Genomic DNA, 57,671 nt, shown 5'->3' on the forward strand with positions numbered 1-57,671 from the left:
CTCGGCATTGGCGTCGGCAATTATGCCCTGATCAAGCTGCTGCGCATTCCGCCTATCATCGCTACCCTGTCGATGAGTTTCATCATCCAATCGGCCGCCATCTGGAGCAATCGCGGGCTGCGCATCAAGCCGCCGGAGCAACTGGCTGATTTCACCACCTCCGGCGTGCTCGGCATTCCGAACATCGCCCTTGTCGCCTTGCTGTTATCGGCGCTTGCCTGGCTGCTGCTCGAAAAGACGATCTACGGCCGCTGGATCTCGGCAATCGGGCAGAGCATGTTTGCCGCGCGCATGGCCGGCATCCCCGTCGACGGAACGCGGCTGGCAACCTATGTGCTCTGCGCCGTCCTTGCCTCGATCTGCGGCTATCTTCTCGCCAGCTTTTCCGGTGGTGCGGCCCTCAATATGGGTGCGGAATACCTGCTCATGTCGATCGCTGTTGTCATCATCGGCGGCACGGCGGTCGCCGGCGGAGATTCAAACGTGCCCGGCATATGGGGCGCTTCCCTCTTTATGTTCCTCGTCGTCTCGATGCTGAACACATACGGTTTCGGCGCCGGCCCGAGGCTCATTCTCACCGGCTTCATCATCATAGCCGTCATTCTCGTCGCTGGCGGCCGTCCCGTCGGCGGGCGCTGACACTGATCCCCAGCAGTTTTTACAGGACAATAGCAATGCCAAACGACGCCCCGTCCGTTTTCGAAATCTACGATATGCGTTTCCGCAACCTTGTGGTTCCGAGCGCCGGCCTGGAAGAACTCTATTCCGATTGCCGTTGGGCCGAAGGACCGGTCTGGTTCGCAGACACCGGATGCCTGATCTGGAGCGATATCCCGAACGAACGCATGTTGCGCTGGGTACCTGGCGGCAATGTGTCGGTCTTTCGCGCGCCCTCGAATTTCGCCAATGGCAATACGCGTGACCGCCAGGGGCGATTGGTTTCGTGTGAACACGGCGCCCGCCGGGTGACGCGCACCGAAATTGACGGCTCAATCACTGTTCTTGCGGACAGCTACCAGGGCAGGCGGCTGAACTCCCCCAACGATGTTGTGGTCCGTTCAGACGGATCAGTCTGGTTCACCGATCCGACCTACGGCATCATGTCGGATTACGAAGGCTACAGGGCCGAGCCGGAACAGGCGACGCGCAACGTCTACAGGCTCGATCCCACGACTGGAGACCTGCAGATTGTCATCGACGATTTCCGCCAGCCGAACGGCTTGGCCTTCTCACCCGATGAGACGAAGCTCTACGTCGCCGACTCCGCCGCGAGCCATGATGCCAGCCTTCCGCGGCATATCCGCGTGTTCGACGTCGTCGACGGGCGAAAGCTCGCCAATGGCCGGGTCTTCTGCAACATCGACGCCGGTATTCCGGATGGCTTCCGTGCCGATATGGACGGCAACATCTGGACGAGCGCCGGTGACGGGGTGCACTGCTTTGCCCCCGATGGCGCCTTGATCGGCAAGATCAAGATCCCGCAGACGGTCGCCAATCTCACCTTCGGCGGTCCCCGCCGCAATCAGTTGTTCATCACCGCCACGAAGTCGCTTTATCGCGTCTATACCGCGGCAACGGGTGTGCAGGTGCCGTGAGGGTTTCGTCTGGTGCTTTCTGCCGGGACGCCCACGGGTTTAGAGCACTTCCAGGAAAAGTGCGTAGCGGTTTTCCGCCCGGAATGCCTCAAGAAACAAAAAGATAGAGCGTTTTCGCGATTCGGAGAAAAGCGGAAATGCTCTAGCCGGCGCCAGGTTCCGGATGGGTAGCGAGTCTGAGATCCCTCAAGCCACGGCTGCCGTCGCGGTTGCCGGTCGCGGCGACCGCGGTGAAGATGCGCTGGGCGTCGTCATACATTTTCAGATTGAGATAGCAGTAACCGCGCAGCACCATCAGGTCGACACGCTCCTGCTGGAGCTGCGATCGTTGGTCGAGATAGAGAAGCGCCTCGTGATAGCGCTTGCCCGTGAAAGCGGAGAGGGCGCGATCCGACAGGATAGCTACTTGTAATTCGGCGGCGCGTTGATGGTTCATCGGCGCCTTTGTGGCGGCGACAGCGGCATTGTTGGCAAGGCCGGCTCGGAGATAGGCAAGGCTCTGTCCGTAGGCCGCCTCTTCGCGAGATTTCGCATCGCTGTTGTCGAGCGCGACGCCAAAGGCTTCGACGGCTTCCATCGGGCGGTTGAGGTTCATGAGGCACCAGCCGCGAGACAAGGCGCTGGCGGGTGTCAATAGCTCAGCATTTGTCGTGGTGGTGCAGCCTCCCTGGCGACGAACTGTACGCGCGGCGGTTCTGACGCGTGTTTCCGGTTCGACATAGTCGACGGGCGGCGCACGACGGACTGGCGTCACTGGCTGAATATTTGCCTGTGCGTTTCCATAGGGCTGGGCGAGGGGAGCCTGCGGCAGCGCTTGAGGAGCTGTCAGTGGCGCGCTTGGCAGTATGCCCTGCTGGGTGACTTGAGGCACGGTCTGTGGTGCGATTTGAGGAGCTGCCTGCGAAACCTGGTTCGGAGACGGCAATGGCGTGTAGACGGGTGTCTGCGGTGCGGGTTCGCCGAGAACGGCGATGCGCTGCGAGCGGCCGGCCCAGAGCCGCTGGACTTCGGCGACGCCTTGCCGGTCGTTCAGCTGATCGCGGGTGATCGCGAGACCATAGGCCGAGGGCTCGTCATCGGGCTTCCAGCGCAGCGCTGTTTCGAACCAGCGTGCGGCGGCCTGGGGCTGGTTCAGCGTGCGGGCGTACCAACCGAACTGCTGCGCAGTCGGAACATATTTCTGCTTCACCGTCTCGGCTGCAACGCGACCAAGGACCTCTTCGGTCAGGTTGGCGGGCGGCTGGAGGGCCATCAGGTTTGCAGTCGCCGCGAGATAGGTCGCCATCGCATCCTTGGATTCGTTGCGCCACTTGTACATGGCGTCTTCGGCTTCCTGCGGCTTGTGATCGGCGATCAGAACCAAGGCCAGGCCTTGAGAGATGGTCGCGGAATCTTCCTTTTCATGGGCCGCCTTGAACCATTGTTCGGCGTCTGTGTAGTTGCTGCGGCGCAGATAGTACCAGCCGAGGAGGGCGTCGTCGGATGCCAGGCCCTGGCTGCGCGCGATGCGTTCGACCTGCGAGAGATAGTCCGGCGATACCGTCAGTTTCGGATCGTCATTGCCCTGGGCGACGAAGCGGCGGGCCAGATCGGTTCTTATGCTGTCGAATTCCCGTCCGCCATTGCCGTCCGGCTTCTCAAGCGCAAGCAAGTCCTGCATCGGCTGATAGGGCAGCAGCGCGGACGCCTTCTGGATAGTCGCAAGCCGCTCCTGCGGATTGGTGCAGGTCTTCAAAATGTAGCTATAGGCATCCTGGCCACGCTTTGCCCGGTCCGTGCTGATGAAAGCCTCGGCGACGCGCCAGAGGACATCGATGTCGCTGCATGTCAGCAGGCTCGGGTTCTTGGAGCCGATATCGATGACCGTAGCATATTGCTTGAGATCGGAGGCATTGACGAGCCGCGTGCGCGCTTCAGCGACCTCAAGGCGATCGAGCAAGTCTGCAGGCGGCTGCCATGTCGTTTCTGCTGCCTGGCGGTCGGCGATTGCTTTGCGCACCTCCGCATAGCGGCCTTCCGAATAGAGTTGCCACATGGCTTCCAGCTGCTTGTCGCTGTTCTGTGGAATGGCCAATGGGTCGGCGGGCGGCGTCCAATTCGGATAAAGCGTCTGAAGTCGCGAAATTTCGGCCTGAAGTCGCGCCTTGTCGCCGCGGCTGGCAAAGTAACGCAAAGCGCTCTCATCGACCTTGGGCGCGGTGTCGGGCTTTGCCTGGGTCGGCGCGGGTTGTGGCTGTGACGGCTGCTGCTGAGCAGGCTGCGGTGCCGCCTGTGCTACGGCGTCAGGTTTTGCTGTCTCGATCTGCGGCGCACTTGATGGCTCGGAGATAACCGAGGATGGCGCGGTCGCCTGTATGTGATCGGCGATCGCCTGCAGATCGACAGGCTGCTCCGGCGCGCCGAGAGATTTCGCATCTGCGACGAGTGTCACGGAAGGATCGATACGATGCGACTTTGCCAGCTTGATCTTGTCTTCCGGCGAATCGTGATCCTTTGTCGCGAGCGTAAATCCCGCCACGGCGACGGCCATAAAAGCCATGATCAGGGTGGATTTTATAAACACTCTGGGTGTTTCTCCGAGACGAAAGCCAGACTTAGCAGTTGCAAGGTAGACGGATAATAGAGCGACGGAGCGAATTGGCGAACCGAAGCGGGTAGTTTTGTTCCGCTCACCACACACGCCACAACATCGTTAACAATCCTATAACCGGGGTCGCCGAGTAGCTCTTTCGGCTTGCCCGTCGTCAGGTCGATCGTGCCCGGCTCGTCGCCTTCGACAGTCATGCCTTGCTGCAGTCGTGTCAGCAGGTTTTTGTCGTCTATGCCGGCGCGAGCCAGGTAAAGCGGGATTCTGATGGCATTGTAGCCGAACTCTGCCTCGAAGCCCTCGGCAGGCACAGGCTTCGCCCGCAGGCTGACCCAATCGGCAGGCAGCTTACGTGGGCCAAACTGCATCGAGCGCAACAGGGCAAGGCCGTCATCTGTCAGCTTCTGCCATCGATCTGATGGCGCAAGTAGCGCCATGACGGGGATTGCCTCGTAAACCCAGTAGGATGGATTGATGATCGGCCCGTCTTTCCGTCCCGGAGCTCGATAACCGTCGACGCCGGGAATGAGCAACGTTCGGCCACCGGTGCTGATCACCACATGGGAGAGAAGCGCCTTTGCCATGGTCGCTGCGGACTGCAAATAGTCCTTCTTGTTCCAGGCGGAGCCCGCAAGCGCCAGTGCATAGGCGATCAGCAAATCGCCATCCGAGGCATTGTTGGTATCCGTCACGTGCGGCGTAACGGACGGGTCCCATTTCCAGGCGGCCAGACCGTCATCGCGCAACAGAAGCTCGGTGCGCGTGAAGTACCAGATCTGCTCGAAATCCGCCGGGCTGTTGGCAAGATAGGCGAGCAACAGCCCGTAGCCCTGCCCCTCGCTATGGCTGACGCCGCCATTGCCGTCGTCGATGATACGGCCATTCGGGTCGAGAAACTTTGCCTTATAGGCAGTCCATGCTTGCCCATCGATGGCGGCGCGCTGAGCCGCGACCGGTTGGGCGACCGCCAGGATGGCGACGCCGCAGATTGCAAGGATGGAGCGCCAGCGTTTCATTCGTGCCTGCCGATCCTTGAGAGGATGCTTGCTGTGGCGATGCCAAGCAGCAGCGAACCGATGACCAGCAGGAATGCATAGGAAAGAATGTTGCTGGAAAGCCAATTGGCGGCGATCAGGCGATAATTGGTCAGCGACCAGGGTTGCGTCATCACGAAGTCGAAGCGGCTAACCGGCGCGGTGTCGATCTTGCCCGTCTTGCCCGAATAGGCGGTGATACGACCGTCGATCTGCGACCAGTTGAACTGGGCGGTCATCGCTTCCGCGCCTGCCCGCAGATCACCGGCGCTGGGCGCCGTAATCATGGTCCAGGTGGCATCGTTGGTCGGATTTGCCTCCTGCGCGATCAGAAACGTGTTTGCATTCGACGGCGTGAACACCTGCTCGGAACCCGGAATGAAACGTAGCGAACTCAGCGATATATCGAAATTGCGATGCATCCATTGCTGGAAACGATCGAACTGCCCCTGCAACACGCCACCGCTGATGCGCGATCGCCAATCGGCAATCGTGACGGAGGAATCCTGGGCGGCCCCTTGTCCGGGAGCGGCCGGGCGCCAGGCCACCTGGCTGGTTGCGGCAATGTTCAGCTGCGAAAGCACTGTTGATGGCAATTGCGAGATGGAGCCTATGAAGATCGCGTTGCGGCTACCGACCGCGCCCGGGGATGCCGTCGGCTCCACCGCAATGGGATGACCGGCAACGAGCGCCATCTGACCGAGGATGGTCGCTGTTGTCGAGAGCATTTCAGCGTCGACCCGGTCGAGGAATAGGGCGGTGGATTCGCCGTCGCGGTTATAGGGATAGCCAGTGCCGGCCAGGGCAGCGAGGTTCGGACGTTGTTCGACCCTTGCGAAATCCGGCATGCGGAACTGACTGGTGTCGAACAGCGCAAAGCGTGGCGTCGTGCTGGATGTGGCTGCGGGCGCACAGGTCGAATCCTCGTCCGCCATCACCAGGGTTTCGAGCGTCACCGTATTCAGGCCCGGCTTGAAATGACGCATCGTAATGCGGATGGGCAATTGCCGGAAAATGCCGCCGCCGGTCGCCGTGATCGGTTTCGTCGTGGCGATGCTGCCATTGACATAGATGTCGATATGGCTGCCCGGCCGGACATCCTTCGCATAGGCGGCGTCGAGCAGAATAGTCGCTTCGCCATAGGCATTCGCATAGAAATCGGATGGGATTGCCACGTTGAAGCTCGTATGGAAGCGCCGCCCGGAGAATTCCGTCGTTCTGACGCCCAATTGTTCGAAGGAGAGGCTGGTCCCCGAATAGATGATGGGCGCGTCCGGTGCAGTCCATCGCTGGGTTACCAGCAGGTCGCGACGGGTGCTCGGGTCGCGGTCTGTCGGCGCAACCACCATGTCGATGGCGGAGGAGATTGCCTGCCAGGATGGACCGCTGATGAGCAGAAGCTGCTGTCCGCTGCGCGGATCGGTCGCAAATGTTGCCAGCGCTCCGTTCTGGGCCGCGGCGGGCACTGCAAACAGCGGCTGCAATTCAGCGGGCGTGCCGACGATAACGGTCATCTTGCCCGGACCCGATGGCGGCAATGCATCCGTGCCGAACGAGAAGATTTCGTTTGGCATTCCTGCCAGCAGCGACAGGCCCTGTGCGAGCCGCAATATGGGTTTGGTGGTATTGGGTTGCGCCAGCGCCGGCACCACCACATTGAACTGGGTCTTGCCCACTTCGTCGACGCCGATAGCGCGTATCGCGTCTGTGGTCGAAAGTTTTTCGGCTTCGCGTCCGGCGAAGGTCAGATAGGTCTTTGCCGGGTCGATATCGGACCAGAGTTCATAGGTCGAGGGGATGGTGCAATCGGTGCGATGTCGCTGCGTCGCTTCGAAGGTCAGCAGATTTGCGCCGGGCTGCAACAGGCCGCGTGGTATGTCGAAATTGACGTCGGATGGATTGTCCGAGGAGCCGATCTGCTGCTGGTGCACCACACGGTCGTTGAGAAGAACGGTCAGTTGGGAGGCTTCAGGGGCGACTACGACTGCGTTCTGATAGGAAAAGTTGAGCTTCGCAGGGGCTGCCGCCTGTTCGGGAGTAAGATAGATCGACCAGGATTTGCGATCATTTTCGCCCTCGAGACGCAGTTTCGCGTAGGGAACGACATAGCGGCGGAAGGCCGGCGTCGGCGAGACTGCCTGCTGCACCTTCGGTACCGTCTGTGATGGCACCTGGGCCGCAGCGCCGGGCGCTACAGCCTGCGGAGCGGCAGTCTGCGGCGTTGTAGCGGGCGGCGTCAACACCAGGGGTGGGCTCACCTGCGGAGTGGCGACCTGAGGTACTGTTGTCGGAGCAATAATTGTCTTGGGCGGTTCTGCCTGTGGTGTTGCCGCCTGCGGAGCGACGATCCGCGGCGTGACGGCTGGTTCGCCCTTTGGACGTTCGCCAGTCATGTCAAAGGGTGTCGATTGCGCCTGGGCGGCCGTAGCACCGACGAGAAAGATGAGAATGGGAAGGATGCGGTTCATCAGCTTTTCGCCTTCGCGTCCTGCCGTTGCGTCGTGCGCTCGGCTCCAACACCCTTGAACAGATAAAGCAGGCCGCGGCTGGTCTGATAGAGCGAAAGGCCAAGGAACCAGATCGTTCCACGGATGATGCCGGGGTTGCGCCGTCGCGCCTGCTGGAACTTCGTCCATTGATCCGAATTGGCAAAGACCAGGTCGGCGATCAGGCGATGGTCGGCGGCACCCCTCGGCACATATTGGCATCCGATAGCAGTAATGTCTCCCATCTGCTCGATATTGCGGATGATGACCGACAGCGTCACCATCTCGGCACCATTATACGGCTGAAAGCGTATTGTGCCTTCGGAGCCGACCTTTACCGGGCCGAGATCCTTGTTGAAGACGTTCAGTCTGGCACCATGAACGGAGACATCCTCGATCGAGGCGGAGTTCCATCTGTCGCCGGCACCGAACTCGCTGCGGCGATCGACGCGAACGCGCCGGGATGAGGCACGCTCACCGCGCTCGGAGACGACACCCAGCGCGCAGCCGGAGAGAATGAGGTTGAGAATATTCCAGCCGCCGACGACAAGTGTGACGTCTGCCTTATAAGGCTCCGCATAAATGCGGTATATTGTTACCGCCAGCGCGATAATCTGCACGGCAAAAATGACGAAGAACGGGCGACTGATTTCGGAAAGACGGCTGACGGATATCGACTCGTCCTTTGCCGTGACCTTGAAAGTCGGCTTGCGCGGATTGAGCATGACCGAGATGACGGCGGGCAGCAGATGCACCGTCTGGACATATTCGTAGAGTTCGGAAATCCATGGCCAGCGGAACGAGCCATAGAGATAGTTCTGCATCATCAGGTTCACGAGCATATAGGCAAGCGTATAGGCAAGGAATTCGCTACCGGATGCAGTGAAGATCTCGAGATCGAAGAAGAGATAGAAAAGCGGCGCGAACAGGAAGATGACGCGCGGGAAGGGGAAAAGCCAGAAGAGTGTCGAGGACATGTAGCAGAGGCGCTGCGGCAAAGTCAGGCCGCGCTTCAATAGCGGGAAGCGGAAACGCAGGATCTGCATCATGCCCTGCGCCCAGCGGCTGCGCTGGCCGATAAAGCTGGCGAAAGTCGCCGGCTGCAGGCCGGCAATCAACGGCTTGTCGACATAGATGCTGTTCCAGCCTGCGCCGTGAAGCGCAAGGGCCGTTTCGCAGTCCTCGGTGATGCTGATGCCACTGAAGCCGCTTTGCGATTCCAGCGCCTTGCGGCTGAGGACCGCGGCAGAGCCGCAGAAGAAGGCCGCATTCCATTTGTCGAGACCGCGCTGAATGATGCCGTAGAACATTTCGTTCTCGCTCGGCATGGTGTCGAAGGTGCGCAGGTTGCGTTCGAGCGGATCCGGATTGATGAAGAAATGCGGCGTCTGCACCAGAAACAGCTTCGGATCGTCTTCGAAATAGCCGACCGTCTCGCGCAGGAAATCGCGTGCCGGCGCGTGGTCGGCGTCGAAGACGGCGATCAGTTCGCCGTCGGAATGTTCAAGCCCGTTATTGAGGTTGCCGGCCTTGGCGTGTTCGTTGCGTGCGCGGGTCAGATATTCGACATCGAGATCCGCACAGAGCTGTTTCAGCTCATCATGGCGGGCGATTGCCACCTGAGCTTCCAGAACCTTGGTGGAGTTTCGCTTCTGCTCCGTACCGCCATCGTCGAGCAGCCAGACCCTGAGCTTGTCGGCCGGATAATCCATCGCCTTGGCGGAGGCGAGCGTATTGGCCAGAAGATTGGTGTCTTCATTGTAAGACGGCACGAAAACGTCCACTGAGGGCAGGTTCTGCGTCTTGGATGGGCGTGCCGTGCGTGGAGGCAGGGGCGTAGCGACGATGAACAGGCTGAGCATCAGCATCGCGACGTTGTACATTTCGGCGAGATAGAGCAGCAGGCCCGGGATGAAGTTTTCGAGCTGGTTGACTGGCGGCAGCGTGCTGGTGGTGCGCCAGTACACATAGCGCAGCACGATGGCTGTGCCGAAGGCAAGAGCGACAAGCCGCCAGGTGCCCTGGCGCTTGAGGATCTTGATGATCGCCATCATGGTGACGACGACGGTACTGGCGATCAACTGGGTTTGAAGGTTGACGGGCAGCGTGATCAGCACGACCCCGCAGAGCGCTATCACGGCCCATATCAAGATGCTGCGTGCTGTCTGCATCGGTGTTCCTTCAAAGGCATTGCCAAGCGCCATCCTGGCGCCCCGAGATTACTCCGCCTAGCGGCGGCATGTCTCAGATATGCCAGCTTGTCCGTTACAGTCCGGTAAAGGCACGAGAATATTACGTCCCGCGATTGCAGGTAATTGCTGTCCGGTCAGGGAAGATGAGCCATTGGAGGGAGCTGTTTGTGTTGGGTCGCCTTGCCCATCGGGAAGCGGCACGCGGGGCCCGATCATCGGCGGCAGAGCCGGCGCGGGTTGCGGCTGCACGACGTGAGGCCGCCGCGTCACGACGGGGCGGGCTATGACTGTTGGCGCCGGCCGGGGCTGATAGCCGATGGTGATCGGCGCCGTGCGGTATGGTGCTGCGTCCGGATAGACCATTTCGCCGGGCTTGCCAAGGACGGCATCGGCTCCGCGGGGCGCGCCGAAGGGGTTCAATGCAGCGCCATCGAAACGGCCGGCGATCGTATAGCCGTAGACGGTGCTCAAAAGCTGGCGTTCCGTCGCATGCGCATCGCAGAGCCGGACCCTTACCTGAACCGTGCCGAAATTACGCTGCTCCTGCGGCGGCGCGAAGCCGGCTTGAACCTGCTGCCAGGCGTATAGGCACGTATCGCCGGCCCGACTTTGACCGGATGCGTAGCCAAAGGGGCCGTAGCTGTTCTGAACGAAGATCGCCGAGCGGGCGAGGCGCACGCCCGGAACCGCCGCGGCCATTTCGCGGGCGATCGTACGATCGTTAATGGTGTTGAACGGCCTGCTGCCGAGCGCCGGATTTGATCCCGTTATCCCGAGAAACTGCACCTTGAGGAAGTTCTGGCCGGGAACCGAAGAAGATGTCGCGAGCGAAATCGTCTGATCCACGTCCTTGCCATGCCTGTTCTCGACGACATTGACGATCGCCGGACCACCGGGTGGCGGAAAAGCCAGGGCCTTGTCGCTCGTAACCGTCTCCACCCCGATGGATTGCCGAACATGCCCCGTCGTCGAGCAGCCGGCAGTCAAGCCGGCCAACGTCATCAGGGTTATCGTCTTCAAAAGGTGCATGTTTCTGGATCGCGACAAAGTTGTTCTGCGTTATATCATCCGCTGAATTACGCGGCAGGGTTGGGAATCAAACCCTTGTATTTGATAAGACGAATAAGCAGGATTATGGTTAACCGAGTGTTAACGCTGGGGTCGTTGTCCCATGCAGGAGTATTGGACAGTGCGGGTTTCGATTGTCATGAGCAATCACTTGAACCGCAATGCGGAGGGGCGGTTATAGCCGCCGCCCCACAATTTCTTTGGCAGCCAGATGCTATTTCGCTCTGCGGAATGCGACCTGCACCGCTCTGTTAAGGGCAACTGGCAGGAGCGACATGTGGTTCTCGCCGGCATATTCTTCGAATGTGACGGTTCCCGTGAACAAGGCTAACGCTGACCATCGCTGAGCCATCTCTCGTGCCAGTTCGATGGTGCGCGTTTCCTTGGCGCCCTGCTGCCTTTTATGCTCATCGGCCGCGCCCTTGTGGAATGGCGCAAGCTTCTCTCCTTCATATTCCCCGGCGGAAAGATGAAGCTCTATGTCGAGAGGGGCGTCGAGGCTGGCTAGAAATTCCTCTTCCCGTACGAGAATGTTGCCGTCTTCCCAATAGATCGACGGGCTTGCAGAGATCCAGCGGTCGAAGGCGGTTGGTTTCGTAAACAGCGCAAAGAGCGTGAAAAGACCGCCGAACGAGTGACCGAAAAGCGTCTGGCGCGATCGGTCGATGGGCACTTGTTGTTCTATCCAGGGCTTGAGCTCGTCTTCGATCATTTTCAGAAAACGAGCGGCGCCACCAGTGCGGACGTCAGGTGTATCGGGATAGAATGGCGGATAAACCCGCCCGGGCGGCGGGCTCAGGTCCCACGAGCGCCGGAGCGGATCGTAGGGTCCATCCGTGGGATAACCGATGGCGACGATGACGCCTTCCTGAACATTGGTTCCATTCGGATAGGAGCTTTGGACCTTGAGGGCGTCGACTGCCGTGGCGAAACAGGCATTCCCATCGGTCAGATAAAGGATAGGCCAACCCTCCGGCGGCGCCGGTTTGTCGGGACGGTAGATAAGTATCCTGTGCGGCTGATCGGCGTTGTCGAATTTCAGATCGACATAGGTCGCACCGGCAAGAGTAACCGGCAGCGGCGGCGTTGCCGTGCTGTTTGGTGGCAATTGGGACATGGTTTCCCCGAGTGATCGAAACGCGGTTGATCGGCAGATCTGCGACCGCTTCTTAAAAGATGACAGGATTCGTCATATTATGTGATTCAGGATCTGGCAAGCTATTCAAATGCAGCTCGGATGTAATCTTTGGTTGTATTATTCTGACTGCACACGCCGTTTCCGCCCACGAAAATATCATGATCGCCTCGAATCTCAAAAAAAGATGACTATTATAATCATGTATTCTTGACGGCAGCCGCAACTGCAAACTAGTTTGCGCCATCTTTTTCAGAAACGGGTGGGCACAAGAGACCATGACGCAGGGATCACTTAATTATATCAATTATTTGACGGACACTAAAATCGGTCTTTCGCGTAGTGCCACGGCCCTCGTCACCCTGTTTGCATTAAGCGGAAATGCCTTTGCGCAGGATTCCGCTACCAACGCGAACAGCGGCAATGCGACCCAGCTCGCGCCGATCATTGTCAGCGGTCAATCGAGCGATGCCAGCGACAATACAACGGTAGCGGCAAAGAAGAGCCGCGGCGCCACCAAGATCAATACGCCTCTGGTCGAGACGCCGCGATCCGTTTCGGTGATCACCAGGAAGGAGCTGGAAGAGCGCGGTGCACAGGATGTCATCGAGGCGGTGCGTTACTCCGCCGGCGTCCAGACCGGCTCCTACGGCTTTGATCCACGCTTTGATCAGGTCATCGTCCGCGGCAATGACATTACCACCGATGGCGATTATCGCGACGGGCTGCGGCAGCCCTATATGAATTATGGGATGTTCCGCACCGATCCCTATTCGCTGGACCGGGTAGAGGTGATCAAGGGTCCTGTATCCGTTCTTTATGGCGCAGGTTCGCCGGGCGGCATCGTCAACAAGATCTCGAAACTGCCGACGGACGAGACCATCCGGGAGGTTGGGGTCCTCTACGGAACATCCGACCGCGCTCAGACGATGTTCGACTTCGGCGGCCGGGTCAATCAAGACGATGACAGCATGCTGTACCGGATCGTCGGTCTGGCGCGAAAGGGCGATACTAATTTCGATATCGCCGACGATCGCTATTTCATACAGCCATCCTTCACCTGGAAGCCCGATGACGCGACGAAATTTACCGTTTACGGCTCGGCCCAGTCCACGGAAACCGATGCCAATGTCGGCGCACTGACCGGGCCTGATGGAAACGTACTTAATTTGCGCGAGAGCGACCCCGACTACGACTATCAGAAGACCCGGCAGCAGCAGGTCGGCTACCAGTTCGAGCACGAGTTCGACGGCGGCTTCACCTTCCGTCAGAACCTGCGCTACTCTCATCTGGATCTGAAAGCGCGCTATCTCAGCGTCTATAGCTGGACGGGCAATGTCGCCCATCGTGGTGCGAGTGCAATCAGCGATGCCATGAACGTCTTTCAGGTCGATAACCAGCTCGAGTCCAAGTTCGATACCGGCCCGGCCGCCCATACTGTGCTGTTCGGCCTAGACTACACCCATATGACCGATTCCTTTGCATATGGGATGGATGCAACGAGCAATCCTGCCTACGACTTCGATATTGATAACCCGACCTATGGGGTTTCCGGCCCGACGCCTGACTATAATATCAGCCGGGTCAAGGGCAGCCTGCAGCAGTTCGGCGCCTATGCCCTCGATCAGATCGAGCTCGACAAATGGCGCTTCACACTCGGCGGACGCCAGACCTGGGTCAAGCAGTCGACCGATACCAATTTCGTTTCTTCAGGAACAACCACCGACGACAGCCTCAACAAGAATGCATTTTCCTACCAGGCCGGGGCGCTCTATCTCTTTGACAATGGCATAGCGCCTTTCACCAGCTATTCGACCTCCTTCAATCCGGTCACGCAACGCTCCGCCTCCGGCAGCATTCTTGATCCGACGAAGGGCGAACAATACGAACTGGGCGTGAAATATCAGCCGCCAGGCACTGACATTTTGTTGTCGGCCGTTGCCTATCACCTCGTCGAAAAGAACAAGCCTGTCCTGGTTGATCCTGTAACACTCGTCTATGCCTCGCTCGGCGAGGTTACTAACAAGGGGATCGAACTGGAAGCCAAGGCGAACGTAACCGACGCTTGGGATGTGATCGCATCCTATTCCTACAATCATTCGGAAATCACGCGTGGTGATGACTCGGGCAATGCGCCCGCCGTGACGCCGAAGAATATCGCCAGCCTGTGGTCGAACTACAGCTTCCAGGAAGACACGGTGGCCAATGGTCTCAAGGTCGGTGCCGGCATTCGCTACACGGGTGAGAACTACACAAGCACGGCCAACACCGCCAAGAACGATGCCAGCATATATCTTGATGCGGCGCTCTCCTACGATTTTGGCGCGATCGACCAGAAATACAAAGGTCTGACGGCCTCCTTCGACATCCGCAACATCGCCAATCGCCGCCTGACGGTGTGCAACAGCGGCTATTGCTACCTCGGACAGGGCCGTAACATCACGGCGTCGTTGAAGTATCGCTGGTAAACTTCTTGCGGGCGCCGATTTTTCCCGGCGCCCGCTTTCAACCCGATGGCCGCCTTTCGTTGGCTGAACCCAGTCTTCCCATCAGGAAGGCTATTTTGCAGCCTAAGCCTGTTTCATAAGGTGTCCTCATCCTTGCTGCTTCGGCGATGAGGCTGTAGCTTGGCTGAAAGTATGCCCGATCATCCCATCCGGAGGCTTCGTGTGGCCGAGGTCTTGTTGTTCCACCATGCACAGGGATTGACCCCGGGTGTGTGCGGCTTTGCTGACGGGTTGCGGGCTGCCGGTCACATTGTGCATACGCCGGATCTATTCGACGGGCGCACGTTCCAGAGCATCGAGGAGGGGCTCGCCTATATCGGCGAGATCGGATTCGACGACATGCGGGAGCGCGGAGCTCGCGTCGCCGATGAACTGCCTTCCGCGCTCGTCTATGCCGGGTTCTCGTTCGGTGTATTGCCGGCGCAAAAGCTCGCGCAGACACGGCCCGGAGCCCGAGGCGCTCTCTTCTTCCATTCCTGCTTGCCGATCACTGGCGAATGGGCCTTCGGCCCTTGGTCGGACAGCGTCCCGGTCCAGATTCATGGGATGGAAAACGACCCGATCTTCGCCGGCGAGGGTGATATCGATGCCGCCCGCGAGATCGTGACCAAGGTCGAGGATGCAGAGCTTTTCCTTTATCCCGGCGATCAGCACTACTTCGCCGACAACTCGCTCCCATCATATGATGCTGGTGCAACCGCGCTGCTGACGAGCCGAGTGCTTGAGTTCCTGGATCGCGTCTGATCCACGCCGGCGTCTTGACTCAATTTCAGCTGCGGACGTGGTTCCGCAACAACGCTTTATTCTTAAGATTATGCCGTCCTGCGCCGCTTCATCAGCAGGATCAGCAGCAGTGGGGCGCCGACGAGGGCGGAAACCAGTCCTGCGGGGATCTGGTAGGGGAAGGCGATCATTCTGCCAAACCAGTCCGCAAGCACCATCAGACCACCACCGGCAAGGGCCGCGCCGGCCAGCTGAGGCGTTGCTCGCCGCAATCCCAGCTCTCGCGCCAGATGCGGACCCATGAGGCCGATGAAGCTCAAGGGGCCGACGACAAGAGTGGCGGCTGCGGTCATGGCGGCAGCCAGAGCAAACAGGCAGCCGCGGGCGAGATTGACACGGATGCCGATCGCTTGCGCCGCCTGCGGGCCGAGTGGCAGGAGATCGAGCCAGCGATGCGCGAGGAAGGCTAGCACCAGGCCCGCGAAAGCAGCGGCGGTCGCCGCTGCCGCTTTCGGTATATCAACGAGATAGGTAGACCCGCTCATCCACTGCATGACGATCATGGCACGTGGATCGCCGCTGGCGGCGAGCACGCTGATGAAGGCATCGAGCATGGCGCCAAGGGCGATGCCTGTCAGCAGGACACGTTCCGGCGCAAAACCGGAACGGATGCCGAAAATGAAAATGGTCAGCAGAACGGCGAACGCGCCGAGGCCACCGAAGCCGAGCTGGGCCGCCATGCCGGGAGCGGGCAGGATAAAGAGGGCGGCAGTAACACCGATCGTTGCGCCGGCGGAGATCCCCAGCACTTCCGGGCTCGCCATTTCATTGCCGCTGAGCCGCTGCAGGATCGCACCGACAACGCCAAGCATCGTGCCGGCAGCAAAGGCGGCGACAACGCGCGGCAACCGATAGGGCAGCACATCGGGCCATTGCAGATAGGCGAGAATTGTCCAGGCTCCATCTGGAGCGCGTCCGAAGAAGATTGCGCCTAGAAGAAGGACAACAAGCCCAGCGACCGTCACGAGCAGAAGCGTTCGCGAGGCATGTGCCGCCTGCTTGGAGCCATGCGATGGCGCCGGCACGCTGCGTTGCATTGCCTTGAAGCGCGGCAACATCAAGAGCAGGAGCGGCGCCCCGAGCAAAGCGGTGATGGCGCCTGTGGGCAGGAATGTCGATGACGCGCCGGAAAGGAGCATCAGCGCTTGATCGGTCAAAAGCAGCAAGCCGGCGCCGATGAGCGGTGACCAGATGAGTTGGCTCTTCATGTGTCGCGCACCGGCGAGATGGGCGACACGCGGAGCGATCAGGCCAATGAAGCCGATGACGCCGACGGCGCTGGTGACGATCGCGGCGAGTACAATTGCAAGGCAAACAGCGGCAATGCGTGTCCGCTTGACCGAGAGGCCGAGGCCGCTGGCGCCACCGTCGCCGAGTTCCATCAGCGACAGCGGCCGGGCCATCAGGAAGGCGGCAGCCGTAAGGACGGCGATTTTCGGTAGAAGAGAAAGCGGAATGGTCCAGCTCTGCTGTGCCAGGGATCCCGCCCCCCAGATGAAGAGACCGGAGAGATAGCGGTCGTTCATCAGCACGAGAATGGCGGCAAGCGCGCCGCTCCAGACACTGACGATCAAGCCGGATAGTACCAGGGCAAACGGAGAGAAACCCCGTCTCGCGCCGATCAGAAAAACGACTCCAGCGGCGGCAGCACTTCCAAACAGCGCAACGACATCGCGGCCAAGGCCCTGTAGCGCCGGAAAGGCGAGCATGACGGCGACGAGCGCAAGGTTCGCTCCGGCGGAAATGCCGAGGGTCTCGGGCGAGGCCAGCGGATTGCGTAGCACCTGCTGCAAAAGGCTTCCCGAAAGGGCAAGGGCAGCGCCGGCAAGAAGCGCGGTGACGATGCGTGGCAGCGTCGAATACAGCAGGAGAAGACGCTGAGGATCGTAAGCGGTATCCTGCACCAGCAGCCTCGAAAAGTCAGGAGCCACCTGATGCCAGGCGAGCAGCCCAGCCAGCACCAACAGCGTCAACGCCACGGCGGGTGCGCCGAGAATAGTGTTTACCTCGGTGCGGCTCATGCGATTTTTTCCAGATGATCGAGCAGGATGCGCGCGAAGCGCTCCGCTTCCTTTACCATGCCGAACATCAGCGTCCCCGGAAGCACCGAGACGCGTCCGGCCTGTACGAAGGGCAGGCTGGTCCACAAGGGGCTATCCTGCAGTTTGTCGAGTATGTTGGGCGGGAGAAGGGGTTCGAAGGCGATCAGGCGCAGGCTTGGATCGAGCGTCGCCAATTGCTCCAGCCCGATCGTTTCGAAGCCCCAATAATCACCCGAACCTGTCCAGGCATTCTTGAGACCGATCCTGCTCATGACATTCTGATAGAGGCCGGCGCCGCAATAGATACGGGCGTGACGGTCGTCGACAAAATTGATCAGTGCCAGCGGCGGCGGCTGAAGCTTGCTCACGCGGCGGGCACAATCGTCGAAAAAATGCTCGGATCGAGCCAGGAAGTCGTCCGCCTGCCGTTGCCGGCCGATGGCCGCGCCGAGGAGCCGCGTGGCTTCGATGGAGCGCTGCAGAGCTTCGCCGCCTTCGGCATAGATCGTCAGCTCGAGCACCGGCGAGATTGCTTCCAGTCGAGGTTTCAGCGGAGCCAGATAGGGCGTAGTCAGGATCAATGCGGGCTTCAGGCTTGCGAGAACCTCGAGATTGATCTCGCTGGTGGTGCCGAGATCGACAACGCCGGCCGGCATTTTCGGCTCGACGACCCATATGTCCCAATCGGCGAGCGAAGCGATGGCTGCAGGGGTGACACCCAGCGCCAGCAGGGTCGATGCCAGGCCATAATCGAGCGAAACGATTGGGCCGGACATGGTTTCACTCGCTTGTCCGATCCCGGGAACGGCAAAAAGCGCCGCGGCAAGAAGTATCTGGCGGCGTGAAAGCTTCAGGCTTTCAAAGCGTGGTTCAGATGACATAGGCAAGGGGCGTTCCATGCACCGGGTGGGCCGTCACACCCATATTCGTGCCGTAGATCGTATGCAGCGTTTCCGCCGTCATCAGGCTGGACGAGGGGCCGGCGGCGATGAGATGGCCGTGCTTCAACGCATGCAGATGATCGCAGAAATGCGCGGCGACATTGATGTCATGCAGCACGAGGATGACGCTCAAACCCTTGGTCTGGCAAAGCTCGCGCACAAGGCCGAGAATTTCCATCTGGTGAGCGATGTCGAGCGCCGAGGTCGGCTCGTCCAGAAGCAGGCAGCGGCTGTCCTGTGCGACCAGCATGGCTATCCACACTCGCTGGCGCTCGCCGCCCGAAAGCGTGTCCACCATCCGGCCTTTCAGCGTATCCACATGAGTGAGCCGCATCGCCGTCTCGACCTTCTCGCGATCGGCATCGGTAAAGCGGCCGAGAGCTCCATGCCAGGGGTAGCGCCCGCAGGCGACAAGTTCCTCGACGGTCATTCCGGCCGCGGATGTTGTATCTTGCGGTAGATAGGCGACGGCGCGGGCAAAGGCACGCATGTCATAGGAATTCACCGAGACGCCATCAAAGACGATCCGTCCGCCCGTCGGCTGGATCTGTCGCGCGAGCAATTTGATCAGGGTGGACTTGCCGGAGCCGTTGTGCCCGATCAGGCCGGAGATCTCGCCGGCATTGAAGGTCAGATCGAGCGGATGAAGAATGGTCTTGCCATCGACATCGAAGCGCAGGCTCTCCGTCGTGAAGACAGGGTGCGGCTCAGGGTCGACCTGGGCAATGGGTTGGGCTTTCATGGTTGTCTCTCGGGAAGCATATGGTTTGGTCATATATCGCGTATCTGCAAACGGGCGGTATTAGTGCATTGCCATCAATGGCTTGACGAAGAACAGGCACGGATTGTCTTCCTGCCAGAGGGTGGGGAAGATTTCCGCGCGGATGAAACCGTTTCTGTCGTAGAAGGTGCGCGTCGCATCATATTGCGGCTCGTTCCTGCCTCGGGGAGCCAACGTCTTCACCGTCAGGAGCTTGCAGTCGGCGGAGCGGGCAAATCGTTCGGCAGCGGTCAGCAAACGCTTGCCGATGCCGCCGCCATGATATCGCCGCCGCGTGGCGATCACCAGGATTTCCATGGCAGATGGGGGATGCGGTCTCACTGCAACGAAGCCGGCGACATTATCCTTCTCGATGCAACCGAACATCGGGAGGGTTTCCACCGCATGAGCGCAGGCGTCGATGACAGCCGGCTCCGTAAACCAATCCGTCAATTCCGACATGATGTCACGACAGATTTCGCCCTTGCATTCGGTTATCTCAACTGCTTCCTGCATCTATTCTTTCTCTTGCTGGCAACGGTTTGCCGAAGATGGAGCCGCATCGCTATCAAGCACGCAACTCCCCGGCGCGCAAAGACCGATCGCGCTTGTGACCGCGACCCGAAGCCATGGCCTGATCGGCCTCTAGCGCAATTGCTGCCAGGCAGCGCGAGTGCGCTTCTCGCAGAAGGCCGCAAACAAGGGCACAGGATACGCCCGCCTCCTTGGCGATGATATTTTGGGGAACATCATCGAAATAATGCTCCTCATAAAACTTGCGGGTCCTGGCCGGCATCGCCTCGACCGTGCAACGGAAAGCCTTATAGGCTTCAGCCTCGTGCAGGTGTTCCTCGGGACTTCCATAGGCGGAGGTGTTGTCGCCAACTTCCTCTTCGACGAAGAGGCCCCTCTCATATCGCAGGCGTCGCATATGGTCGGTCGCCAGATTGCGTACCATGCGCATCAGATAGGGCGTGGGCGCCGCTATATCCTGCCTGAGCGGCTTTGAGACCAGTTGCAGAAGGACTTCCTGCACGACATCTTCGGCCAAGCTCATGCAACCCGTGATCCTGCGCGCGACGGAGAGGAGCTTCGGGTAGGCGTGAAGTGCGGCTTGGAGTTGCTCATTGGAAGTCGACTGCGAATGGTTGGCAATCATGTCGGGCTCTCGCTGAAATCCAAAGTTGCATTTCGATGTGCCCCTCTTTTTCGGGGACCCTATAAAACATGATAATGATAGTCAAGATAGAATCGAAAGAAAGCGGCTCTTCTCCGATTCAGCCATTTATCTCCATGATTTTATTTTAATTTTAAAGAAACTTCATGAAGGAATTTAGGTCTGCATGGTGTTGCCAAATGGGTTCCGTAGTGGTTTGCGAAACGGCTGTAGCCCATTGAAAACGGATGGTTTCTTCATCGCGAAATTGGCCGGACCAGATGGAAGTTGGCTTTGCTGATGATTGGCTCTTGATATCTATGATTGTATCGTCGGCGCCGAGTATCACGTGCTGCGGGTCAGTGAGGAAACCATCACCAAGGCACTTGAGAGCCGCTTCCTTGCGAACCCAATAGGACAGAAATGTCATGTGGCGCTGCTCGAAGGCCAGTTGGTGAATATCGTCAAGCTCGCGCCCGGAAAGAATCAGCGGCATGATCTCGCGGGCTTCAGCTTCGGAAAATGCATCGAGCCGTTCGATATCTATGCCGACATGGCCGCCGCGACAGATCGCGAGCGCCACGGTGTTTCTCGTATGGGAGAGGTTGAAGTCGATCTCGGGATGGTCGGGAAGATAGGGCCGACCGGCCGGCGTAATCGCAATGGAGAGTGCCTGCGGCGCACAGCCAGCAAGGGTACCGACAATGCCGCGGCAAAGAACTCGGCCGCCGACGAACAGGCGTCGCGCCTCCATCGAGCGAAACGCAGCAGCGCGCCGCTTTTCGTCTTCGCTCAACGAATGTTCGGGGATATTAAGACCGTCGCGCAGATGCAGGCTGTGAAGCTCGATCTGCGCGATCTCGTCGCCCGTCTCAAGGGCACTCAACTTATTCAGCAGCCTGCCCCAGATGTGAAGAAAGCGCCGGTGAGTGTTCCTGGGTTTCCCATTGAACGATGGGATCGAGCTGACCGAGTTTGAAATGTTCGCGGCCGAGCAGGGAGTTGGCGATCACGGCGCTGCGCCATGCGGCGAGGCTGAGTTGCGGTTCCGCAATCCCGTGGCTGTGCCGCCCGGCATTGAGCACGAAGATGCGATTCTCGCGCGGGCCATCCCAGGCAAGCGAGAAATCACTTTCGAGAACTGGCTCGCCGATGGAGTTCAGCTCGATCCGATTTTCCAGGGAATGCAGGAATTCAGGAAGGACGAAGCGATAGCCTGTGGCAAGCACGACCATGTCGACGGCCAGCGTCTCGATGCTGTTGTCGAAACCGTTGCGCATTGTCAGCGCGATTTCCGGACCGTCCTGTTCGGCTGAGATGACATCGCGGAAGGGGCGCAGCGATATTCCGTGATCGGTGCTGCCGCCGGCCTCCAGCTTTCTTTCATAGAGACGGCGGTAGAGTTTCTTCAAGGTCGAGGCGGAAACGCCATCGCTTGCCAATACCTGCCGGCGCGTATGGATGAGGCGCAGTTCCTCGGGAAGTCCATGGAAGCGCTCCATGTAGCTTGGCGTGAACAACTCGTTGGTGAAGGGCGTCGCGTCCAGCGGCTCGAAATTCGGCCGGCGGCTGATCCAATGGACAGAAGAGACGGCATTCAGATCAAGCAGAGCGTCGACGATCTCCGCCCCGCTCTGTCCGCCACCGATGACGGCGATGCGGGGTGCCTTGACATCACCGATACGATGGGCCGCCTCGCTGCTATGAAAGGTCATTGATTTCGGCAGTTGCTCGGCCCAGGCCGGGCGAGCCGGCAGCTTGCCGACGCCGACGGAAAGATTGCGGGCACTGGTCGGGCCATCATCCGTGGCAATGGAGAAAAGACCATCATTCGCATGGACTTCGCGCATGCTCGTGCCGAAGCGAAGCGATGTCAGGCCGCGTGCGACCCATCCGAGGTAATCGGCGAACTCCTTGCGGGGAACCGCTTCATATTCTGCGTTAAGGAACTGATAGAAGCGTTTATGTTCAACCAGATAGGAGAGAAAGCTCCAGGGGCTGGTCGGGTTGGTCGCGGTCACGAGGTCCTTGAGGATGGAGGTCTGCATCTCCGCGCCCGGCAGCATCATTCCGGGATGCCACGCGAAGGCAGACCGCCGTTCGAAGAAGCGGACCGACAGTTGCGGTACGGAATCGAGCTGGGCGGCAAGGCTGAGGTTGAACGGACCAATTCCGGCCCCGGCGAGGTCGAGCACGTGCGATGTCATGATGCAGCTCCAGGATGATGCAGGTTAGTTGTTCTCGCCCGTGGGCAGGATGGTCGTCGGCGCGAAGGCATGGTCCAGCCGTCGGGCGAAACGCTGATGGAACGGCGTTTTGCCGATGATCGTCAGATGGTTGGTGCCCGTGACGATCTCCGAGGCCGTGGCATTCGACGAGTAGCGGCGCCAATCGATGACATTAAGCGCACGCGTAAGGGAATCTTCGGCCGCAAAGGCGTGGATGCGGAAATCCGAAGGCTCGAGGCGGTAGTTTCGGAAGATCATTCCGTTGTCGATCAGGATCCAGAATGTATGCTCTTCCGAGCCGATATCCGGACCGTCCGTCGGCAGCTTGACATTATGCTTGACGATATGGTGGAGGAACTGTTCGTAGACCTCCGCGTTCATCGCCGCAAACAGCCTCTCCCAATCCTCACGCATCGGCGTCGTCACAAGCCAGTTTTGTACGGCTGCGTGGGTGCGGTCCCGGACGCCATCTTCGAAGCGCGGCATGATGCCGACAGTGAATTCCTCGTCCATATCGCAGACGTCGACCATGCCGATCATGCGCAGGTCGATGTCGTTGCCCAGCTGTCTGGCTGCTTCGTAGGCAAGAAGTCCGCCCCATGACCAGCCAAGGAAGGCGCAGGGACGGCCCTTGGCTTGTCTGCGCACGGCCTCCGCATAGCGCGCGGTGATATCTTCGACACGGGTGCTGAGCGTCTTAGTCTCGGTCAGCGAATAGCAGATGAAGCCGGTCGCCGGCTGGTCCGGGCCGAGGTAGTCGACCAGGCGCATATACTCGCGCGTGCTGACGAGGAGGCCGGGGAAGCAATAGAGAACCGGCCGGTCGCCGTTGCGGCGGAGATAGACGACATCGACACCGGCTTCGTCGCGGCTACCCTCGATGGCGAGCGCCAGATCGCGGACGGTCGGGTGATTGAACATGTCGGCAATCGATAGCGGCCATTCGGGATGGCGCATCTTCAGACGCGAGACGATGCGCACCGCTGCCAGCGATTGTCCGCCGATATCGAAGAAATTCTCGGTAACGCCGATATCGCCTATGTCGAGAATGTCCTTCCAGGCTTCGAGGATCGCCTTTTCCTTGTCATTGGCCGGCGCGACCATCTCGCGCTCGATGCGAGGTGCCGGCAAGGCGGCGCGGTCGAGCTTGCTGTTCGGCCCCATCGGCAGCCTGTCGATAATCATGATCGTCTGCGGGACCATATAATCGGGAAGGGCGGTCATGGCCGCGCGGCGCAGCTCGGTAACGCTTAAGGCTTCTCCTTCACGCGGAACCACATAGGCGACGAGTGAGCTGCGCCCGCCGTCATTGTGCAGCAGCACGACCGCCTCGGCGACGCGCTGGTCCGACCGCAGCACGGCTTCGATCTCGCCGGGCTCGATGCGGAAACCGCGTAGCTTGATCTGATGATCGACGCGGCCGGCGAATTCGACGATGCCATCTTCCCGCCAGCGGCCGAGATCGCCCGATTTATAGAGCCGTCCGCCCTGCGAGAACGGGTCGAGGATGAAGCGGTCTGCCGTCAGTTCCGGCTGGCCAAGATAGCCACGCGCCAGGCCGCTGCCGCCGATATAGATTTCGCCGATCACGCCGACCGGAACCGGTGCAAGGTCGGCATCGAGCACATAGATGCGTCGATCGCCCACACCGCGGCCGATCGGTGCAACCGTCCCCTCGAAGCGGGTTCCCGCCGGAATCTTCCAGATCATCGGTGTCATGATCGTTTCGGTCGGCCCGTAGCCGTTGATCAGCAGCTGCGCCTTGAGGTTTTCGGTGATCATGTCGAACACCGCCTGCGACAGCGCTTCGCCGCCGAAGGAGTAGAGCCGCAGGCGCGGTACCGCGCTGTTCTCGCCGGCATATTCGGCAAGTCCGCGCACATAGCTTGTCGGCAGGCTGGCATTGTTGACGCCATGCCGCTTCATCTGGGCGAAGGCGTCTTCGGGGGTCGCGAGCTTGTCTTGCGTCAGCACCACGCCGCCGCCCGCCATCAGCGGTACCATCCAACGCTCATGCCCGCCATCGGAGGTGAAGGGCAGGACCGGGTATTCGCAGGAGTCTTCACTCATCTCGTAGATGCGCAGGGTCGCCTTGCAATGATGCGCCAATGGACCGTGCTCGACGGCGACGCCCTTGGGCACGCCGGTCGAGCCGGAAGTGTAGATCACATAGGCGAGCTGCCGTGGAGCGATCGCCGTGGCTGGCGCTTCGCTGCTCTCGGAAGAAATGTCCGTCGCGTCGAGATTGAGGAAGGGCGTCGCAATATCGCTCGGCAGGTTTGCGATATGCTTCGCGCGTGAGATGACGAGCGAGAGGCCGGGTGCCGTCAGGATATGACGATTGCGGGCTTCGGGATGATCCGGCTCGACCGGTGTAAACGCGCCGCCCGATTTCAGTACGGCGAGAATGGCAACGATGGCGTCGATCGATTTTTCGAGCGCGATGGCGACGCGCTTTTCCGGCCCGACACCCATGGCAATCAGTCGATGCGCCAGCCGATTGGCCGCTGCCTCCAGTTCGCCATGCGTCACAGATTTTTCGCCCTGCGCCACGGCGAACGCGTCCGGGCGCCGTCTGGCCTGCGCAGCGATAACCTCATGGATCGGCGTGCCATCGTCCGGTTCGGGCGCGTCTGGATAGGGCGCGGACAGCCTGTCCAGTTCTGCCGGCGATACGAAGGGAATATGCTTGATTTGTTCGCCGGGATGGCCGGCCAGGCGGGCAAGTGCGACGGCAAGGTCGTCGGCGAAGCGGGCGATCTGATTTCTGTCGTGCTTTTGAGGATCAAAGCCTAAGCCGATATGAAACTTGCCCTCGGATGTTTGGGAAACGGTGATAACGAGCTCTGCGTCGCGGCGTGACGGGGGTTGGGAGAGGCTGCTTATGTGTTCGGCCGCGTCCTTGAACCGCTGAATTGGCCTCACATCGAGAAGCGTCTTCACCAGCCCGGTCGTGTCGAAGAGTTCGTCCCGCCGCAGCAAGGCATCTGTGAGAGCTTCAAACGGCCAGGATCGACGCGAAGCGGCTTCGATGTCCTCAATGAAGGTATTGCGGACATCCTCAAGCGTCATGGCGCCGTTCAATTCCGATGTCAGGATCAGCACATCTTCGCTACGAGCAGCTATTAGTTGCGTCTCAGGTCGGGTGACAAGGCCGATCCTCTGGGTGCCATGGCCGGAGTGGCGGCGCAAAGTCACGCCCAGTGCGGCGAGAATATCCCTGGACGCGTCGGCGGTGGGCTGTGCTTGGCCCTGAGGCATCGATACCTCAAGCGCATGCTCGAACCACGCTTCATCGACGAGCTCTTTTCCGGTCGAAATCCGTGGGATGAGCGAAGCGATGTTTTCCTGTGCCGTCAGCCGCTGGAACCAGAAGTCGACCAGTTCCGGTGCCGGATTGCGCGACGCACCATTGCTGGCCATCCAGGCGAGAGCATCAGGCAGCGCTGTTTCGGCAATTTCGAGCGTGGCCTCGGCCTCGTTGTGGAGGCCGCGAAGGAAATGCGTGCCGAGAAGATCGAGTGTCGCCGCGTCCGCCAGGATGGCGTGGAGGGACAGCAGGATGCCGATCGCTTGTCCGTTTCTCGACAGGAGAATGAATCGGGCCGGATTGCCTCCACCAAGATCCATCGGGCGTTGTCGTTCCGCAGAAGCGGCTGCTGCCAGCGCTTCGTCGAGATCTTCCCCGGTCGGCAAATCTGCCTCTATAACTTCGACTTGGCGGCCATGTCTCAGGATCTGCTGCACGGCTCCGCCGGCTCGTGCCTCAAATTCCGACGTGACGAGCGGATGTAGTTGCGAAAGCGATGACAGGCTCTGGCGCGCTGTGGCGAGCGAGACCGAAGGGAAGGCGAAGCCAAGGATTTGGCGCCCATAGACGACCTCATTGCCCGTCTCCGACAGAAGCCAGATTCGCGATTGCGCAGGTGATAGCGAGCATTTCGCGACAAGATCGGAGTCGTTTGCTGCTGTAGCATTCCGGTCGTGAATTGTCATTTCCTCGCAAATCTCCTCGAAGATATAGCAGTATTATTCCGGAGTGTCGAAATGGAATAGAATATTAAAACCAATATCCATAATAGATATTGGCTTAATCATCCCAATAATTCTGCATTTCTAGCGTCGTATAATTCAGGTCATCCTGTAATTACGTCGAAGCATTTGCATGACGAACGGGGGTGATGGAAATTCAGAAGAATCTCAAAAATTATTTTTGAAAATTATTTTGAATTTGAGTGGGCGCCATTCGTCACTGCGGAACTAGCGGTGCGCATGATCTAACGATCCCGATGGCGCCCAGTTTCAAAAATGGAGAAGAATCATGGATGCCTCCGTAGCGATCAGGAGTGAAAAGGCGGCGGTGCAGCCATTGGATCTGCGCCTGCCATCGGCAGGGTTTGTCAGCCACGCGCTTGCTTGCGGTCAGCCGCTCGTCGTGTGCTCGGGGCGAGAACCGGGCAGCTTTCGTGTCGCGTATCACGGAGTGGAAGTTGGCTCCGGTTATCTGTCGGGTCCGGCCGCCAATCTGTTGGTCTTCGATACCCTATCAGCAGCCATCTCCGCTGCTGCCGCTGAAGATATCGTCAATGCTGTGTCTGAGGCCGTTCTGGCGTGCAATCCGGCACTGAATTGCTTCGAAATCGAACTCGCCGATGAAGCCCTTGCAAGGCGTTTGCTAAGCGCCGGCGCAATCGAGCAGCGTGGAGATCGCCTCATCGTTCGCCCAGAATCCTTGTTTCAGCAAGCAAAGCTCTGGCTCGGCGGCATTCCGAGCAACTATCCGGAAGTGCCCGTCATGACCAACGGCGCGCTTCACCCGCAGCGACCGCCGAAGCCGACGGGTCGCGTCTATAATCGCTTCATTCCCTGGCTGAACACGCAGCTTGGATTCCACGTCGCCGATATCGAAGCCGATCTCCCGCATTTCCATCGCTGGATGAACGATCCACGGGTGTCGGCCATATGGGAAGACAGCGGCGATCTCTCCTATCACCGCGATTTTATTGCCGGTCGTCTTGCAGATCCTCGGACTCTGCCGCTGATCGGAACCTTCGGCGGCGTTCCCTTCGGCTATTTCGAACTCTATTGGGCCAAGGAAGATCGGATCGGGCCGCATTACGACGCCGATGGCTTCGATCGCGGCTGGCATGTTGCGATCGGCGAGGATGATTTCCGCGGCAAGGCCTTTGTCAGTGCGTGGCTGCCGTCGCTGATGCACTACATGTTCCTGGCAGATCCGCGCACCCGGCGTATCGTCGGCGAACCGATCCATCACCACGCCCAGCAGATCCGCAACCTCGATCGCTCCGGCTTCGCCAAGGTCAAGCATATTCAGTTCCCGCACAAAAAGGCGCTCCTGGTCATGCTGCTGCGTGAACGCTTCTTCATGGATCGGCTGCTGTCGCCCGACCTTTCCGGTCTGATGGATGAGGATGGTCTGCCCGCGCTCGGTTCGCTCCCGCGAGGCGCCGCATGATGAAAACAGCCGTCGACATGAACGACCCGCGCATCATGCGGCTCGTTCTGACGGTCGCACTCCCGGCGGTGGCCGGCTTGGCCGCGAGCGCCGGGCACCATGCGATCAACGCGATCTTTCTCGGTGCTCTCGGCCCCGATATATTGGCCGGCATAAGCCTCGTCATGCCACTGTTCCTGCTGGTTGCGGCAGCCGGGCAGGGGCTTGGCATCGGGCTTGCCACGCTTTTGGCGCGCCATCTCGGCGAGGGTAACCCTACGGCCGCCTCATTCGTTGCCACCACGGCGCTCGTGGCCACGGTTCCGCTCGGTATCGGTCTGTCGGTGTTGATCTATCTCGGGCTGCCCGACTTCGTCGGTGCGCTTGGAGCGAGCGACAGCCTGTTAGTGCCCGGCCTCGATTATGGACGGTTGCTTGCCTTCGGTGTGACGCTTGGTCTGCTGCAGGCGGTTTGCGATTTCATTGCGATTGCCGAGGGCAATTCGCGCTTTTCGATGATCGTACTGATCGCAAGCTTTGCGCTGAACGCCGTACTTGATCCCATCTTCATCTTTTTCTTCAAGCTCGGCGCATCCGGTGCGGCAGCGGCCACCATTCTTTCCTCGGTGGCGGCGCTTGGCTGCTATGTCGTCTATTTTGCTCGCAGATGGGGGACGGTCAGCGTGACAGGCGGGTTGGTGCGATGGCACCTGCTGCGCCCGATGGCGAGGATCGGCGTTCCTGCTGCAGCCGCGAGTATCATGACCGGTTTTGGCCTTCTAATTTTGATGCGCGAAGCCGCTGTCCATGGTGGCGACACCGGGGTAGCAGCCACTGCCATTGCGGTTCGGCTCATGACTTTGGGTCAACTTCCCATTTTCGGCTTCTGCCTTGGCGCGCAGAGCGTCGTGAGCCACGCCTTCGGTGCCGGCGATTCGCAACGGTTGAAGGCCGTGATCCGCTTCATGCTGGCGATAACCATACCCGTTGCGTCGGTCTACTCCATGCTGCTGCTTGTTGCAGCCGAACCGATAGTACGCCTGTTCACCGACAGCCCGCAGGTCGTTGATGAGGCAGTGGTGTGGCTGCGCGCGCTGTTTCCGGTCTTTCCGTTGGCGGCCTTCCAGTCCGTGCTGCTCGTGACGCTGCAGTCTCGGGGCAGGGCAGGCATGTCTGCTCTCGTGGGGCTCGCCCCACAAGGCTATCTGCTGATCCCGCTTCTCCTCCTGCTGCCGCTATGGACGGGCTTTGCGGGTCTCTCCGCCGCACCAGCCGCTGCGGCAATTCTTGCCGCCGTGCTCGGCCTTTTCGTCGCGCGACGCGAGTGGCTCACGATTCTGCCTACGCAACAGCCGGCCCAATTGGCCGGCCAATCGACACTTCACACCTGACCAGAGGAACGTCATGAACGAGACACCGAGATTCGATGCCTATCGGCACGCCATTCCCGACCCGCTGCTGCCCCAACGCAACGACCCGTTCGATGCGGCCGTACCGCCGATCTATCAGACTTCGCTGTTTTTGTTCGATAGCTACAAGGAGCTGGAAGATGTCTTCGCCGGCCGCTCGAAGAAGCCGATCTATTCGCGTGGCGACAACCCGACGGTGCAGCTGCTGGAGAGCAGGATCGCCGAGATGGAAGGAGCCGAGGCGGCGCGCGCCTTTGCAAGCGGCATGGGCGCCATTGCCGCCGCAGTCCTTGCCTTCGTCGGCCCAGGAGATCGCATCGTTACCGTGCGGCACGTCTATAGCGATGCCTTCCGTTTCTTCGAAAAAGTCCTGAAGCGTTTCGGCGTCATTGTCGACTATATCGACGGCACCGATACCGAGGCCATGATTGCGGCCCTTCCCGGCGCCAAGCTCGCCTATCTCGAAAACCCCACCTCCATGGTGTTCGAGTTGCAGGATCTGCCTGCCATTGCCGAAGCCGCGCGTCGCCATGGCGTCGTGACAATCGTCGACAACTCCTGGGCAACGCCGCTCTATCAGAGCCCGCTCGCCCTCGGTATCGATATCGTCATCCATGCCGCCTCGAAATATCTTGGCGGTCAGAGCGATACGGTGGCGGGCCTTGTCGCCGGCTCCAAGGCGCATATCGATCGGATCAACTGCGAAATCTATCCCTACACGGGTGCGAAGCTGGCGCCGTTCGAGGCGTGGCTGGTGCTTCGCAACCTGGAGACCCTGCCGTTCAGGCTGCGTCATCACCACGAAGCCGGCCTGGAGGTCGCATCGTGGCTGAAGGCACATGAGGAGGTGACCAACGTCATGCATCCGGTCTTCTGCGAACATCCGGGCAAGCGGACCTTCAGTGGTTTCGGCGGGCTTTTCTCCTTCGAGGTTTCCGATCGCATCGACGTCGCAGACTTCGTCGATGCGCTGGGTCTCATCCGCATCGGCGTCAGCTGGGGCGGCCCGGAGAGCCTGGTTGTTCCGGCAAAGGCGGCGCTCAGCATCTCACCCGAAACCAATGTCTTCGCACGATTTGGCGTCAGTGACCGCACCATTCGCCTGAATGTCGGGCTGCACACGGCAGCTGCCATCATTGCGGATCTGGAACAGGCACTGCTGGCGTCAAAACGGTAGGTCGCGTCAACGTTTCATATTGCCATATGGGCGGAGTGGCACTACCACCCCGCCCATACTATTATCCATTGTTGATTTCATTCCCGCCCCGTGCTGACCGAGAAAAAATGACCATTCCTTCCAACGAAATGCTGAGCTCGCTTGCAAGCGAATATGGGACGCCGCTCTGGATCTACGACGTTGCCGCGATGCGCCGTCGCATCGAGCAATTGTCCACCTTCGACGTCGTGCGCTTCGCACAGAAAGCTTGTTCAAACATCCACATCCTACGGGAAATGCGCAAGGCCGGTGTCCAGATCGACGCCGTTTCGCTTGGCGAGATCGAACGGGCGATGCGGGCGGGCTTTGCTGCGGGCAGCACATCAGAGCTTGCAGAAATCGTCTTTACCGCCGATGTCTTCGACCGGCAGACGCTGGAGCGGGTCATTGCCGACAGGATCGAAGTCAATATCGGTTCGATCGACATGCTGCACCAGCTCGGCGAGCGTTCGCCGGGCCACAGGGTATGGTTGCGGATCAATCCGGGTTTCGGTCACGGCCACAGCAACAAGACCAATACCGGCGGCGAGAACAGCAAGCATGGCATCTGGTTCGAGCAGTTGCAGGAAGCCGTGGCGCTGACGCAAAAATATTCGCTGACGCTGGTCGGCCTGCACATGCATATCGGCTCGGGCGTCGACTACAGCCACCTGCAGCGTGTCTGCGGCGCAATGGTTGGCTTCTGCCGCGAGCTTTCCGTCGATATCGAGGCGATTTCAGCCGGCGGTGGCCTTTCCATCCCCTACAGAGAAGGCGAGGAAGAGATTGACCCCTCGCATTATTTTTCGCTCTGGGACGCGGCGCGGCGTGAGGTTGAGGCGCATTTTGGTCATCCGATCCGGCTGGAGATAGAACCTGGGCGCTTTCTGACCGCGGATTCCGGCGTCCTGCTCGCAGAGGTAAGGGCCGTCAAGACCATGGGCCGGAACCGCTTTGTACTCGTGGATGCCGGCTTCAGCGATCTTGCCCGGCCGGCTATGTATGGCAGCTATCACCACATTTCGGTCATTCCGGGAAAGACGCCTCGGAGCGCAGGAGCAGCTATCTTCCCGACGGTGGTCGCGGGCCCTCTTTGCGAATCGGGCGATGTCTTCACCCAGACGGAATCAAGCATAGTCCAGCAACGCGATCTTCCTGAGGCCCATGTCGGCGATTATCTCGTTTTCCACGGTGCTGGCGCCTATGGCGCGACGATGTCGTCGAACTACAACAGCCGGCTCTATGCCCCGGAGGTGCTCATCGATGGCGCAACGCATCGATTGATCCGCCGGCGCCAGACTTTTGACGAGCTGTTGGCCCTGGAAGATCTCTAAACAGGTGCTTCGGCTTTCGGGCACGGCGCATCGAATGGTGCTGGCAAGATCCGGCAACCATTCCGTGGTTGGCGCGGGGGCTTTTCCGCGGTTGCGAAATGAATATAGTGGGCACCACCGGGCGTCGTGAGGCCCGGTTCTTGTTCCTTTGTCACCAGCCGCAAGGCGCGAAAGTTCTGCACCGATATGCTGGCCTGGCTTGATCAGAGAACCGAAATCGTCGAACACGCGGATCAGGCGGCGCAATTTTTCGAGCCTGCGCATTCCGCTTATTACAGCGGCAAGCCTGGTCAGCCGCTGAAACTGCTGCTGCAGGCGCGCAGTGACTTTCTATCCATCTGGCGGCAAGCGGATTATCGGGAACATGTCGCCGAATTCAAGCTATTCGGACGCCAACTCGTCATCGTCAATTCGCCGGAAGCGATCCGTTACGTGGTCGCCAAGCGCCACGAGAATTTCGAGCGCAAGACGCCGCAGATGCGCCGCGCGCTGGAACATCTGCTGGGTGACGGCCTGTTCATTTCGGACAAGGAGACGTGGAAGCAGCGGCGGCCGCTGGTTGCCGATATCGTGCACAAGAACCGCGTCCCAGCCTTCGGGGCGATCATGCAGACCACGGCAAGCGAACTTGCCGATCGTTGGCAGAGCCTTGGCGAGGGGGCGGAGGTCAACGCGCTGTTCGAGATGGCTGGGCTGACGGCGGAGATCATCTCGCGCAGCGTCTTCGGCAATGATCTCGGCGAGGAAAGCGCCAATGCCGTGACCGAGGGATTTGCCAGTTACCAGGCCTTGGTGGACTCCATCAATCTCGGTTATTTCCTCGGCTTCGACGAGGGGCTGCCGATCGTCAAGACACCGAGCCTGCGCCGCTCGGTCAAGCGCATCCATCGGATCATCGATCAGGTGATCGAAGATCATCTGGCCGGCAAGGGCGATAACAGCTCGATGGTCGAGCTGCTGATCCGGCGCCAGAAGCGAAATCCCGAGCTGAAGCTCGATGTCGTGGCGCTCAGGAACGAAGCCGCGACGATTTTCATGGCCGGACATGAGACGACGGCCGCGACTTTGACCTGGGCATGGTATCTGCTTGCCGGGGCGTCTTGGGTGGAAGAGGCTATTCACACGGAAATCGATGCTGTCTGCGGCGATCGCGTGCCGTCGATCGACGACGTTGCCAAGCTCGACTGGTGTCGAGCCGTGATCGAGGAAACGCTGAGGCTTTACCCACCCGTGCCGATTTTGGCACGACAGGCAGCCGAAGCGGATCAGATCGGCGATGTAAAAGTGCGCAAGGCTGCGCTCGTCCTGATCGTCCCATGGATTTTGCACCGCACGGACTCGCTTTTCCCCGAGCCGCATCGCTTTCATCCGGAGCGCTTCTTGGGTGAGACACGCCCGACCCCCTATAGCTACATCCCCTTTGCCGCTGGCCCCCGCGTATGCCCCGGCCTGCAGTTTGGCCTCACCGAGGCAATCCTTTGTCTGGCAATCCTCGCTCAACGCTTTAGGGTGCGCGTCAAGGAAGGCCATAGCGTCCAGCCACAATGCCGCCTGACCCTGCGCCCTCGCGGCGGCATGCCGGTCACCCTGCATAGGCGCTGATCCGATGTCCGCTGACAATGAAGAGGGCAAACAACCCGCCAGCGGGAAACGCAAGGCGTGGACCTATGAGCCGCCAAAAGCCCCGCCTATCGCTGATTTCGTGGCTGGTGGCGAACGGCGCCAGGCTTTCCTGCGGTATTGGCTCTACGAGAATATCGGCAACGCCATAGATCTCGTTTTCTACTTCGTCTTCATGCTTTTACCGGCGCGGGCATGTTCAGCGATTGGCGGTTGGCTCGGACGGTTTCTCGCGCCGCGTTTCCACAAAGGCGCCTATGCCCGCGCCGCTGTAAACCTGAAGGCGATAAGACCGGATCTCAGCGATGCCGAGCTTGAGATACGTTTGGAGCGCTACGCCGATTCACAGGGCCGTCAGATGGCCGAATATTCCGTGGTGCCGCGGCTTGCGCGACATCATGTCCGGATGATTGGCACCGCAAGCGTGGTCGAGCGTTGCGCTGAAGGGCCCGTGATTTTCATCGCGCCGCATGTGAGCAACTGGGAGGTGCTTTGGCACTGTCTGCTCGACATGGGGCTGGCCGTGACCATGAACTACGATCCTCCGAAGCGCCGATCCCGCCACTACATCGTCAATCGCCTGCGCAAGGGCGCCGGCCTCGGCATCCTCAAGCCGGGCCGTAGCTTCGTACGCCCGGCTCTCCGCATTCTGGAAAACGGCGGCAATCTGCTGATGTTCTGCGATGAGGGCTTCAATGGCCGCATTCGAGCACCATTTTTCGGCCGACCGGCTCATCTGGAGGGGAATTACGCGGTTGTCGCGCGTATGGCGCGCAAGACGGATGCGCTGATCTATCCACTGTTTATAACCCGCGATAACGGAGCGAACTTCACCCTACAGGCGGTGGAGCCTTTCAGGCTGGCCGCCCCGGCGGGATCAGAAGATCCGCTTGCAGAAGATGTTCGCACCTTGAATGCAGTGATCGAACCCATTGTTCGCGAACGCCCTGAGCAATGGTATTTTGTGGACAATCGATTGCTGTGATGAATGTGCTGATAGAATTTTCCACCGTGGCAAGTGAATTTGGGGTTGCAACGGATTGAAGGGCCTTAACGTTTAGGTTAACACTTCGCCAACTAAAAATGCCTTCTGCTGTCGGACTTTGTTGCATCTTTGTGAACGAGAAAGTTTCTCCACGATCGTGCTTTTTTGAGATATAGCTCCTGCGGCTTCTGCTTGGTTGTACGACGTAGGGCGTGAATGGATTTTCGATGACGATATTGGTTTCGGGTGGAGCAGGGTTTATCGGCGGGAATTTCGTTCTTGATTGGCTTGAGCGATGCGATGAAACGGTTATCAATCTCGACAAGCTGACCTATGCCGGCAATCTGGATACGCTGCGAGGATTGAAGGGAAACAATCGTCATGTGTTCGTGCATGGCGATATCGGTGATCGTGGCTTGGTTGCGGATCTGCTGTCCTTGCATCGGCCACGGGCTATCCTCAATTTTGCAGCCGAAAGCCACGTCGACCGGTCGATCCATGGACCTGGTGATTTTATCCAGACGAACATCGTCGGTACCTTCAATCTGCTGGAGGCGGTTCGCGACTATTGGGACGGCTTGCCTGATGGAGAAAGACAGGCCTTCCGGTTCCTGCATGTCTCGACTGACGAAGTCTACGGCACGCTTTCGGCCGATGACGCGCCATTTAATGAGCTCAATCGCTATGAGCCGAACAGCCCCTATTCGGCCAGCAAGGCGGCGTCCGATCATCTGGTTCGCGCCTGGCATCATACCTATGGCCTGCCGGTGCTGACGACGAATTGCAGCAACAATTACGGCCCTTATCACTTTCCGGAAAAGCTGATCCCGCTGGTGATCCTGAATGCGCTGTCGGGCAAAAGCCTGCCGATCTATGGCGATGGCCAGCAGATCCGCGATTGGCTCTATGTCCGGGATCACTGCGGGGCCATTCGCCGCGTGCTGGAGGCGGGCAAGGTCGGCGAGACCTATAATGTCGGCGGTTGGAACGAGAAGCCCAATCTGGAGGTCGTGCAGACGATCTGCTCGATCCTCGATGAGTTGAAGCCGAAGGCTGATGGCGGCCATTACAGCGACCAGATCGCCTTCGTAAAGGACCGCCCCGGCCACGATCGTCGCTATGCCATCGATGCACGCAAGCTCGAACGCGAACTGGGCTGGAAGCCTGAGGAGACTTTCGAGACGGGCATCCGCAAGACGATCGCATGGTATCTGGCCAATCAGGACTGGGTGCAAAACGTCACCAGCGGCGCCTATCGCGAGTGGCTCGGCAAGCAATATGAGGGGCAGTCTTGAGTAGCATCCTAATTACCGGCGCTAACGGGCAGGTCGGTTTCGAATTGCAGCGCTCGCTTGGCTCGCTGGGAAGCGTAGCGGCCGTGACCCGCGCAGAGATGGATCTGGCGCGCGAGGCAAGCATCCTGACCGCTCTCAACGAGCACAAGCCCAAGATCATCGTCAATCCGGCAGCCTATACCGCGGTTGATCGTGCAGAGGGCGACGTGGAGCAGGCAATGGCGGTCAATACCGCCGCACCCGGTATCATCGCGCGCTGGGCAGCCGACAACGGCGCTCTGCTGGTGCATTATTCCACCGATTATGTCTTCGACGGCACGAAGACGGAACCTTATATCGAGACTGATGCGGTCAACCCTCAGTCCGTCTACGGCGAAAGCAAGTGGCTGGGCGAGGAAGCGATCCGCGCATCCGGTTCTCACCATGTCATCCTGCGGACGAGCTGGGTCTACGGCCATCACGGCAGCAATTTCCTGAAGACCATTCTTCGGCTGGCACAGGAACGCGAGACCCTGAATATCGTCGCCGACCAGGTGGGGGCGCCGACATCGGCTGCCTTGATTGCCGATGTCACCCGCACCATCGTCGAGCATGTCGCCGGTTCGCAATCATCCGGCACCGTGTCGGGGACGTATCACCTTGCGGCACAGGGCAGCACCTCATGGCACGGCTATGCGACGCATATCGTTCGCAGGGCGTCGGAGGGAAACTTCAAGCTTGCGCTTGCAGCTAATGCGCTGAAGCCGATTTCGACAGCAGAATATCCGACGCCAGCGAAGCGCCCGGCCAATTCAAGGCTGGACTGCACAAAGCTTATGGAACGTTTCGATATCGCTCTTCCCGCCTGGCAGGCGGGCGTGGATGATGTCGTGGCGAGGCTAGAACCTGCAACGAATTGAAGCGGCAAGATCCTGTGATGGCTCGCATTGCCAGTCACTGGCGGCAGGCTGACTGCCATAGCCGAAATGAAAAACGAGACGGTGGACCATGACGAAAGCACGCAAAGGCATCATACTTGCTGGCGGATCGGGAACGCGCCTTTATCCGGTGACGCTTGCCGTCAGCAAGCAACTTTTGCCGATCTACGACAAACCGATGATCTACTACCCCCTGACGACACTGATGCTCGCTGGCATCCGCGAGATATTGGTCATCTCGACACCACAGGACACGCCGCGCTTCGAGCAATTGCTCGGTGATGGCAGCCAGTGGGGGATCAAGCTCGACTATGCGGTCCAGCCGAAGCCGGACGGACTCGCACAGGCTTTTCTGATCGGCGAGGAATTCCTGGATGGCGCCCCGTCCGCACTCGTGCTGGGAGACAATGTCTTTTACGGACATGACTTTACCCGACTGCTCCACGAGGCGAGCGGCAAGGCGAGCGGCGCCACCATCTTTGCCTATCACGTGCAGGATCCGCATCGCTATGGCGTCGTCGAATTCGATAGTGCGGGCCGGGCAATCAGCCTGGAGGAAAAGCCGAAACAGCCGAAGAGCAATTATGCCGTCACCGGGCTCTACTTCTACGATGAGAGCGTCGTCGATGTGGCAAAATCCATCCAGCCGTCGCCGCGCGGCGAGCTGGAGATAACCGACGTCAACGTGCATTACCTCAATGCCGGGCGGCTTGACGTGCAGACCATGGGCCGCGGCTATGCATGGCTTGATACCGGTACGCATGAATCGATGCTGGAAGCGAGCCACTACATCGCTACCATTGAGAATCGACAGGGACTAAAGGTTGCTTGCCCCGAGGAAGTGGCCTACCGCAGCGGCTGGATCAATGCATCCGATGTCGAGGCGCTGGCGCGTCCACTTAGGAAGAACGGCTATGGGCAATATCTCCTACGGATGCTAAGCGAACAGATATTCTAAGCCGACCGACGCATCCGCGGTCCCCAAGAACAGCTTAACGGGAAGACGAATGAAAGCCATCGATACGGCCATCGCGGACGTCAAGATCATCGAGCCGACGGTGTTTGCCGACGACCGCGGCTTCTTCTTCGAAAGCTTCAGTAAGGTGAAGTTCGAGGCGGCCATCGGGCGAAGCGCCGATTTCGTGCAGGACAATCACAGCCGGTCGGGCAAGGGAGTTCTGCGCGGCCTGCACTATCAATTGCCGCCGCATGCCCAGGCCAAGCTAGTGCGCGTCGTGGTTGGCGAAGTCTATGACGTCGCCGTCGATATCAGGAAGTCGTCGCCGACATTCGGACAATGGGTCGGTGTACTCCTGTCGGCAGACAACAAGCGACAGCTCTGGATTCCGGAAGGGTTTGCCCACGGCTTCCTGACGCTGAGCGACCATGTCGAGTTTCTATACAAGACGACCGAATATTATGCACCGCAAAGCGATCGCGGCATTCGCTGGGACGACCCGCAAATTGCCATCGACTGGAGCGTCGGCGATGTCCTGACGCTCTCCCAGAAGGACCAGCTGCAGCCATTGTTGGCACAGGCTGACATGTTCGAATGAGATATTCTGCTGCGAGCTTTTGATACGAGCAAGCTCGCCTTCAATAAGCTGTTCAAGGATTGAAGGCGGCCCTTATGACGGGCCGACCTCCAGAATAGCCTTGATAACCCCTGCCTCGGGCCTCAACCACTTTCCGAACAGCGCGGGGGCGTCGTCCAATGAACCCCGATGCGTATTCAATGCGGCGGTTGGAACCCGGCCGCTCTCCATCTGCGTCACGACCTCGGCAAAATCATCCGGCTGTGCGTTGCGGCTGGCGAAGAGGGTGGTTTCGCGTTTGTGAAACTCCGGGTCTGAAAAGGTAATGTCGTCGCGCACGACGCTGACGAGGACGTAGCGGCCGCCATGGGCGACGAAGCCGAAGCCGCGTTGCATGGCCTTGGCATTGCCCGTCGCATCGATGACGACATCGAAAAAATCGCCATCGGTAAGCCGTTTGGCATTGGCTTCTGCCTCAGCGTTGGCAAGCAGGGTTCGGTTGGCACTGAGGGAGGTTACCGTGAAATCGAGACGGTCCTCTCGCATGTCCATGACGGTAACGTCGGCGCCGCGCGCCTTGGCGAAGATGATGGCTGACATGCCGATCGGGCCGGCGCCAACGACAAGGACGCGGTCGGTGGCGGTAATGCCACCGCGCTTGACGCCATGGGCGCCGATGGCCAGAAACTCGATCATGGCAGCTTCGTCAAGCGAGGCCTTGCCGGCCGAGATGACATTCCGCTCGGGTACGCAGAGGAATTCGGTCATGCCGCCGTCGCGGTGCACGCCGAGGACGGCAATGTTCTGGCAGGCATTGGTTACGCCGCGGCGACAGGCAATGCATTTGCCGCAGGAGAGGTAGGGGACGATATAAACATTCTCCCCGTTTTTCAGGCGGCTCGAACCATTGGCATCCTCGACCGTGCCGGAGAGCTCATGGCCCATGACACGCGGATATTCGAGAAAGGGGTGCTTGCCCTGATAGATGTGAAAATCCGTGCCGCAAATGCCGACGCGCTTGATGCGCACAAGCACTTCGTCTTCGGCAGGGTTGGGCACGTCGCGCTCGATCAGCGAGAGCTTGCCGGGTTCGTTGCAGATCAATGTTTTCATCATGGTGGCTTTCGAAGCGCCTAATGAGGCTGAGGTAACTGTTGGAAATCGGCAGCGCAGGGTGCGGCGGTCTGACGGCATCCGCATTTGCTGATCAGGCGTCCCGCCGAAGCATGTCTGGATCTTGGTATCCGAGGCTCCGGCAGCTTCACGGCCCTACCTCGCTCAGAGTATATCGCTCTACGATTTGCCTTAGGATAGGCGCTTTCGAGACGCTGCCCTCCTGTTCGGCCCAATGCAGGAATGCGCCAATGCGCCGCCCAACCTTTTCGCGATGATGCTGGGCGATGTCGGCAAGGCGATGGTCGAGAAACGGATTGAGGAAGCGGTCGAGTGTTGTCGTAACATAGGTTGCCGCCTCACTGCCCATGCCGTTGGCGGCAAAGCCGGGCAAGACCTCACTTCGATAGAGTTCATCCAGTCTTGCGCGAATATCGGCGTCGGCAAGGATGGCGCGAACGGTTTCGTCGGACGGTCGACTTTCTTGCTGCCAGATCTCGGCAAGGAAGGTATGGCCGAGATTGAGAATGTGCAGCTTGAGGCGCTCGTAGGGTTCGAGGTCGTCGGTGAGTACGATGCTCTCATGCGTGCATGGAGGCCGGACGCCCGGTGCGCGCTTGATTGCCCAGAGCGCATAGGGCTCAGCGACGGCGCCGATGGGCTCGATGGGTTCCGAGACGATCCGGTCGACCAGCGTTTCGGCGAAGGCGACATGCTTGTCCAGCCACGCAAGGAAATCGGGCGCCACGCCGTTTTGCCTGATGCAGTCGACAACGACCTGCTTCAGGAGCCGCCCGTTGCCGGTTATCAGCTCGCAGGGAAGGATCACCAATGGCCGGCCGGTTGCTTGCCAGCGCTTGACGAGAAGGGCTGCCAGTTTGGCCGGAAACGAACGCGGAATTTCGCCGTCTGAGCCAAACCGATCCTCTTCCGGCCATGTCTTATAGCCGGTATCGCCGGTATTGGAGATGACGAATTCGGCCTCTTGCGCGAAAAGCTGCGAAAGCTCCTCCCAATGGGCGACGGCGGAAAGGCCGCGATCGACGCTGGTGACTTGTACATTGCGATCGACTGGTTGTCCGCCCGATATGCCGCGGATGATGACTGGATAGCCATGCTGACTGCTGAAGGCGCTGACGCGTCCGCTTCTGCTGCTCTCTCCGGAAATCTGCACGACTGTGATCGGACCGGCATTCTGACCGGACTGCCTGGCCTCATGAACAAATAGGGCTGCGTGCGCCTGCAAGAACCTGCTCGTGCCGAACTGGATGATGCGGGAGGTCACGCCAAGCTCCTTGTGCATACAAGGTATAGGGTGGAGCTTCGGCCACTAGCCTGAGACGCCGACATCGATCGTTCCTCCCGATGAATGTTTTTTATCTATAGAAAACATTTCATGCTTTGACGTCAAGCATTTTCAGCCGGACCCAACAAGAGCTTCGTGGATTGCCGTGCCATATGCCGCCAATGACGACGGCAAAAAGTTTCATGGAAATCACAAGAAAATGTCACAAAAAATGTGATTTTGTTGCTATTATTTGTTATAAATGCCGACGATGATGTGTCGCCCTAGGGGAAACTTCGCCTATGAAACGGACGGCGTCCGACATTCTCCGAATATCACCGAATTTTCCATGCCGAGGCACCGCGCTCCGATGGCCTTGCGCCACATATCGCTTCGGGCATCATCCGAACAATCCTAGCCACCCATCACCACCCAGGGAGAATTGAATGGCACGTATCACCTTGAGGCAGTTGCTCGATCATGCCGCTGAAAACGGCTACGGCGTTCCGGCTTTCAACATCAACAATATGGAGCAGGCGCTCGCCATCATGGAGGCGGCAGATGCGGTTGCGGCACCGGTGATCATGCAGGCATCGAGGGGCGCCAGAGCCTATGCCAACGACATCATGCTGAAGCACATGATGGATGCCGTCGTCGAGATCTATCCGCATATTCCAGTCTGCGTGCACCTTGACCATGGCAATGATCCCTCGAGCTGTATGACGGCCATTCAGGCCGGCTTTACCTCCGTAATGATGGATGGTTCGCTGAAGGCAGACGCGAAGACGCCAGCCGACTGGGATTACAACGTCGGCGTGACCAGGACGGTCACCGACATGGCGCATCTTGGCGGCATTTCCGTCGAGGGAGAGCTCGGCGTGCTAGGTTCGCTCGAAACCGGCATGGGCGAGGCCGAGGATGGACACGGTGCGGAAGGCAAGCTTTCACACGACCAGCTGCTCACCAATCCGGACGAGGCAGTGAAGTTCGTTCGCGAAACCAAGGTCGACGCGCTGGCGATCGCCATGGGCACCTCGCACGGCGCCTACAAGTTCACCCGCAAACCGGATGGTTCGGTATTGGCGATGAGTGTGATCGAGGAGATCCATCGCAAGCTGCCCAATACGCATCTCGTCATGCACGGCTCGTCGTCTGTTCCAGAGGAATTGCAGGAGATCATCAACCGCTATGGCGGCCAGATGAAGCCGACCTGGGGCGTGCCGGTCGAAGAGATCCAGCGTGGCATCAAGAATGGCGTGCGCAAGATCAACATCGACACCGATGGCCGCATGGCGATGACCGGCCAGATCCGCCGCGTACTGCAGGAGGACCCTAGCGAGTTCGATCCGCGCAAATACATGAAGCCGGCCATGGCTGCGCTGACGAAGCTCTGCAAGGAGCGTTTCGAGCAGTTCGGCACCGCCGGTCATGCCCCGGCGATCAAGCCGTTTTCCGTTGCCGAGATGGCAAAGCGCTACAAGTCCGGCTCGCTGGACCCGGTTTTCTCCTGATAGTGAGACATCAGCGTGACGCCGGGCTTGCCGCCCGGCGCGCGCTTTCTTCGGTCAGGGTCTGGCCGTGGAATTTCGACAATGATGTAACGACATCATCGATTTCCTTGACCAGTCGCTGCCCATCCCATTGCAAGGCTTTGGCGGCGATTGCACCGATCTCATGCAGTCCCTGCATGGTCAGAAGCCCCTCGATCGCCAAGGTCGTGCGGCGAAAGACGATATCCGAGAGATGCACGACTAGCTCCTGACGGGCGATCCAATCAATCTCCATAGCACTGTGGCGCGGCGCTCCGCTAATACGTGCGCTGTCTGCGTAGTCCGAATGATGGGTGAGGATCGCCGCCGCGGTGGTACCGTATCGGCCTAGCAGCTCGTCGACTCTGCTTGCCTCGGCACCGGTCTTTGCCGCGATAGAACGAATCCAGCTTGCCCGTTCATTTGACGTTATCGGGAAATCCTGCCCCCCACCGATGGCAAGCCGCTCGGTGGAAGTCTTGCGTGCGCGTTGAAGGCGCTTCAGCACGGTATCGGCGACTTCCTCGGCAAAGCCTCGGAAGGTCGTCCACTTGCCGCCGACAAGGGAAATGACGGGGAAGGGACGCCCGGCCTCTGCTTCGACGCTGGGTGCGGAGTGGTCGCGGCTGATCAAGCCTGGCGACGAGGCGTCCGAGGCGGGCAGGGGGCGTATGCCGCTATAGCTGTAGGTCACCTGTTCCCGCTCGAAGCGCAGGCCCGGCAACAGCGAGCGGACACTATCAAGGAAATATTCGATTTCCGGCTCCTCGCAGCGCACGTTGTCAGGATCGTCACAGGGAATGTCCGTCGAGCCCACAAGCGCCTGACCGAGATAGCCGTAGACCAGGCAGATGCGGCCGTCATCGGCCTCGAAATAGATCATGTGGCCGTTAAGGCTGCGCACCAGCTCCGGATGGTCGAGCAGGATATGCGATCCCTTGGTTCCACCGATCATATGTGAGGGTGCGCCGAGCGCGGCGTTGACATGATCGATCCAGGGGCCGGCGGCGTTGATGACGAGCTTCGGCTTGACCGAAAAGGCGTAGCCGTCCGCGCGCTGGAAGGTGAGAATACCCTCTAAAGCGGATACCAGGCGCGTTGCGTTTGCTGCCAATGACTTTTCGTTGGTGCGGAGTCCATCACTGACCAACTCGTAGACCAGCCGTTCCGGCCGGCTGATCTTGGCATCGTAGTAGATGCCGCCGGCAACGATATCAGGCGTCACATATGGCATTTCCTTGAGAGCGCGGCGCTTGAGCAGGAACCTGTGGCGCGGCATGACCCGATTGCGCGACCCGAAGAAATCGTAGAGCGCCAGCCCGATCTTGACGAGCAGGGCGCCGCGGCTGCGGGGCGCTGTCGTCGAACCCGTCAGCGTGCGAAGGGCGGCCCATATGCCACGTGTCCAGGAGAAGATCGGCACGAATGTCGGCAGCGGCTCGACACAATGCGGCGCGTTCTTCAGCAGCAGATTGCGCTCCAGCGCCGACTGTGCGACCAGCCCGAATTCACCGGTCTCCAGATATTTGAGGCCACCATGAATGAGCCGCGACGGAGCCGCGCTCGTTCCCGAGCCGAAATCCGACTTGTCGACGATCAGGCAGTTGACGCCCTGGGCGCAGAGGTCGCGAAACAGCCCCGCGCCATTGACGCCGGCGCCGATGATGACGACGTCGACATCTCCGTCTTGAAGTTGCGAGAAGCGTTGTTTCAGATCGGCGGCCATATCGGTCATAGCATTATCGTCCTGCTGAATTGCCGCGAAGGCGTATGCCCGCGCAGCGCATTTGGCGGTCTAGTCTTGGGAGCGTTGAACTGCGAGATCGCCGATCCGCGGCCAGAGCGGCGTCATGGCTTCGGCGATATCCTTGAAGAGCTGGTAGCGGATCCGATATTCGGCGCTGCGCTCGGTATCCGGGTGATAGGTCCTGGCGATCTTGTCGACATCTCGGGGATCGCTCTGCGGATCGGCATAAAAGCCAATGCCGGCGCCAGCACAAAGGGCGGCGCCCCAGGCGGCTGCCTCATCGGTCTCCGTCACGGTAACCGGAATTCCGAGCACATCGGCAAACATCTGCACGACGATCGGGTTGCGCGACACGCCGCCGGCCAGCCTTGCCTGATCGAAGGAAAAACCGTCACTTAAAGCATCGACGTGAATCTTGTGGTTGAAGGCGATGCCTTCGAGCACTGCCCGCAGCATGTCGCCGCGGTCGTGCCATCCGCCAAGCCCGAAGAAGCTGGCGCTGGCATCGGCGCCATAGGGTGAGCCGAACAGATAGGGATGGAAAAGCGCGCTCGATGGGCGATTAAAGGCAGCCTCTATCTCAGGAGCCAGCAAGGCGTGGATGGACTGACCCGAAGCCTCTGCGCTTGCAATCTCGCTGGCGCACAGCCTGTCCAGAAACCACTCATAATTCGCCGACGAGGCCGGTGAGATCGACATGTTGTTCCACTGCCCCGGCGCAATGGCGTTGCGGCAGAACCAGCGGCGGTCGACGCGCGGCTCGGAGGACAGCGTTTCATTGATCGAATAGGTGCCGGCGATGACGGCAACGACACCATCGGCATAGCCTCCGGCACCGAGTGCGGAAGCCGTCACATCATGCAGGCCGGCGACGACCGGCGTTCCCTCGGCAAGGCCGGTGCGCTTGGCAACGGCTTCCGTTACGTGGCCCACGACCTCGTCAGATCGTGAAGCCTGCGGCAGCGCGCCCGCCAATTCGGCCACGCCGAAAAGTTTCAGGGCATCCTGCGAGTAATCCTGGGTGGAGACATCGGTAAAGGAGGTGCTAGCCTCGGTCCGGTCGGTTCCGACAACGTCAGTCAGGCAGAAACGCAGCCAATCCTTGCAGCTCAGAATGTGGCCGATCTCGGCGAACCGCGCCGGCTTATTGGCCTTGATCCAGGCAAGCAGCGCCGAGGGCGCGGATACGTGCGGCAGCTGTCCTGTTAGTGCCAGGGCTGCGTCGGCAACGGGGCTTTTCAGCCATTGGTCCACGATCGATCCGGCGCGGCTGTCGAGCGAGAGAATGGCGCGGCCGAGAGGCTTCTTCGATTTGTCGAGGAGGTAGATCCCGTCGCCATGTGCGGTGGCGGCGATCGCCTTGATATCGCTTGCCGGACGATTGCTGAGGCTGATCGCTTCGGCGATGGCATCGGCTGTCTGGGACCAGAGTTCGTCCATGTCGCGCTCGACATGACGGGCCTTGGGCATGAACTGCGTCACGCGGCGGCGCGCGACAGCAATCGGCGTCCCGTCGATGTCGAAGATCACCGCCTTGGTGACGGTGAGACCGCTGTCAATTCCGAGCAGACTCGGCATTCCTGTTACTCCCGATGGTGAACGATCTCGGGCTGCCCGCACGGGGCCAAGCCATCAGGATCGTTCCTTGTCGCCTCTCGCGACGACCACATTGATGTTCTTGCTTTGCATGCGCTCGAGATGAGCGGCGGGTGTCTTCTCGTCGACGATGACGACGTCGAACTCGCTGAGGGCCGCGAAATTGTGAAGCGCGCGCCGTTCGAACTTCGTATGATCCATGAGCAGAATACGTTTGGCGGCGCTGTTGAACATCGCCCGCTTGATATCCACGATCTCGGGCGATTGATGAAATACCGCGTCATTGATGATCGCCGACATGGAAATGAATGCAACATCGGCCCGCAAGCGATTGATCTCGTTGATGGTCATCCGCCCCATGAAGGCGTTGCACCAATTGTAATACTGCCCGCCGAGCGCCAGCAGATTGACGTCGTGCATATCCTTCAACGCATTCATCAGCGTCAGCGAATTGGTAATCGCGGTCAGCGGCACCTTGGCGGGCAGATGCGAGGCCATCTGGAGAACCGTGGTGGAATCGTCGAGGAAGATCGCCTGGCCCGGCTCGACGAATTGCATGGCCGCGGCGGCGATCATCTTCTTTTCGCTGGCCTGACGGTTGGCGCGATAGACGTCGCTGGATTCGATCAGGCTGGTAGCCGCAGCCGTGACAATGCCGCGCGTCTTGCGAAACAGGCCGCGGCTGACCAGCTCATCGACGTCGCGATGGGCGGTCATCAGGCTGACGCCGAAGCGTTCCGTCAGATCCTCGATGCGCATCGAGCCTTCCGCCATGACGGCTTCGGCGATCATCTGGCGCCGGGCGAGCTGACGCGAATGCCGGCTGTCGCTCGGGAGTTCGTCTTGCAGGAAGGATACGGGGCTTGTCTTGTCTGTCACGTTGGCCTCTGACGCTGAGCCTTGCGGATTGTATCTGCCGCAGCGAATTTCATGTTAGGAAAAGATAGAAATAACAGTTCGCTATCGGTATTTCTGAACGCTGCACCTGATGTTCGGTCTGTGTGCCGCTATCGGGCTTATGGATAGGGACGCCGTTTCCGGCGCCCCCGATATCATTACTCGGACAGAACGAACGGTGCGGTGTACTTATCGACATTGTCCTTGGTGATCAGGATGCAATCGAAAAGCTGCTTTTCGCTCGAAGCGCCGGTTTTGCCGGTCTTGATGAAGCTGTCAGCCTGCTTGACCGCCTGTTCGGAGAACACGGCAACCGGCTGCAGAACGGTGTACTGCAGTTCGCCAGCCTTGATGGCCGCAACAGCATCAGGCGAACCGTCGAAACCGCCGACCTTGACGTTGGCGAGCTTGCCGGCTTCCTTGAGAGCGGCAATCGCACCGAGCGCCATTTCGTCATTGCCGGAGATCACGCCGATGATATCCGGATGAGCCTGCAGCATGGACTGCATCTTGTTGTGGCCCTGGGTGCGGTCCCAGTTGGCGACTTCCTTGGCAACCTTCTGCAGGTCCGGATACTGCGTCAGAACAGTTTCATAGCCGTTCGAACGGGTAGCGGCATTGTTGTCGGAAGGCGAGCCGAACAGTTCGGCATACTTGCCCTTGTCGCCAACAGCTTCGACCCACTGCTGCGCACCGACGGCGGCACCCTGTGCGTTGTTCGAGACGAGCTGTGCCTTGGCGAGGCCTTCCTGGTTGATTTCAGCATTGACCAGGAAAACCGGGATGCCAGCAGCAACGGCCTTCTTGACCGCACCGACGGAACCGTCAGCGTTAGCCGGGTCGAGGATGATGGCGACCGACTTGTTGGTGATGGCCGTGTCGATCAGGTTGCTTTCGGTGTTGGTATCGCCCTTGTGAGCGCCGACCGTCGCGGTGTAGCCGAGCTTCTCAGCCGTTGCCTTGGCGATATTGCCTTCCGTCAGCCAGTAGGGGTTCGACGGGTCGTTGACGATGATCGTCATCTGGCCGGCGGCCCATGCTGCTCCCGTCAGAAGCGGTGCGACGGCGACCGCTGCCATGACAATGCGCAAACCTTTTTTAAACATTAGTCTCTCTCCCTTTGATGAGCTCAGATGATACCGGCGAACCGGCGGTTCTTTCTCCGACCGGTTGTTTTCACCGGTCGGTGATAAGTTCATGCAAGACGTCAGCTGGATTTGGTCCGACGTCCGTATTGGATGCTGTTCATGAGCACGGCGAGCACGATGACCGCGCCGGTAAAGACGGTCTGCCAGTAGGCCGACACCCCGATGATCACCAGGCCATCTGCCAGGAAGCCGATGACGAAGGCGCCGAGCATGGTGCCGCGCACCGTGCCGCGGCCGCCTGTCAATGCGGCGCCGCCGATGACGACAGCAGCAATCGCGGTCAACTCATAGCTGGTCCCGGCGTTCGGACCGGCCGATGTCAGCTGCGAGGACAGAACCAGGCCGGCAATGGCGGCGCAGACGCCTGACAGAACATAGACGGCAATCTTGACCTGCTTGACCGGAACGCCGGAAAGATCGGCGGCGCGCTCGTTACCACCCGAGGCGTAGAGCCAGCGCCCGAAGGCTGTGCGGCTGAGAACGATGCCGCAGATGATGGCGAGCGCTGCGAGCACGATGACACCGATCGGCACGCCGGCGAGGCGGTTGAAGCCCAGCCAGTTGAAACCGGTGTTTCCGAGATCGGGATTGCCGCCGAGATTGTTATAGGTGAGGCCGTTGGTCATCAGCAATGCGATACCGCGAGCGACGTAGAGCACACCGAGCGAAGCGACGAAGGCAGGGACGCGCAAATAGGCGATAAGCACGCCGTTGACTGCGCCGACGACACCGCCCAGCACGCAGGTGATGATCACCACGGCCCAGACCGGCGGATAAAGGATTACGCCGAAGCTCGAAAGCGTGACGCCCTGCATCAGGAAGCCGGCGATACAGCCGGCAAGACCAAGCGTCGAGCCGACCGAGAGGTCGATGCCGCCGTTGAGAATGACGAGCAACATGCCGATGGCCAAGATGCCGAAGATGGCCACATGCGAGGCCATGGTCAGGAAGTTGCTGAGCGAGAAATAATAGGGCGACAGGAAGGAGAAGACCGCGATGATGACGATCAGCGCGAAGAAGGCGCGCCCTTCGAGGATCAGGCGCACGAGACTGAAGTTCCGCCGCTGTCCGTTGGAAACTGGCTTTTTATCTGTGATGTTCGTGACTGACATAATCAGTGCTCCATGAATGCGGCTAGTGCGCGACCACTGCTTCGCCCGAGGCGGCCATGATCTTTTCTTTGGGGACGTCGGGACCGAATTCGGCTGAAATCTTGCCGCGGTGCATGACGATGATGCGATGGGCTATGCTCAGGCACTCGGCGACTTCCGAGGTCGAATAGATCACCGCCAGGCCTTCCTTGGCGCGCTCGGCCAGCAGCTTGAAGACTTCGGCCTTGGCACCGATGTCGATGCCCCGGCTCGGCTCGTCGAGCAGAATCACCTTGGGCTGCGTCGCCAGCATCTTGCCGATGACCACCTTCTGCTGGTTACCGCCCGAAAGCGAGCCGATCGCAGCGTCGCCACCGTCGGTCTTGATGTGAACCTTGCGGATGGACTCGTTGACCAACGTCCGCTCGCGCCCGCTTGACGTAAACAGGCCCTTGGTGAAAGCGCCGATGCTGGCGAGCGACAGGTTCGAGCCAACGGTCATCGTCTGGACCAGACCGTCGCGCTGCCGGTCTTCCGGCACCAGAACCAGGCCCTGGCCAATGCGGCCGGCGATGCTGAGATTGCCGAGATCGTTCTTGCCGAGCAATACGCGGCCGCCGCTTGATTTCAGCCGTCCTGCGACGCATTCGAGCAGTTCCGTGCGGCCGGCGCCCATCAGCCCGTAAATGCAGACGATCTCGCCGGCGCGAACCTGCAGCGACATCCGGTCGACGGCATTATAGGCAGCGCCCGACGGGCCGGGAACGGTGAGATTGTCGATCGTCAACGCGACGTCGCCCATCGTGTAACCGCTCGGCGGGCTTCCGAGATCGAAATTCTCGCCGACCATGTTGCGCACGATCCATTCGAGATCGATGTCCTTGCGCTCGGCATAGGCAGTCATGGCGCCGTCGCGCAGAACCACCGCATGGTTGGTGATCTGCAGCGCCTCTTCGAGGTGGTGCGAGATATAGACGATGGATACGCCACGGGCCGTCAGGTCGCGAATGACCTTGAACAGAACCTCGACTTCCGTGGCGCTGAGCGCCGATGTCGGCTCGTCCATGATCAGGATGCGCGAGTTGACCGAAAGCGCGCGGGCGATTTCGACGATCTGCTGCTGGCCGAGGCGCAGATCCTCGACCGGCGTCAGCGGGTCGATATGCTCTTCCAGTTCTTCCATCAGCGCCCGGGTCTGGCGCTCTTCCTCGGCGAAATCGACTGCGCCACCCTTCATGATCTCGCGGCCCATGAAGATGTTGTCGCGGACGCTGAGATTGGGCGCGAGGCTCAATTCCTGGTGAATGATGGAGATGCCGCAGGAGCGCGCATGCGTCGAGGAGGCAAACGAGATCGGGGTGCCATCGAGGATGATTTCGCCCGATGTCGGCTGTATCACGCCGGAGAGGATCTTCATCAGCGTCGACTTGCCGGCGCCGTTTTCGCCGAACAGGGTGGTGACTTCGCCGCGGCGGATGTCGAAGTTCACACCCTTCAGCGCGTGAACATTGCCATAGGACTTTGCGATATTGCGGGCGGCGAGAACCACTTCGCCCGTGCCGGCGTCTTTCTCTTGCGTCTGGCTCATTTCACATCGACCTTTACAGGAGTGACGAGCCAGTTCTTGGGGTTGATAAGCTTGAATACGCCGACGACGGTTGCCGTCTTGCCGGTCAGTTTCTCCGGGTCGAGGCTGGCGAGTGTCGCCTTCTTCATCTCGTTGTTGATGGCCGAGCCGGCATCCTGATATTCGATCTGATTGGTGAACTGGCCGAATGCGATCTTGCCGGTGGCATCGCGAAGATCGGTGCCGTTGATCGCCGGGCCGGTTTGCACGCGAACGGTTACGCCGTCGGGCATTCCCTCGACCTTGAAGTCGTTCAGATTGGCCTTGCGGTCACCAAACGTGCCGGTCAGTGTGACGGGGACCACGGGGCCGGTGCTGGTGGCGACGCCGTATTTCTCGCTGGCGGCCTTCTTGTCGGCAAGCACGGCATTGGCGAGCGTCACTGCATCGACAGCGCGCTGCGAGACATCGGCCAGGACCTTCGGAAATTCCTGGGCGCCATAGGTTTCCGGCTGGAAGCCCTGTTCGCGCACATCATGGGCAGAGCCGATCTGGACCACCTTGGTATCGGCGGCGATGGCGCCAATCACGATCACGACGGCGGCGATGCCCACTGCGATCTTGAGCTTGGAGCCGGTCGGCTTGGCAGTTGCGTGTTGAGTTTGCGTATTCATGTTCAAACGACCTTCGGCATATCAGCCGGATTGCCTGATGGAGAGGGAGAAAGGTGCTGCAATCCTGGCAAAGATCTAGCGGAGGCCGGGCCTGCGCATTCGGATCTGCGGACGTTCCGCTCGGCTTTGCTTCAAGCCATTACCGGAAAGAGAGTTCAACATCAGGAGCCTCCTCATCATGCAGGCGACTGTCTCCCCTGGTCGCCGGCTCGGTTTCACAAGTGGTCATTCATGCGACCATTGTGATATAAGTATGTTAATAACCGTAATTCATATGTTATAAATTTCAGGGTGTGTCAATCGCCATTTACTGACTTCTGTGTGATGCGGGTCATTCTGCAAGCGAGTGCTTCTCGTGCCGGGTGATCTGCGGCTTCGGTTCGGCAATCTAGCTTAACAATCGCCGTCGGCCGTAGCGTTTGGGTTCATTCACTACGGGGATGCGAATGTAACTATCTGGTAAAATTGAATAAAATTCAACACTGCGGCGAGCCTGCCGGGCTGCAGCCGATATTCGTTTTCAGTGGTGGTTGTCCTCGCCATTCTCTTCCCCAATTCGCCGCGACGTCTCCTCTTCAGCGCCATACGGGAATTGACATCACCCATTTTATATGAAAAAAATTACAACACCAGAAAAATTTTACTGCCAATATGATATGTCTGTGTTATATATCTGTGATCGCTGTAGCGGATTACCGTTGCGCGCAATCCGGTGATGCGGTTGGTTTCGGATATGGCTGATGCTCCACTAGTAAGCGTCCTTGTCGAGTCGTGCGGCAAGCGACTCGGGGTGGGGCTTGTGCCGAGGGGCGTGCCGGGAGGAAAGAAAATGCTTTTGGCGAAATCGAATGCGCCTATCGTTGGGTGCGTGATGTTGGAGTTGGCACGCAATGCCTAAGGGTGATGGGATCATCATCGGGATCGATGCGGGAACATCCGTTCTCAAGGCTGTGGCCTTCGAATTGTCCGGACGGCAGATTGCGTCGGCCTCGGCGCGAAATCGTTATGAAACAGGCGATGACGGTTCGGTGACGCAGTCGCTGGGTCAAACCTGGTCGGATTGCGTCAGCGCCTTGCGTGGTCTCGGAGAGAAGGTGGCGGATCTCGCCGCTCGAACCGCCGCTATTGCGGTAACGGGGCAGGGCGACGGCACCTGGCTTGTCGGTTCAGGCGATAGGCCGGTTGGTGATGCCTGGCTCTGGCTTGATGCCCGCGCGGCACCAACCGTGACGCGGCTTAGCGCGGGATCTGGTAACCGCGCGCGTTTTGAAGCGACCGGAACCGGCCTCAATACCTGCCAGCAAGGCGCACAGCTTGCCCATATGGATCGCTTCATGCCGGAGCTTCTCGATCGGGCAGAGGCGTCGCTGCATTGCAAGGACTGGCTCTATCTGAACCTGACCGGGGTGCGCGCGACCGATCCGTCTGAGGCAAGCTTTACCTTCGGCAACTTCCGCAACCGCCAATATGATTCGACTGTGATCGATGCGCTCGGCCTTGCACGCCGGCGTTCGCTTCTTCCCGAAATCATCGACGGCACCGAGACCAGTCATCCGTTGACCGCAGAAGCCGCCAAGGCAGCGGGATTGCTTGCGGGAACGCCGGTCTGCCTCGGCTACGTGGACATGGTCATGACCGCACTCGGCGCCGGCGTGCGAACAGGCGGCCAGAATGCAGCCTGCTCGACGATCGGTTCGACGGGCGTCCACATGCGGGCGAAAGCCGTGCCCGACGTTCAGCTCAATGTCGAGGGAACCGGCTATGTCATCGCATTGCCGATTCCGGGTATCGTTACGCAGGTTCAGACCAATATGGGCGCGACGATCAACATCGATTGGATCTTGAGAATTGCCGCCGATCTGATGTCCAAAGGTGGGCGTGAAGTGTCCTATTCGGACCTCATTCCGCGCATCGACGCCTGGTTTGCCGAAAGCCGCCCGACCAATCTTCTCTATCATCCATATATCTCGGAAGCCGGGGAGCGTGGCCCCTTCGTCAATGCGCATGCGCGCGCCGGCTTCACAGGGCTTTCGACCCGTCATGGCTTTGCCGACATGCTGCGCGCCGTCGTCGAGGGCCTCGGCATGGCGACGCGCGATTGTTATGCGGCCATGGGCGATATGCCCTCGGAACTGCGCATTACCGGCGGCGCGGCCCGCTCAGGCGCTCTGCGCGGCTCTCTATCGGCAGCCGTCAATGCACCCGTGAGGATTTCCGACCGCGAAGAAGCGGGTGCCGCCGGGGTTGCAATGATGGCCGCCGTTGCGATTGGCGCTTATGCGGACATGGACAGCTGCATCGCCGAATGGGTGACGCCGTTGCTTGGCGAAGCCGAGGCACCGAATGCCGAGGATGCCGCGCGCTACGACCGGCTGTTCGACGCCTACAAGGACGTACGGGAAGCGATTGCGCCCGCCTGGGACAAGCTGGCGCAGCACTAGGTCGGCGCCGCCCGTGAAGTTTGATTTGATGATGCCTGAGGCATCCGAAGGAGCATGACATGACTGAACCGGAAATCTTGGATCTTTTCGTGATCGGCGGCGGCATCAATGGCGCCGGTATCGCCCGCGATGCGGCCGGCCGGGGCCTTTCGGTCATGATGTGCGAAAAGGGAGATCTGGCTGAAGGAACGTCGTCTCGCTCCGGAAAACTGGTCCATGGCGGCCTGCGTTACCTCGAATATTACGAATTCCGTCTGGTGCGGGAGGCTCTGATTGAGCGTGAGGTGTTGCTGAACTCGGCAAGCCATATCATCTGGCCGATGCGCTTCGTGCTGCCGCATAGCCCCACGGATCGCCCGGCCTGGCTCGTGCGCCTCGGCCTCTTCCTCTATGACCATCTCGGCGGCCGCAAGAAACTGCCCGGCACACGTTCGCTCGATCTGCATCGCGATCCCGAGGGAGCGCCGATTCTTGATCAATACTCCAAGGGGTTCGAATATTCCGACTGTTGGGTTGATGACGCCCGGCTTGTCGTTCTCAATGCGCTCGATGCTGCCGCCAAGGGCGCGCAGATCCTGACGCGCACGGCCTGCATCAGCGCGCGCCGGGAAGAGGGCAACTGGACCGTCCAAATCCGCGACGCGCATTCCGGCGAAGTCCGCACGGTGCGCGCCAAGGTTCTGGTGAATGCGTCGGGCCCCTGGGTCAACGATATCATCAACCGCGTTGCCGGTTCCAACAGCCGACGCAGCGTTCGCCTGGTCAAGGGCAGCCATATCATCGTTCCGAAATTCTGGAACGGGCCGCACGCCTATCTGGTGCAGAACCACGACAAGCGCGTGATCTTCATCAACCCCTACGAGGGTGACAAGGCGCTGATCGGCACCACCGATATTCCCTATGAGGGCAAGCCTGAAGAAGTGAAGGCCGACGAGACGGAAATCGATTATCTGATCACCGCCGTCAATCGCTATTTCAAGGAAAAGCTGCGTCGCTCCGACGTGCTGGAAAGCTTCTCCGGCGTTCGCCCGCTGTTCGATGACGGCAAGGGCAATCCTTCGGCCGTGACGCGCGATTATGTCTTCGACCTCGACGAGACGGGCGGTGCGCCGCTCCTCAATGTCTTCGGCGGCAAGATCACCACATTCCGTAAGCTCTCCGAACATGCGATGCAAAAGCTCGCCAAGTTCTTTCCGAAGATGGGCGGCGACTGGACGCGCGATGCCAAGCTTCCGGGTGGCGACATTCCGAACGCCGACTATGTGGCTTTTGCCGAATCCTTGCGTTCCGCCTATCCTTGGATGCCACGCGAGCTGATGAACCATTACGGACATCTCTATGGCGCTCGCACCAAACAGATCGTCGGCGACGCAGCCTCGCTGGAAGGGCTCGGCCGGCATTTCGGCGGCAATCTCTATGAGGCGGAAGCCCGTTATCTCGCTGCTTCGGAATGGGCGCAGACGGCAGAAGACGTCATCAAGCGCCGTACCAAGGAGGGGCTGCGCATGACGGCTGAGGAGAAGGCGGCGTTCTCCGCCTGGTTCGACGCCGAACTGGCGCTGGCCGCCTGACCCATTCGATCATTGCCGGGAACCGATATCCATGCCCTTGACGCTTTCACTCAATACGAACCCGCTGGTAAACCGCTTTGCGGAACCCGCCGACCTGATCGAAACGGTTGCGCGGGATTTGCGCATCCGCGATCTGCAGCTGACGCATGAATTCATCAATCCCAGCTGGCAAGCCCCTGTCATCCGTCGCTTGACACGCGACATGCAGGCGGCACTGAGGCGCACCGGCGTTCGTGTCACCTCCGGCATGACCGGTCCCTATGGCCGTCTCAACCATTTCGGCCATCCAGATCAGGATGTCCGGCGCTACTATGTCGATTGGTTCAAGACCTTTGCCGATATTACGGCTGATCTCGGCGGCCATTCGGTCGGCACGCAATTCGCGATCTTCACCTATAAGGATTACGACGATCCGGCACGCCGCGAAGAACTGATCAAGATTGCCATCGACTGCTGGGGCGAGGTGGCAGAGCATGCGCGCGCCGCCGGCCTCTCCTATGTATTCTGGGAACCGATGAGCATCGGCCGCGAATTCGGCGAGACCATCGAATCCTGCCTGGCGCTGCAGGATCGGCTGACGAAGGCCCAGCTTGCCGTGCCGATGCGGATGATGGCCGATATCGACCATGGCGACGTGACCTCGGCCAATCCAGACGATTACGATCCTTATGCCTGGGCACGCGCCGTTCCCAAAGTGTCGCCGATCATCCATATCAAGCAGAGCCTGATGGACAAAGGCGGCCATCGGCCCTTTACTGCCGAGTTCAACGCCAAGGGCCGTATCCAGCCGGCGCCGCTGCTGGAAGCTTTCGCCAAGGGTGGCGCCAAGGACAACGAGATCTGCCTGGAATTGTCGTTCAAGGAGCGCGAGCCCAACGATCGTGAGGTCATCTCGCAGATCGCCGAAAGTATCGCCTTCTGGGCCCCTCATATCGACACGGGCGTCAGTGACTTGCATATCTAGCCGCAGAAGCAACTGAGTCCCGATTCTGCAGTCAAATCAGTGATGAGGTGATGTCGGAGGAAACAAGTCGGGATCTGACGCAAGCGGGTGGAGTGATATGCGCAACGAAACGAAGAGGAACGGTCGATGACGGATGCTGACGCTTCGCTGGCCGTGCGGGCGGCCTGGTTGCACTATGCTGGGGGATTGACGCAGTCCGAGGTGGCCAAGCGCCTTGGCGTTCCCTCGGTCAAGGCGCATCGGCTGATCGCACGCGCGGTTGCCGAAGGTGTCGTCAAGGTGACGATCGACGGCGACATTGTCGAATGCGTTGAGCTTGAAACGGAACTCGCGGCACGTTTCGGCCTGCAATATTGCGAGGTGGCGCCCGACCTCGGCGAGGAAGGCTTCGAATTCCGCGCCCTTGGGCAGGCGGGTGCCGGCTTTTTGCGGCGTGAGATCGAGAGCGGCAACAACAAGGTCATCGGCCTCGGCCATGGCCGTACGTTGTCGTCTGCCGTCCATCATCTGTCTCGCGTCAATGCCAAGGACCTGCGCTTCGTCTCGCTGCTCGGCGGACTGACGAGAAACTACGCCGCCAACCCCTACGACGTGATGCATCGCATCGCGGAGAAGACGGGCATGCAGGCGCATGTGATGCCGGTGCCGTTCTTTGCCAACACGCACGAGGATCGCGATGTGCTGCTGGCGCAGCGTGGCGTCAAGGAAGTCTTCGAGCTTGCAAACGGCGCCGAGCTGAAACTCGTCGGCTTGGGCACCGTCGATACTGATGCTCAACTCGTGCTCTCGGGCATGGTGGAACCGCGCGAGATCAAGGAAGTCACCGCAGCTGGCGGCGTCGGCGAAATTCTCGGCCACTTCTTCGATGCCGATGGCAACATCATCGAGACGACGCTGACGGCGCGAACGCTGTCGGCATCGTTGCCGCGTTCGAAGAAGGAGCGGCTGGTGGCCCTCTCCGGCGGTCTGCCGAAGGTGGAGGCGATCCGGGCGGTTCTGAAGAGCCGCTGTCTTTATGGCTTGATCACGGACGAAAGAACAGCGAGAGCCCTGCTGAAGGCCTAGCCTGGCTTCAGCTCAAGCAACATAATTTCATCTCAATATCACAATTGAAATGTTGAATTGAGAGATTTTAATGTTATATCTTGTTCATTACCATTCGGACCAATGGCCGGAGGGCAAGGTGAAACGGGAAGAGCGCCAGCAAGCGATTATCAATCTGCTCATCGAGCACAAGACCGTCGATCTCGATGATCTGGCCGATCGCTTCACCGTGTCCAAGATGACCATTCATCGTGACCTGGACGATCTCGAGCAGGCGGGCGTGCTGCGCAAGGTTCGCGGTGGTGCGACCATCGACGCCGGCACGCAGTTCGAGAGCGATTTTCGGTTTCGAGAGCGGCAAGGGCACGGCGAAAAGCTCAGCATGGCGCATTGCGCGCTGGAGCTGGTCGAGCCGGGCATGACTGTCATGGTCAATGATGGGTCGATGGCGGCCGTTCTGGGCGAGATGTTGCTGCAGAAGCGTCCGCTGACACTGATCACCAACAATGCCGCGATCATAGATCGCATGAGAAACGAAAGCGGCATCACGCTGATCGCACTCGGCGGTATCTATTCCGCCAAGTTCAACGCTTTTCTGGGCGTCGTCACAGAGGAGGCGCTGTCGCGGCTGCGCGCCGATATCGCCTTCCTGTCGACGCCGGCGATATCGGGTAGACTCGCCTATCATATGGACGACAATGTCGTGCGCACGAAGCGGGCGATGATCGCGTCGGCCGCCAAGAGC

General features: G+C 59.7%; 43 protein-coding genes (2 of these 43 only partly in view). 20 read left to right on the forward strand and 23 right to left on the reverse strand.

Annotated elements, in window-relative coordinates:
- Positions 1-639, forward strand: partial view of an ABC transporter permease gene (locus ACQZ6F_RS00270; RefSeq protein WP_449095428.1) — the 3' portion only. Its footprint begins 312 nt before the window's first position; 639 of the gene's 951 nt are visible here — the last part of the coding sequence; the start codon falls outside the window, past its left edge; the stop codon is at positions 637-639.
- 35 nt (positions 640-674) lie between these two features.
- Positions 675-1,595 carry an SMP-30/gluconolactonase/LRE family protein gene (locus ACQZ6F_RS00275; RefSeq protein WP_449095427.1) on the forward strand — a complete coding sequence of 307 codons (921 nt, stop codon included), beginning with the start codon at positions 675-677 and terminating at the stop codon, positions 1,593-1,595.
- Between the two features lie 142 nt (positions 1,596-1,737).
- Here ACQZ6F_RS00275 and ACQZ6F_RS00280 read toward each other — a convergent pair whose 3' ends face one another.
- The 6 genes from ACQZ6F_RS00280 to ACQZ6F_RS00305 all read right to left on the reverse strand — a co-directional run bounded on the left by ACQZ6F_RS00280 (position 1,738) and on the right by ACQZ6F_RS00305 (position 12,079).
- The gene (locus tag ACQZ6F_RS00280; RefSeq protein WP_449095477.1) at positions 1,738-4,152 is read right to left on the reverse strand and encodes a cellulose synthase; all 2,415 of its coding nucleotides are present in this window, start codon (positions 4,150-4,152) and stop codon (positions 1,738-1,740) included.
- Positions 4,149-5,198 (reverse strand): glycosyl hydrolase family 8, encoded by a 1,050-nt coding sequence (locus tag ACQZ6F_RS00285; RefSeq protein WP_449095426.1) that lies wholly within the window; start codon positions 5,196-5,198, stop codon positions 4,149-4,151. The genes ACQZ6F_RS00280 and ACQZ6F_RS00285 overlap by 4 nt, the downstream gene beginning before the upstream one ends.
- On the reverse strand, positions 5,195-7,684 hold the full coding sequence (locus ACQZ6F_RS00290; RefSeq protein ID WP_449095425.1) for a cellulose biosynthesis cyclic di-GMP-binding regulatory protein BcsB: 2,490 nt from the start codon (positions 7,682-7,684) through the stop codon (positions 5,195-5,197). The genes ACQZ6F_RS00285 and ACQZ6F_RS00290 overlap by 4 nt, the downstream gene beginning before the upstream one ends.
- Positions 7,684-9,873, reverse strand: a complete 2,190-nt coding sequence (gene bcsA / locus ACQZ6F_RS00295) for a UDP-forming cellulose synthase catalytic subunit (protein ID WP_077467655.1) — start codon at positions 9,871-9,873, stop codon at positions 7,684-7,686. Before bcsA ends, ACQZ6F_RS00290 begins: the two co-directional genes overlap by 1 nt.
- Before the next feature lie 57 nt (positions 9,874-9,930).
- A complete protein-coding gene (bcsN, locus tag ACQZ6F_RS00300; protein ID WP_449095424.1) occupies positions 9,931-10,923 on the reverse strand; it encodes a cellulose biosynthesis protein BcsN in 993 nt (330 codons plus the stop codon).
- Between the two features lie 253 nt (positions 10,924-11,176).
- Positions 11,177-12,079, reverse strand: a complete 903-nt coding sequence (locus ACQZ6F_RS00305) for an alpha/beta hydrolase (protein ID WP_449095423.1) — start codon at positions 12,077-12,079, stop codon at positions 11,177-11,179.
- Positions 12,080-12,375: 296 nt separating this feature from the next.
- On the opposite strand from ACQZ6F_RS00305, the gene ACQZ6F_RS00310 reads away from it, so the two are divergent.
- Both ACQZ6F_RS00310 and ACQZ6F_RS00315 read left to right on the forward strand, forming a co-directional pair.
- Positions 12,376-14,565 carry a TonB-dependent siderophore receptor gene (locus tag ACQZ6F_RS00310; RefSeq protein WP_449095422.1) on the forward strand — a complete coding sequence of 730 codons (2,190 nt, stop codon included), beginning with the start codon at positions 12,376-12,378 and terminating at the stop codon, positions 14,563-14,565.
- A 201-nt stretch (positions 14,566-14,766) separates the two neighbouring features.
- On the forward strand, positions 14,767-15,348 hold the full coding sequence (locus ACQZ6F_RS00315) for a dienelactone hydrolase family protein (protein WP_449095421.1): 582 nt from the start codon (positions 14,767-14,769) through the stop codon (positions 15,346-15,348).
- A gap of 68 nt (positions 15,349-15,416) precedes the next feature.
- On the opposite strand, the gene fhuB is transcribed toward ACQZ6F_RS00315, so the two are convergent.
- The 8 genes from fhuB to ACQZ6F_RS00355 all read right to left on the reverse strand — a co-directional run bounded on the left by fhuB (position 15,417) and on the right by ACQZ6F_RS00355 (position 26,510).
- Complete coding sequence (gene fhuB / locus ACQZ6F_RS00320) at positions 15,417-17,408, reverse strand: Fe(3+)-hydroxamate ABC transporter permease FhuB (RefSeq protein WP_449095420.1); 1,992 nt, start codon at positions 17,406-17,408, stop codon at positions 15,417-15,419.
- Positions 17,405-18,310, reverse strand: coding sequence for an iron-siderophore ABC transporter substrate-binding protein (locus ACQZ6F_RS00325; protein WP_449095419.1), 906 nt, complete (start codon positions 18,308-18,310; stop codon positions 17,405-17,407). The genes fhuB and ACQZ6F_RS00325 overlap by 4 nt, the downstream gene beginning before the upstream one ends.
- A complete protein-coding gene (locus ACQZ6F_RS00330) occupies positions 18,300-19,112 on the reverse strand; it encodes an ATP-binding cassette domain-containing protein (protein WP_449095418.1) in 813 nt (270 codons plus the stop codon). The genes ACQZ6F_RS00325 and ACQZ6F_RS00330 overlap by 11 nt, the downstream gene beginning before the upstream one ends.
- Positions 19,113-19,172: 60 nt before the next feature.
- Positions 19,173-19,646, reverse strand: coding sequence for a GNAT family N-acetyltransferase (locus tag ACQZ6F_RS00335; RefSeq protein WP_077467202.1), 474 nt, complete (start codon positions 19,644-19,646; stop codon positions 19,173-19,175).
- 52 nt (positions 19,647-19,698) lie between these two features.
- On the reverse strand, positions 19,699-20,289 hold the full coding sequence (locus ACQZ6F_RS00340) for a sigma-70 family RNA polymerase sigma factor (protein ID WP_449095417.1): 591 nt from the start codon (positions 20,287-20,289) through the stop codon (positions 19,699-19,701).
- 151 nt (positions 20,290-20,440) lie between these two features.
- Positions 20,441-21,040: a 4'-phosphopantetheinyl transferase family protein gene (locus ACQZ6F_RS00345; protein ID WP_449095476.1), complete on the reverse strand. Its 600-nt coding sequence runs from the start codon at positions 21,038-21,040 to the stop codon at positions 20,441-20,443.
- A 133-nt stretch (positions 21,041-21,173) separates the two neighbouring features.
- Positions 21,174-22,493: a lysine N(6)-hydroxylase/L-ornithine N(5)-oxygenase family protein gene (locus ACQZ6F_RS00350; RefSeq protein ID WP_449095416.1), complete on the reverse strand. Its 1,320-nt coding sequence runs from the start codon at positions 22,491-22,493 to the stop codon at positions 21,174-21,176.
- Positions 22,494-22,517: 24 nt separating this feature from the next.
- Positions 22,518-26,510 carry an amino acid adenylation domain-containing protein gene (locus ACQZ6F_RS00355; RefSeq protein ID WP_449095415.1) on the reverse strand — a complete coding sequence of 1,331 codons (3,993 nt, stop codon included), beginning with the start codon at positions 26,508-26,510 and terminating at the stop codon, positions 22,518-22,520.
- Positions 26,511-26,835: 325 nt separating this feature from the next.
- Here ACQZ6F_RS00355 and ACQZ6F_RS00360 point away from each other — a divergent pair, with 325 nt between their 5' ends.
- The 10 genes from ACQZ6F_RS00360 to rfbC all read left to right on the forward strand — a co-directional run bounded on the left by ACQZ6F_RS00360 (position 26,836) and on the right by rfbC (position 38,280).
- Positions 26,836-27,990: a GNAT family N-acetyltransferase gene (locus ACQZ6F_RS00360; protein WP_449095414.1), complete on the forward strand. Its 1,155-nt coding sequence runs from the start codon at positions 26,836-26,838 to the stop codon at positions 27,988-27,990.
- Positions 27,987-29,360: an MATE family efflux transporter gene (locus ACQZ6F_RS00365; RefSeq protein WP_449095413.1), complete on the forward strand. Its 1,374-nt coding sequence runs from the start codon at positions 27,987-27,989 to the stop codon at positions 29,358-29,360. The genes ACQZ6F_RS00360 and ACQZ6F_RS00365 overlap by 4 nt, the downstream gene beginning before the upstream one ends.
- A gap of 13 nt (positions 29,361-29,373) precedes the next feature.
- On the forward strand, positions 29,374-30,555 hold the full coding sequence (locus ACQZ6F_RS00370) for a PLP-dependent transferase (RefSeq protein ID WP_449095412.1): 1,182 nt from the start codon (positions 29,374-29,376) through the stop codon (positions 30,553-30,555).
- 107 nt (positions 30,556-30,662) lie between these two features.
- The gene (gene lysA, locus ACQZ6F_RS00375; RefSeq protein WP_449095411.1) at positions 30,663-31,907 is read left to right on the forward strand and encodes a diaminopimelate decarboxylase; all 1,245 of its coding nucleotides are present in this window, start codon (positions 30,663-30,665) and stop codon (positions 31,905-31,907) included.
- A gap of 186 nt (positions 31,908-32,093) precedes the next feature.
- On the forward strand, positions 32,094-33,509 hold the full coding sequence (locus tag ACQZ6F_RS00380) for a cytochrome P450 (protein WP_449095410.1): 1,416 nt from the start codon (positions 32,094-32,096) through the stop codon (positions 33,507-33,509).
- 4 nt (positions 33,510-33,513) lie between these two features.
- The gene (locus ACQZ6F_RS00385) at positions 33,514-34,512 is read left to right on the forward strand and encodes a lysophospholipid acyltransferase family protein (RefSeq protein WP_449095409.1); all 999 of its coding nucleotides are present in this window, start codon (positions 33,514-33,516) and stop codon (positions 34,510-34,512) included.
- A gap of 227 nt (positions 34,513-34,739) precedes the next feature.
- A complete protein-coding gene (gene rfbB, locus ACQZ6F_RS00390; RefSeq protein ID WP_449095408.1) occupies positions 34,740-35,807 on the forward strand; it encodes a dTDP-glucose 4,6-dehydratase in 1,068 nt (355 codons plus the stop codon).
- Positions 35,804-36,706 carry a dTDP-4-dehydrorhamnose reductase gene (gene rfbD / locus ACQZ6F_RS00395; protein WP_449095407.1) on the forward strand — a complete coding sequence of 301 codons (903 nt, stop codon included), beginning with the start codon at positions 35,804-35,806 and terminating at the stop codon, positions 36,704-36,706. Before rfbB ends, rfbD begins: the two co-directional genes overlap by 4 nt.
- Positions 36,707-36,794: 88 nt before the next feature.
- A complete protein-coding gene (gene rfbA / locus ACQZ6F_RS00400; RefSeq protein ID WP_077467190.1) occupies positions 36,795-37,682 on the forward strand; it encodes a glucose-1-phosphate thymidylyltransferase RfbA in 888 nt (295 codons plus the stop codon).
- 49 nt (positions 37,683-37,731) lie between these two features.
- Positions 37,732-38,280 carry a dTDP-4-dehydrorhamnose 3,5-epimerase gene (rfbC, locus tag ACQZ6F_RS00405; RefSeq protein WP_449095406.1) on the forward strand — a complete coding sequence of 183 codons (549 nt, stop codon included), beginning with the start codon at positions 37,732-37,734 and terminating at the stop codon, positions 38,278-38,280.
- Positions 38,281-38,352: 72 nt separating this feature from the next.
- Here the strand turns inward: rfbC and ACQZ6F_RS00410 are convergent, their stop codons facing one another.
- Positions 38,353-39,372 carry a zinc-binding alcohol dehydrogenase family protein gene (locus tag ACQZ6F_RS00410; RefSeq protein ID WP_449095475.1) on the reverse strand — a complete coding sequence of 340 codons (1,020 nt, stop codon included), beginning with the start codon at positions 39,370-39,372 and terminating at the stop codon, positions 38,353-38,355.
- A 148-nt stretch (positions 39,373-39,520) separates the two neighbouring features.
- Positions 39,521-40,657 carry a mannitol dehydrogenase family protein gene (locus ACQZ6F_RS00415; protein WP_449095405.1) on the reverse strand — a complete coding sequence of 379 codons (1,137 nt, stop codon included), beginning with the start codon at positions 40,655-40,657 and terminating at the stop codon, positions 39,521-39,523.
- 446 nt (positions 40,658-41,103) lie between these two features.
- On the opposite strand from ACQZ6F_RS00415, the gene fba reads away from it, so the two are divergent.
- Complete coding sequence (gene fba / locus ACQZ6F_RS00420) at positions 41,104-42,168, forward strand: class II fructose-bisphosphate aldolase (RefSeq protein ID WP_449095404.1); 1,065 nt, start codon at positions 41,104-41,106, stop codon at positions 42,166-42,168.
- 10 nt (positions 42,169-42,178) lie between these two features.
- Here the strand turns inward: fba and ACQZ6F_RS00425 are convergent, their stop codons facing one another.
- The 7 genes from ACQZ6F_RS00425 to ACQZ6F_RS00455 all read right to left on the reverse strand — a co-directional run bounded on the left by ACQZ6F_RS00425 (position 42,179) and on the right by ACQZ6F_RS00455 (position 50,906).
- Positions 42,179-43,921, reverse strand: coding sequence for a glycerol-3-phosphate dehydrogenase/oxidase (locus ACQZ6F_RS00425; RefSeq protein ID WP_449095403.1), 1,743 nt, complete (start codon positions 43,919-43,921; stop codon positions 42,179-42,181).
- A gap of 60 nt (positions 43,922-43,981) precedes the next feature.
- On the reverse strand, positions 43,982-45,511 hold the full coding sequence (locus ACQZ6F_RS00430; RefSeq protein ID WP_449095402.1) for an FGGY-family carbohydrate kinase: 1,530 nt from the start codon (positions 45,509-45,511) through the stop codon (positions 43,982-43,984).
- A gap of 54 nt (positions 45,512-45,565) precedes the next feature.
- Positions 45,566-46,321 (reverse strand): DeoR/GlpR family DNA-binding transcription regulator, encoded by a 756-nt coding sequence (locus tag ACQZ6F_RS00435; protein ID WP_449095474.1) that lies wholly within the window; start codon positions 46,319-46,321, stop codon positions 45,566-45,568.
- Between the two features lie 263 nt (positions 46,322-46,584).
- Positions 46,585-47,532: a D-ribose ABC transporter substrate-binding protein gene (locus tag ACQZ6F_RS00440; RefSeq protein ID WP_068392200.1), complete on the reverse strand. Its 948-nt coding sequence runs from the start codon at positions 47,530-47,532 to the stop codon at positions 46,585-46,587.
- Positions 47,533-47,633: 101 nt separating this feature from the next.
- The gene (locus tag ACQZ6F_RS00445) at positions 47,634-48,686 is read right to left on the reverse strand and encodes an ABC transporter permease (RefSeq protein ID WP_068392203.1); all 1,053 of its coding nucleotides are present in this window, start codon (positions 48,684-48,686) and stop codon (positions 47,634-47,636) included.
- A 22-nt stretch (positions 48,687-48,708) separates the two neighbouring features.
- A complete protein-coding gene (locus ACQZ6F_RS00450; protein WP_267554573.1) occupies positions 48,709-50,253 on the reverse strand; it encodes a sugar ABC transporter ATP-binding protein in 1,545 nt (514 codons plus the stop codon).
- Positions 50,250-50,906 (reverse strand): DUF2291 domain-containing protein, encoded by a 657-nt coding sequence (locus ACQZ6F_RS00455; RefSeq protein WP_449095401.1) that lies wholly within the window; start codon positions 50,904-50,906, stop codon positions 50,250-50,252. The genes ACQZ6F_RS00450 and ACQZ6F_RS00455 overlap by 4 nt, the downstream gene beginning before the upstream one ends.
- Positions 50,907-51,796: 890 nt before the next feature.
- Here ACQZ6F_RS00455 and ACQZ6F_RS00460 point away from each other — a divergent pair.
- From ACQZ6F_RS00460 to ACQZ6F_RS00480, 5 genes are all read left to right on the forward strand, one after another.
- Positions 51,797-53,347: an FGGY family carbohydrate kinase gene (locus ACQZ6F_RS00460; protein ID WP_449095400.1), complete on the forward strand. Its 1,551-nt coding sequence runs from the start codon at positions 51,797-51,799 to the stop codon at positions 53,345-53,347.
- Between the two features lie 59 nt (positions 53,348-53,406).
- Complete coding sequence (locus tag ACQZ6F_RS00465) at positions 53,407-54,918, forward strand: glycerol-3-phosphate dehydrogenase (RefSeq protein ID WP_449095399.1); 1,512 nt, start codon at positions 53,407-53,409, stop codon at positions 54,916-54,918.
- A 31-nt stretch (positions 54,919-54,949) separates the two neighbouring features.
- Positions 54,950-55,882 (forward strand): sugar phosphate isomerase/epimerase family protein, encoded by a 933-nt coding sequence (locus ACQZ6F_RS00470; RefSeq protein ID WP_449095398.1) that lies wholly within the window; start codon positions 54,950-54,952, stop codon positions 55,880-55,882.
- 126 nt (positions 55,883-56,008) lie between these two features.
- A complete protein-coding gene (locus ACQZ6F_RS00475; RefSeq protein WP_449095397.1) occupies positions 56,009-56,947 on the forward strand; it encodes a sugar-binding transcriptional regulator in 939 nt (312 codons plus the stop codon).
- Between the two features lie 118 nt (positions 56,948-57,065).
- Positions 57,066-57,671 carry the 5' portion of a DeoR/GlpR family DNA-binding transcription regulator gene (locus ACQZ6F_RS00480; RefSeq protein ID WP_449095473.1) on the forward strand. It continues 171 nt past the right edge of the window, so 606 of the gene's 777 nt are visible here — the first part of the coding sequence; its start codon is at positions 57,066-57,068; its stop codon lies off the right edge, out of view.

The organism is Rhizobium sp. A22-96 (assembly GCF_053521805.1).

Bases quoted from the DNA above. Each gene is read 5' to 3' on its own strand.
- ACQZ6F_RS00310 (WP_449095422.1), top strand. From the start codon at position 12,376: ATGACGCAGGGATCACTTAATTATATCAATTATTTGACGGACACTAAA.
- lysA (WP_449095411.1), top strand. From the start codon at position 30,663: ATGACCATTCCTTCCAACGAAATGCTGAGCTCGCTTGCAAGCGAATAT.
- ACQZ6F_RS00365 (WP_449095413.1), top strand. From the start codon at position 27,987: ATGATGAAAACAGCCGTCGACATGAACGACCCGCGCATCATGCGGCTC.
- fba (WP_449095404.1), top strand. From the start codon at position 41,104: ATGGCACGTATCACCTTGAGGCAGTTGCTCGATCATGCCGCTGAAAAC.
- ACQZ6F_RS00350 (WP_449095416.1), bottom strand. From the start codon at position 22,493: ATGACATCGCACGTGCTCGACCTCGCCGGGGCCGGAATTGGTCCGTTC.
- ACQZ6F_RS00340 (WP_449095417.1), bottom strand. From the start codon at position 20,289: ATGATTGCCAACCATTCGCAGTCGACTTCCAATGAGCAACTCCAAGCC.
- bcsA (WP_077467655.1), bottom strand. From the start codon at position 9,873: ATGCAGACAGCACGCAGCATCTTGATATGGGCCGTGATAGCGCTCTGC.
- ACQZ6F_RS00475 (WP_449095397.1), top strand. From the start codon at position 56,009: ATGACGGATGCTGACGCTTCGCTGGCCGTGCGGGCGGCCTGGTTGCAC.
- ACQZ6F_RS00380 (WP_449095410.1), top strand. From the start codon at position 32,094: ATGCTGGCCTGGCTTGATCAGAGAACCGAAATCGTCGAACACGCGGAT.
- ACQZ6F_RS00290 (WP_449095425.1), bottom strand. From the start codon at position 7,684: ATGAACCGCATCCTTCCCATTCTCATCTTTCTCGTCGGTGCTACGGCC.
- ACQZ6F_RS00465 (WP_449095399.1), top strand. From the start codon at position 53,407: ATGACTGAACCGGAAATCTTGGATCTTTTCGTGATCGGCGGCGGCATC.
- ACQZ6F_RS00435 (WP_449095474.1), bottom strand. From the start codon at position 46,321: ATGATCGCCGAAGCCGTCATGGCGGAAGGCTCGATGCGCATCGAGGAT.
- ACQZ6F_RS00345 (WP_449095476.1), bottom strand. From the start codon at position 21,040: ATGGAGGCGCGACGCCTGTTCGTCGGCGGCCGAGTTCTTTGCCGCGGC.
- ACQZ6F_RS00360 (WP_449095414.1), top strand. From the start codon at position 26,836: ATGGATGCCTCCGTAGCGATCAGGAGTGAAAAGGCGGCGGTGCAGCCA.
- ACQZ6F_RS00455 (WP_449095401.1), bottom strand. From the start codon at position 50,906: ATGAATACGCAAACTCAACACGCAACTGCCAAGCCGACCGGCTCCAAG.
- ACQZ6F_RS00450 (WP_267554573.1), bottom strand. From the start codon at position 50,253: ATGAGCCAGACGCAAGAGAAAGACGCCGGCACGGGCGAAGTGGTTCTC.
- ACQZ6F_RS00370 (WP_449095412.1), top strand. From the start codon at position 29,374: ATGAACGAGACACCGAGATTCGATGCCTATCGGCACGCCATTCCCGAC.
- ACQZ6F_RS00330 (WP_449095418.1), bottom strand. From the start codon at position 19,112: ATGAAAGCCCAACCCATTGCCCAGGTCGACCCTGAGCCGCACCCTGTC.
- ACQZ6F_RS00325 (WP_449095419.1), bottom strand. From the start codon at position 18,310: ATGTCATCTGAACCACGCTTTGAAAGCCTGAAGCTTTCACGCCGCCAG.
- ACQZ6F_RS00430 (WP_449095402.1), bottom strand. From the start codon at position 45,511: ATGCCGAGTCTGCTCGGAATTGACAGCGGTCTCACCGTCACCAAGGCG.
- rfbC (WP_449095406.1), top strand. From the start codon at position 37,732: ATGAAAGCCATCGATACGGCCATCGCGGACGTCAAGATCATCGAGCCG.
- ACQZ6F_RS00425 (WP_449095403.1), bottom strand. From the start codon at position 43,921: ATGACCGATATGGCCGCCGATCTGAAACAACGCTTCTCGCAACTTCAA.
- ACQZ6F_RS00305 (WP_449095423.1), bottom strand. From the start codon at position 12,079: ATGTCCCAATTGCCACCAAACAGCACGGCAACGCCGCCGCTGCCGGTT.
- bcsN (WP_449095424.1), bottom strand. From the start codon at position 10,923: ATGCACCTTTTGAAGACGATAACCCTGATGACGTTGGCCGGCTTGACT.
- ACQZ6F_RS00285 (WP_449095426.1), bottom strand. From the start codon at position 5,198: ATGAAACGCTGGCGCTCCATCCTTGCAATCTGCGGCGTCGCCATCCTG.
- ACQZ6F_RS00440 (WP_068392200.1), bottom strand. From the start codon at position 47,532: ATGTTTAAAAAAGGTTTGCGCATTGTCATGGCAGCGGTCGCCGTCGCA.
- ACQZ6F_RS00445 (WP_068392203.1), bottom strand. From the start codon at position 48,686: ATGTCAGTCACGAACATCACAGATAAAAAGCCAGTTTCCAACGGACAG.
- ACQZ6F_RS00470 (WP_449095398.1), top strand. From the start codon at position 54,950: ATGCCCTTGACGCTTTCACTCAATACGAACCCGCTGGTAAACCGCTTT.
- ACQZ6F_RS00275 (WP_449095427.1), top strand. From the start codon at position 675: ATGCCAAACGACGCCCCGTCCGTTTTCGAAATCTACGATATGCGTTTC.
- ACQZ6F_RS00460 (WP_449095400.1), top strand. From the start codon at position 51,797: ATGCCTAAGGGTGATGGGATCATCATCGGGATCGATGCGGGAACATCC.
- fhuB (WP_449095420.1), bottom strand. From the start codon at position 17,408: ATGAGCCGCACCGAGGTAAACACTATTCTCGGCGCACCCGCCGTGGCG.
- ACQZ6F_RS00355 (WP_449095415.1), bottom strand. From the start codon at position 26,510: ATGACAATTCACGACCGGAATGCTACAGCAGCAAACGACTCCGATCTT.
- ACQZ6F_RS00410 (WP_449095475.1), bottom strand. From the start codon at position 39,372: ATGAAAACATTGATCTGCAACGAACCCGGCAAGCTCTCGCTGATCGAG.
- ACQZ6F_RS00335 (WP_077467202.1), bottom strand. From the start codon at position 19,646: ATGCAGGAAGCAGTTGAGATAACCGAATGCAAGGGCGAAATCTGTCGT.
- ACQZ6F_RS00385 (WP_449095409.1), top strand. From the start codon at position 33,514: ATGTCCGCTGACAATGAAGAGGGCAAACAACCCGCCAGCGGGAAACGC.
- rfbA (WP_077467190.1), top strand. From the start codon at position 36,795: ATGACGAAAGCACGCAAAGGCATCATACTTGCTGGCGGATCGGGAACG.
- rfbB (WP_449095408.1), top strand. From the start codon at position 34,740: ATGACGATATTGGTTTCGGGTGGAGCAGGGTTTATCGGCGGGAATTTC.